The following is a 57,671-nucleotide window of genomic DNA, read 5'->3' as shown; positions in this document are numbered from 1 at the left end:
CGTACCGCAGCTAAGGTTACCTGATGATATAGCGATAAGATTTGTCTTTCCCCATGCGCCAATTCGGCCTGTGACTATTAATATGGGTTATGAAATGCGCTCCTGGTACGATATTTTGTCCATGGCCGAAGTGCGCGAAATTAACCCGCAGCAATTGCAGGAGTCCTGCGATCAGCTTGAGCAGCTAATCGAAAATGAGATTAAGCGTGGGATTGCCTCTGAACGGATAGTTATCGCTGGTTTTTCCCAAGGCGGAGCGGTGGCGCTTACGGCAATTCCTTGTTACGCAAAACCTCTGGCTGGGATTATGGCGCTTTCTACCTATTTACCGCTAGCGGACTATGTCGCCAAGCATAGAACGCAAGTGAATGCCGAAATTCCTATTTTTATGGGGCATGGCGTGCAGGACCCTGTGGTCGCCCATGCCCTCGGAATTGCTACGCGTGACCAGCTAAAGGCTTGGGGTTATCAAGTGCAATGGCATGAGTATGCGATGCCGCATGCTGTTTGTTTAGAGGAAATCGTGGATATTTCCACCTGGCTAATTGAGCTATTAAAAGCGTAGCTCGGGATTCCAGCTGGGCTATACTTTAGTTAACGTCGAATCGATACAGCCTTATGAAAGCAATCCTTATATCCGTCTTTCTCATTCTAACTACTCAGGACGCGCTTGCGGTCGTTGAGGTGAAAATGGATCAGCTAAAGCTGGTTGATGGAGTACGGTTACTCACTGAATCCGGTGAACCCTTTTCCGGAATGGCGGTTGATTATTATACCAATGGCCAAAAACGGTTACAGATCGATTTTCGTAGGGGCATCAAACAGGGTAAAGAGGTTGCCTGGTATAAGGATGGCCAGCTCAAGCATATCGTGCGTTATCACCGTGGCGAGCCGCAAGCTTTGGGGTCAAGTTGGTACACCAAACAAAGTAATAAGAAAATGCCACAGGGGTTTTTGCGTTGCGATGAGATTCAAACCATCGAAAGTGACTGTAGCGGGGGATTCGCGCGTTCGGGCAACACCATACCGGCCGACACAGAGGCCTGCGAGCGTTACGAAAAGTTGCTTGAGGTATGTAACCTATTGACGGAAGAGGTTAAGCCCCCTAAAAATAGTAGGCTTATTTTTTGTGATGGCCAAGCTGATATGGAAGCAGTGTGTGGTGTTGAAAAAGATGAGACATCGAGTCTGCTGGGCGCCAAATTCATATTTTGTGATGATAGCCCGGAGTTAGCCGAAGTTTGCGAAAAATAAGAACTCATACCAGTATAGTGAGTTGATTGTTTTCCTGCGCCTTGAACATTCGGCTTCAATATGGAAATAACGAAAATTGGTGGGACTTGACCCATATCAAGGAAGCCATTCCGTAAAAGATTGATGATGACGGCATGTATAATCCTGTTGTTTCTTGGCTTAACCCCTACAGACTGTTAGGGCTGGTTTTGATGAGCCTCTTACTCAGCGTTGGGCTTGCGAGTGCAGATGCGTTGCAGCTGAACTCCGAGCGTCAGCGGGAGCTTGAATACTTGCTTAAACAAGACTGTGGTTCCTGCCATGGTATGCGCTTAAAAGGTGGCCTGGGGCCGTCGTTGTTGCCGGAAGCACTGGCTGGGAAACCTGACATCTATCTAAAACAAGTTATCAGTCTGGGTCTGCCTGGAACCGCGATGCCACCTTGGCAAAATTTGCTGTCGGAACAGGAAATTGATTATCTGGTATACCTGATCACCAGCCAGGCAACAACTCAGTCGGGGATAGTCGTAGAGGTTAAGGAATGAATAATAAAGTTCTGGCCATTTTGTTGGGCTTAGTCTTGGTCTGCATTTCCGCCTGGGCGAGAGCCTGTGACTCACAGTTACGAGGTAGCGGTGATCTGGGCGTAGTGATTGAGCGTGAGCGCGGCAGTTTATTAGTGGTGGAGAATTCTTCGGATCAGGTGTTGTGCCGAGTTGAAGAGCTAGGCGACTTGTCTCATGCCTCTGTCGTCTTTTCACGTGATGCTCGATATGCTTATGTGTTCGGACGCGACGGCGGCCTTACCAGGGTTGATATTCTGACAGGAAAAATAACTCACCGAATCATTCAGGGTGGGAACTCAATCGGTGGGGCAATTTCGCAGGATGGTTCGTTAATTGCGGTTTCCAACTATGAACCGGGTGGCGTTAAGATATTTAGCAGTAACGATCTGTCATTGGTGGCAGATATCCCGGCAACCTTTGCGGGTGCAGAAAAAGGTTCCAAAACCGTTGGGCTGGTCGATGCGCCTGGCAACAAATTCGTCTTTTCATTATTTGAAGGGGCTGCCACTTGGATTGTTGATATGTCCGAGCCGGCTAAACCAAAATTAAGTAAATTCGCGGCGATTGGCAAACAGCCTTATGACGCGCTGATTTCCGGCGATGGACGCTATTATATTGCCGGTTTATTCGGTGAGGATGGCATGGCGCTGTTAGATCTTTGGCACCCCGAAAAAGGCGTGCAACGGATTTTGCCGCACTATGGTCGTGGTCAGGAAAAGCTGCCCGTCTATAAAATGCCACATTTAGAAGGTTGGGCCGTAGCGGGTGATCTGATCTTTTTCCCCGCCATTGGCTTGCACCAGGTTTTAGTGGCAAACAAAAATAGCTGGGAGCAGGTGGCGCGAGTTGAATTGAAGGGCCAGCCGGTATTTGCGATGGCACGACCGGATGGACGCCAAGTATGGGTGAATTTTGCTTTCCCTGACAATAATTGGATTCAGGTCATTGATGTGCCTAGCCTCAAGGTAATTAAAACCCTGGATGTAGGCAAAGGGGCTTTGCACATGGAGTTCGCACCGCGCGGCGAAAAGGTCTGGATTTCAGTTCGCGATGAAAATCAGATAAAAATATTTGATACTCAAAGTCTAAGCTTGTTGAAAACATTACCGGCAGAAAGACCGAGCGGTATATTTTTCACCAATCGCGCCGGCAAAATAGGCCTGTAATGGAACTCTCCGAGCAGGATCGTTTATTGCTGAACCAGGTACAGCAGGATTTTCCACTGCACCCAGAGCCGTTCAAAGTGTTGTCGGATCAACTGGGTATGCCGGAGCAGGAAATACTCGAACGATTACAATTATTTGAGCAACAAAATGCGATATCGCGATTTGGTGCGGTATTCAATCATCATCAAGCGGGTGCCAGTACATTGGCGGCGCTAGCCGTTCCAGAAGAAGAAATAGAGCAAGTTGCTGAGTTCGTGAACGCCTTTGCCGAGGTGAATCATAACTACGAGCGGGAACACGAGTTTAACCTTTGGTTTGTGGTGAACGCGCCGGATCAACAGGGCGTCGAGCAGGTGCTAAATAAGATTTCTGCGGCCTATCCCTATGCGCTGCTCGATCTGCCTATGGTTAAGGGCTACCACATCGACCTGGGTTTCCCCTTATGGTAACGGATGCATTGGCGTATGAGCTGCGCAAACTCTTGCAAGAGGGTTTGCCTCTGGTAGAGAAGCCTTATCAGGAAATTGCCCGCCAGCTGGCAGTAAGCGAACAGGTAGTGATCGATAAAATTGCTGAGTTGAAACAGCAGGGTTTGATTAAGCGTTTTGGGATGGTGCTGCGACATCATGAGCTGGGTTACTCAGCTAATTGTATGGTGGTTTGGGATATTCCAGACGAACAGATTGAACAGGTTGCTGATAAGCTGGCGAGTTCTTCTTGTGTTACCCTATGCTATCAAAGGCCGCGGCGTGAGAAATGGCCCTATAACCTGTTCTGCATGATTCATGGCAAAGTACGAGAGCAGGTGGAAGGTCAGCTGCAGGAAATAATTGAGACGCATCAACTCGATTATCCTCATCAGCTATTGTTCAGCAGTCGCCGCTTCAAGCAGCGTGGGGCTCGCTATGTCTAGACCGGCAAAATTACAGCAGCAACAGATCGAGTTGACCGCTTTCGAAAAACAACTCATCAACGCCTATCAAGGGGGATTTCCGCTGGTGCCGGAACCTTTCAAATTGATGGCAAAACAGCTGGGGGTGAGCAGTGAACAGGTGCAGCACGCAGTGGTTAATCTTTTGCAAAGAGGGGTGCTGACGCGTTTCGGGCCACTCTATAACATTGAAAAAGCGGATGGTGCGTTTTCCCTCTGTGCCTTGAAAGTGCCCGCAGAGCGCTTTGATGAAGTTACCGAGCAGGTCAATCGTTATGTTGAGGTGGCACATAATTACCAGCGTGAGCATGAATGGAATATGTGGTTTGTGCTCGCCACTGAAAATCAGCAAAAACTGTTAAAGGTTTTTGAAGAAATTATGCGGGTCACGCAGTGCCCAGGTTTAAACCTACCTAAACAAACAGAGTTTTTTGTGGGGTTAAAGCTTGAAGCCTGATCTGAATGAAATGACACTAGACCAAGCCTTAGTGAAAAAAGTGATCAGTGCGACGCAGAACGGATTACCGATATGTGATCGGCCCTATCAGCAGATTGCCAAGCAGGTTGGGATCAGTGAAGAGGAACTGATTGCGTTGATGCAGGAAATGCTCTCGGCGGGTTTAATCAGGCGAATCGGTTTGGTGCCAAACCATTATGCCCTAGGTTACCGTTTTAACCTGATGACCGTTTGGGATGTGGACGATCAAGATATCCTGTCTTTAGGCGAAACAGTTGGGCAATTGGATTTTGTCAGCCATTGCTACCAGCGACCGCGTCAGGCGCCGAGTTGGAACTACAATCTCTTTGCCATGGTGCACGGCCGTAATGAGCAGGAAGTCGAGCAGCAGGTAGCGCAGATTAAACAGGTGTTGGGCACTTCCTGTCGTGCGATGACACAGCTGAACAGTTTGAAAATTTTAAAGAAAACGGGTTTGCGAATCCGTTCATGAGGGTAGTGATATGTTTCGAATAACGCAATTTATGCAGGCGCTGGCCAACCCTGAGCAAGCGGCTCCTTTGCGTAAACCGCCGGGCCCTGTAGTGATCTGGAATTTAATCCGGCGCTGTAATCTGTGCTGTAAACACTGCTACTCGATCAGTGCCGATAAAGATTTCCCTGGCGAGTTATCTACCGAACAAGTCAAAACGGTGATGGATGACCTCAAGCAGTTTCGTGTGCCGGCACTAATTTTGTCTGGCGGTGAGCCGTTATTGCGACCAGATATTTATGAGGTGGGCAAATACGCCAAAGAGAAAGGGTTCTACGTGGGCCTTTCCACCAATGGAACCCTGATCGATGAGAGTCATATCGGCCCTTTGCTCGAAACCGGGTTCGATTATGTCGGCATCAGTATTGATGGCATCGGTGCGACACACGATAAGTTCCGCCAACTCGACGGCGCTTTTGATGCGTCAATGCGGGCAGTGCGCCTGTGTCAGGAAAATGGGATTAAGGTCGGTCTGCGCTTCACCTTGACGCAAGACAACGCAGAAGAATTACCGGAGTTACTGAAAATTGTGGATGACGAGGATATCGATAAGTTCTATCTGTCGCACCTCAACTATGCCGGTCGTGGTAATCGCAATCGTAAAGATGATGTTGTGCATCAACTCACCCGCTGGGCCATGGATTTGCTGTTCGAGCGCTGCTGGAATGAACTTCAGCAGGGTAAAATTCGTGAATATGTGACTGGTAACAACGATGCCGACGGTGTCTACCTGCTCTACTGGGTGCGTAAAAATCATCCCGAACTGGAAAATTTTGTGCGTGAGCGACTGGAAAGCTGGGGCGGCAATGCATCGGGTCTGTATGTGGCTAATATCGATAATATGGGTAATGTGCACCCCGATACCTTCTGGTGGGATTACAACCTGGGCAACGTCAAAGAACGCCCATTCTCGGAAATTTGGCAAGATCGTTCCGACCCATTAATGGCGGGACTAAAGCAACAACCGCGGCAGTTAAAAGGTCGTTGCGGAATCTGCGAATATCAACGCATCTGTGGTGGTAATACCCGTGTGCGTGCCTATCAGCTGACAGGTGATCCCTGGCAGGAAGATCCTGCCTGCTATCTGACTGACCAGGAAATTGGTGTCGTCGAAGGACATCAACGACTTCAGGTAACACCATACAGTAAGAAAACAACCCCCCAAAAAAATGTCCCTGCATTCTGATTGTTGCGTAAGCTAAGGAACCTCTTTTATGCTGTCTAGGCTATTTTTTTTAATGCTGCTAACGACGTTTGGGATAAGCAGCGCAATGGCGGACACTCAGGCGCTTTCTCAAGCTCTCTATCAACAACACTGTGCAGAATGTCATGGTAAAGAACGCTTGGGCTCTATGGGCCCAGCCTTGTTGCCGCAGAACCTGAGTCGTTTGAAACAAAAGTTTGCGGTCGATGTGATTGCTAATGGTCGCGTAGCGACGCAAATGCCAGCTTTTGCCGCGCAATTGTCTGCCGAGCAGATAGACGGCCTCGTGCAACTTATTTATTCCGAACCGAACGTAAGCCCTAACTGGAGTGTCGCGGATATGCGAACCTCGCATGTTACGCACTTTCAATCTGAAGAGTTGGGTGATAAACCGATTTTCGAAGCAGACCTGCAAAATCTATTTATTGTGGTGGAATTGGGTGACCATCATGCGACCGTGTTAAACGGTGATACCTTCGAGCCGATTCATCGTTTCAAAACACGTTTTGCCGTGCATGGTGGTCCGAAATATACTCGCGATGGGCGTTTTGTTTACTTCGCTTCGCGTGATGGCTGGATTTCCAAGTTTGATCTCTATAATCTGAAAACCGTCACTGAGATTCGCGCCGGTATTAACACCCGCAATATGGCGGTCTCTTATGATGGCAATTATGTGATCGTTGGTAATTACTTACCGCATAACCTAGTGATTCTAGATGCCCATGATTTGACGCCAGTTAAGGTTATTGTTACCCAGGGTGATGGCGAAAAAACTTCTAGAGTCAGTGCCGTTTACACTGCGCCGACGCGCCATAGCTTTGTTGCTGCGCTCAAAGATATTCCTGAGGTATGGGAAATCCCCTATCAGGCGGCCAAAGGTAAACCGGATTTTGAACCGCGCCGGATTAAGCTCGACGATTATCTGGATGATTTTTTCTTTAACCAATCCTATTCGCAGGTAATGGGTACGGCGCGGCCGCTGGATAGCGGTAATGATGGGCACAAAGTCAGGGGTGGTCTGGTTATTGATATGGACAGCGGCGAAAAGGTGGCGGAGTTAGATTTGCCGGGTATGCCGCATTTGGGATCTGGTATTACCTGGGACTATCAGGGCAAAACCGTGCTGGCATCGCCAAACTTGAGTAGCGGCGCAGTCAGTGTCATTGATATGCAAAGCTGGCAAACCATCAAGACCATCAAAACCGAAGGCCCTGGCTTCTTTATGCGCAGTCACGAACTCAGCCCGTACGCCTGGGTTGATGTCTTTTTTGGCCCGAACAAAGACAAGATGCACGTGATTGACAAAAAGACCCTGGAAATAGTGAGAACTCTACAGCCCGCGCCAGGTAAAACTTCTGGTCATGTTGAGTTTACCAAGGATGGGCGTTATGCGCTGGTGAGTATCTGGGAGGATGAGGGTGAGGTTGTGGTTTATGACGCGCAAACTTTGGAAGAGATTAAGCGTTTGCCGATGAGTAAGCCTTCCGGTAAATACAACGTTTATAACAAAACTCATTATGAAGAGGGAACTAGTCACTAGCTTACAGAGGCTCCTTCAGATTTTAGATTATTTAGAGGTACGTTCCTTTTTGCGTTGACTCATAATAAAAGGCTAGTATGAGGAGCTTGCTAGTTTGGATACTTAAACGCAGCGCCCAAACATTTGAGGCAGTTACCTCCATTTTCTCTCTTCACTGAAGTGCTCTCCCTCAGTCGGAGGGTGCTAAATAGTCAGCCTTGAAAAACTAATAACCTATTGATATTAATAGATAATAAAGCCGTTTTATGAGATAATTTCGACCAGTTTTAACTAAATGTCGCGGTAAAACTGGTCGAAATAACGGTGTGTATTTCATGAAAGATTCCTCCCCCGATCACAACCAAATGAGTTTTTTGTCACCTAACCTGCTGGATCATCTCAACCCAAAACACCCCTTACTGCAACTGGCGCAGACAATACACTGGGACTTTTTTGAGTCCGAGTTTGCACCCTTGTATTCCAATATTGGACGACCAGCTAAGCCCATTCGACTGATGGTTGGTTTATGTATCCTCAAGCATATGGGGAACGTCAGTGACGATGTCATCGTACAGCAGTGGGTACAAAATCCGTATTTCCAGGCCTTTTGTGGAGAAGCGGAATTCCAGTGGTCGTTTCCCTGCGACCCTTCCGATCTGGTGTACTTTCGCAAGCGTATCGGTGAGAAAGGATTTGAAAAGATACTGGCTTCTTCCATCACGATTCATGGAGGGAGTGGGGTCGAGGAAGAGGTCTGTATTGATACCACGGTACAGGAAAACAACATCACCTTTCCCACCGACGCCAAGCTGTACCGAAAGATTATTGTCCGTTGCTTAAAGCTGGCAAGGGCGAATGGAATTAAGCTCCGCCGCAGTTATGCAAAGGAAATCAAACAGCGAAAACTGGAATGCCGCTTTGCAGGGCACCCTAAGAATCGCGTCAAAGCCCGTAAAGCGGTCAAACGACTGAAAACCATTGCCAGTTGTTTGGTACGGGAGTTAGAACGAAAACTCCCCGTTGACGTGCTGGTACATTGGGCAGAGGATTTCGCTTTATTCCATCGGGGACTGCGCCAAAAAAGGGGGGATAAAAACAAATTGTACAGTTTGCATGCGCCCCATGTGTACTGCATGAGCAAAGGCAAAGAGCATAAGCGCTACGAGTTTGGTACCAAGGTCTCCATTACCACGACGCGAGATTCAAAAATTATTGTTGGGGCGCTGGCGTTCGAAACCAACCAGTTTGATGGACATACCTTGCCGAAAGTACTGCTGCAATTGAAGCGACTAAGTCAACTGACACCGGCAGTTGGTTTGTGTGATAGAGGCTATAAAGGAAAGAGTAAGATCAACGATACTCGTATTATTAGACCGAGCACAACTACACGAGAAACCGATAGTGCCTACAAAACTTTGATGCGCAAACGTTTTAGGAAACGAGCCGGAATTGAGCCGGTGATAGGGCATTTAAAATCGGATCACCGGCTAAACAAAAACTACTTTAAAGGATTTGAAGGAGACCAGATGAACGTTTTAATGGCGGCGGCTGCATTCAACTTCAGAAAATGGATGAGGTTGTTTTTATTGTCTATTAAAACAAGGTTGTTCTGGTACGATAGAAGCTGTTTAATGGCCATTTTAGCTCTTCCGAAAAGATCTTTGATCGTTGATTAAGGCTTTTTCAGGGTCGACTAAATAGTGTTAACAGGCCATATCTAAAGTCCGTATAATCTGCGCTGGGATTTCGATTAAAGGGAGAGAGTCTTGCCTCGTTTTATTCCGTTGTGTAAACAATCCATAATTCAATTGTCACGGCTGCAGTCTAGCTTTTTGGCGATTTGTTTGTGTTTTTCGTTATCCGTCGTGAGCCATGCGGAAGAGAAAGGTGCCGCGACGCTGTTTAAACAATATCAGGATCGGATATTCCAGATTCGTATTATGGATATTGTGGCGGAGAAGAAGTCCGGTTTGGGTAGCGGTTTTTTGGTGTCCGCCGATGGTTTAATAGCGACCAACTATCATGTGGTTGCTAAACTGGTGGAAAAACCCAGTAAGTATCGGCTGGAGTATCAGGATGTGGAAGGCAAGACCCAGAAACTCACACTGGTCGATATTGATGTCATTAATGATCTCGCGTTGGTAAAGGCTGAGGTGCTGGATAAAAAGCCCATGCTTTTTCCCGAGGATCATCCTACTCAAGGCGACACCATTTATTCCATCGGCAATCCTTTTGATATTGGATTTACTGTTGTACCGGGCACCTATAACGGTATCGATGAAAAAACCTATTACCAACGTATTCATTTTTCCGGTTCGATTAACCCTGGTATGAGCGGCGGGCCAGTGTTGGATAAAGATGGTCGGGTAGTGGGGATTAATGTTTCCTCTGCTGGTGATCAGGTGAGCTTTTTAGTGCCAGGTTCCGCGTTGAAAATCTTGATTGAACAGGTGCAAAAACGTGAAGTGCCGTTGATAGATTTCGGCCAGCGTATTCGTCAACAATTACTGGATAATCAAAATAAAATGATCAGCGAGTTCCTGGCGAAGGAATGGCCAACTCAAGTATTGGGTGAGTCGCAGGTGCTGGGCGAAATGAAGCCTTTCGTAAAATGCTGGGGCGGATCCAGTGACGATAAAGAATTGTATAAGAGCGTGTCCACCGCCTGCCGGAGTAACGAGTCAATTTATCTCAATGACCGCTTTAGTTCCGGCGTTATCAGCTATCAGTTTTTTTGGCTAGAAGTGGGTGAGTTGAATAATTCACGCTTCCAAAGTTATTACCAGTCTCTGTTCCGTCGCTTCGAGCCGGACAACCGAGCGTACGAGGATGATGTTGGTAATTATGTTTGTGATGAACGTTTCGTTAGCGATAAAAAAGGTGGAAAAGATAAGTTAGTATTCTGTGCGAGAGCTTATCAAAAATATGCTGGTATTTATGACGCGCTCTATCTGCGCGGCTCGGTGGATCAAGCGGATAAGGCCTTTGTCAGCCATTTTACTCTGGCGGGCGTTGATCAGCAGAATATGAATGCTTTCCTCAAGCGCTTTATGGAGGTGGTTGAGCGATGACAGTCATTGAGGTAAGAGGGCGTGGCGGTCAGCTGATTGAGCGGGTGCGCTGCCATAACGAACAGATCAATATCGGTCGCGCTTTTGATAACGATGTCATCATTGCTGACCCGTACGTGTCCGCTCATCATTTGCGGCTCCAGCTTCATCAACAGGGCTGGCTGGTAGAGGATTTAGCGAGTGAAAATGGCGTTCGCTATCAACGGCAAACGCGAGATGAAACTGAGCATGTTCAGTCTGGTGACCAATTACGCATCGGTCACACCGAGCTGCATATTTATCATGATGAACATCCGGTTGGACAGGCATTAAAAATTGATGGCGGTGAAGTACGGCTTGCATTCTTAGGCCGTCATTTCATTTGGTCATTTTTGTTGGTGGTTTCCTGTGTGATATTGCTGCTCTCCGCCTATCAGCATTCATTTAGCGAGTACAAGCTGCTGCCGATATTGCAACCGGTGCTTTGGAGTGTTCTAGGTGTGGCCATCATTGCCGCTATATGGGCCTTGGTTGGTCGATTGATTAAACACCGTACTTATTTTCCTGCGCATCTTTCGATCTGGTTTTTATTCGGTCTTGGCCTACAGTTCGCGGAATATTGTGCCGGGGTGATTGGCTATAATGCCAGTAGCGGAATGTTACAAATTATACTCAGCAAAAGCTTGAATTTTTTCCTGCTACTGGTTGCCATCGGCGCCAGCATTACCCTTGCGACTACCTTGCTGTCCAATAAACGACTTTGGATTTCGGTGGGCGCGGCAGGGTTGCTTTTATCCTTCCAGCTGGCAGGTGAAGTGCAGTGGGATAGAGATTTTTCCTCCTCCCCCAAATACTATGCGCAGCTGCAAAGCCCTGGTTTATTGTGGGTCGAGCCGGAAGACGAGGCGGTAATCTCTGAGCAGCTACCAGATTTACTGGAGCGGGCGGTGGCGGAGATGGAGAGGATTAGGGATGCAGAGTAGAGAAGAAGTGACCTGCTATTTAACCCCTTATTCAAAAATCAAGGCGCTTTTCTAAATATAGTATGGATATAGTTACGCAGGCTATCCTAGGAGCCACGGTTGCACAGTCGGCTGCGCGCAAAGAACACATACGGCTAGCAACAATGATCGGCTTGGTTGCGGGGGTGATTGCGGATGCGGATGTGTTAATTCGCTCATCTACTGATCCGTTACTATCTCTGGAATATCATCGGCATTTTACCCATTCGATATTTTTTATACCTATCGGGGCACTTATTGCTTTTTGTTTGTTCTGGCCATTTTTGCGTAACAGGTTATCTGCCTCGGCGATATACGGCTATTGTTTTCTTGGCTACCTACTCAGTGGATTTATTGATGCCTGTACCAGTTATGGCACTCACCTGTTATGGCCGCTGATGAATACACGCATCGCGTGGAATGTAGTTTCGATTGTTGATCCGGTCTTCACGTTGTTGTTGGTGGTGGGGGTGGTGGCTTCGATTAAAAGTGCTAATACGCGCTATAGCCGTATTGCTCTCGTCTTGGCTGGGTGTTACCTTTTAATTGCGGCGATGCAATTAAATCGGGCAGAACAATCGATCCGAGAACTCGCCGCGCAGCGTGGTCATGAGATTGAGCGGATAGTGGTTAAACCCACGGTTGCTAATAACCTGCTGTGGCGCAGTGTGTATCTGGCCGATAATATTTTTTATATTGATGCGGTGAGAGTGGCTGCTGCAAAGCGTATCTATCCTGGCGCCAGCATTAAAAAGTTTAACCTCAGTGAGTCTTTCCCTGATCTAAAAAGAGACACAACTTTGTTTAGGGATATTAAACGTTTTGAGCATTTCTCTGATGACTTTGTTAGTCATTATCCTGGCAGGCCGGAGGTATTGGGGGATGTGCGCTATGCGATGAGTCCCGTCAGTACGCTGCCGCTTTGGGGTATCGAAATAAATTCATTGGATACGGGTCAGCCAGTGAAGTTTGAGTCTTATCGCGTCGTCTCGAAGCAAGCGAAGCGGCAATTCATCGCTATGTTATTGGGTAAGGATACCCATTAGTCGGGTTAGCCTTGAGCCGGTTTGATGTCACACTCAGATCTTAACTCGGTTGCTTTAACCGCTCATAAAGCTTCACTACATGCCCAATGATCAGAATGCTTGGTGTTTTAAACGCTTCTTCCAGCACTCTTTGTCGCACGTGGCTCAGGTCGCTGATTAGAATGCGCTGATCGGGTTGAGTGGCTTTGTAAATAACAGCAACAGGGGTATCCGCTTCTAAGCCGTGGCCAATCAGTTGCTGTGAAATCACTTCTAATCCGCCTAGCCCCATGTAGATCACCAGGGTTTGGTTTGCTCGGGCGAGCGCGGGCCAGTCGAGGTCGACGGTGTTATCCTTTAGATGTCCGGTAGCGAAGGTGACGGACTGGGCGTAGTCGCGATGGGTTAGCGGGATGCCGCAGTAGTTGGAGGCACCAGCTGCGGAGGTAATGCCTGGTACTGCTTGAAACTGAATGCCTTCTTTTACTAGTTCTTCGGCCTCTTCGCCGCCGCGTCCGAAGATGTAAGGGTCGCCACCTTTAAGTCGTAGAACGCGTTTACCTGCTTTTGCCAGCTTGACTAGCAGCTCATTAATTTGATCTTGTGGTACGCAGTGGTCGCTGGCTTTTTTACCAACGTAGAATTTTTCGGCATCACGGCGCACCAAGTTGAGTATGCCCTTGGATACCAGTCGGTCGTATACAACGACATCGGCTTTTTGCATGAGGCGCAAGGCTCGAAAGCTCAATAGATCTGGGTCGCCCGGGCCGGAACCGACCAGGTAGACTTCACCTTTATCAGTGGGTTCATCCTGTGCTTGCTGCAACAACGCCTGGAGTTCTTGGTCGGCAGCGTTATCATTGCCAGTGAATACATGTTCGGCGATCGAGCCTTCAAAAACACGTTCCCAAAAGTTTTTCCGAGCGACGCCAGTTGGTAATGCGGCTTTCACCTGTTCACGGTATTTATCGGCGAGCTGCGCCAGTTTGCCGTAGCTAAAGGGTAGAAAGGATTCAATTTTGCCGCGTAAAAGTCGCGCTAACACGGGAGCTTTTCCGGAGGTGCTGATGGCAATCGTGATGGGTGATCGATCAATGATTGAAGGCATAATAAAGCTGCAAAGCTCAGGGTTGTCGACGACGTTCACGAATAAATGATGAGTGCTGGCATCCTGAGATATTGTGGCGTTTAGCTGACGGTCATCGGTGGCGGCAATAACTAGGTCTTTACCACCAAGCATCGAGGCACTGTAATTTTCTTGTAGTATTGTAATAGCACTTCGCTGTTGTGCGGTGATTGCATCACTAATGTCGAGTGCTACCAGGGTTACCTGAGCGCCCGCATCTAATAGAGTTTCCAGCTTGCGTGCGGCAACGCTGCCGCCGCCAACCAATAGACAATGTTTACCGGTCATTTTGGTAAAAATCGGTAAATGGTCCATAGGTGTTTACCCCGAGATATAGAAGCTGTAATTATTAGTGTTTAGGTTAAGTAAAATATTGATATGGGACAAGTTAATGTCACAACATCAACTGCTGATTTTACGCCGCGTTGCTAGTCTTTAGAGCTTTTTCAATCAAAGCATGCTGCGCCTCAGTATAATCTATTTCAAGCGCAGATTTTTGGCCAGCTTCGGACATTTTACGCCAGGTTTTTTGAATCACGACAGTTAATTTTTCTTCGCTATGGTTTGTCATCATCGCCGCGAGGTAGTACTCAAGAAAGACCAGACAGGCAACGTCCTCTAAGGTTTGTGTGAGCGGGTCAGTTTTTAAGTTTTGTTTTTTGATAATTGATTTGACTAAGCTAATTTCTTCATTGGAATAGCCAACCTCCGCCATCAATTTAGCGGTCAATTGGGCATGGTGTTCGGCTAAATCTTTTCTCCATCGGAGATAACCTTGTCTGTCCGTTGGATAGGAGGAGCGAGCAATATGCCAACGGTTAATATGCTGAGCATAAACGGCGATTTTTAATACTTCCGGTGATTCGGGGAAAAAAGCCAATAATCGAGTTAACATGCGATGACTGTATAGGACTTGTTTGGCGACGCTGTTACCGTCAATGTTTTCCTGGTTGGGGTCAGAGCGGTTAATTTGGTCGATTTTATCGATGAGTTGGGAATAGCGCATACTCAAACTAATGATAATTTTTCTCGCAATGGATGCTGTTCAGCATGTTTTTTAGTGGTCCAAGAATAGACCGAATTTGATCTGGGTGAAAGCGTTCTTTAGTTAGAAATAATGCTGATTTAAGATCGTTGAGTTGACTGTGGATCGAAAGATAGTCGACACAAATCGAATAGCGTCCTGTATTGGGTGTGTTGTAAATAATCGCACATTTTTTGAGGGCACTTAAATAGCCGTCAAATGTCGGTTTTAATTGGTGGTATTCAGGTTTGAATATTAGTGCGGGGTTTTCGGTAAACTGCTTAATTGTAGAAAGAGTTGCTGAACAGTCAACATTCCAATGGGCTTCGAGTTCGAGAGAGGTAAAGGGTAATCGTTCATTAACGCTACTTTCAGTGTCGGCCAGTAATAAGGGTGGCGTTACCAACAGCAGCGTTAACAGACGAAAACATGTGTTCAGTATATATCCCAGGGCTTACAGGCTGTTGAAGTAGGCTGCTAGGTTAGCAATATCGTCATCTGATAATGGCTTAGCCATAGGCGCCATCATTGGATCCTGACGGGTACCATCGCGGAAGGCTTTGAGCTGTTTGGCGAGGTAGCCCTCTTTTTGGCCAGCCAAGCTCGGCCACAGGTCGTTAGGGCTATGTCCGTCAGCGCCATGACAAGCAGCGCAGAGCATGGACTTTGCTTTTCCTGCAGCCGCGTCGCCAGCATGGGAAGAGGCTACTGTACCCAGCATAACCAAGCTACAAACTAGGCTAATAAATATTTTCATTGAGTAACTCCTAAAACTATAAGTGGTTGGAAATTAGTGGGCGTATTGTACATAATAAAATAGTCTCTCGACAAAATATTGTGTAGTATTTTATTCATCTTGATTTAGATCAATTACTTCAATATGTAGACTGGATAGAGTGGCAACCTTACAAAAAGTTCGATAATTACAACTCTTAACTCACAAGGAGCCTGGTATGTCGCCGCAAGACGTTCCTCCTCAAAATGAAGAAGTACCTTTCATGCAACGACTATTGGATAATCCTTTTATCCTGTTGTTTCTAGGTGTTGCAAGCCCAGCTGTGTTGTATTTAATTTGGGGTATTATGGAAATTGTTAGTATACCGTTAGGTAAATAATAATGATTTCACAACAACAAAAATCAAATCAATTTAAGGTGGTCTTATGAGCATCGTATCTCCCTCAGATAAGGTTTGGTGGCACGAACCCATCGAAAAAACCGAACTGATCTGGATTTCTATCGTGTTTGTTTGGGGAGTTTTTATGACCTTTATGATGCCTTATTGGCACGTAGTGGGTGATCAAAACCTATCCAATGAAACTTATCGAGTGACGCCTGAGCAGTATATGGCGAAAGCGCAAAGCGTTGTTGACCAATTTACTGTTGGTGAGTATGGACCGCAAAAAATACCCAAAGTACACCCCCCGGCAGGTAGCGATGTTTACCTAGTCGCTCGCTTATGGAGCTGGTGGCCTGTGCTTGAGCTCGAAAAGGGCAAAAGCTATCGTGTCCACATGTCTTCGCTGGATTGGCAGCATGGTTTCTCATTGCAGCCAGCCAACATAAACGTTCAGGTGGTGCCGGATTACGAGTACGTGGTAACACTGACACCGGATGAAGTAGGTGAATACTCCATCATCTGTAATGAATACTGCGGAATTGGCCATCATTTAATGATTGGCAAAATTCTAGTCGTTGAATAATTAAGGGGACGTCATGAATACTAATTTATTTCGTGTGTGCCCAGAAACTGGGTTACAGGTTCACAAACCAGGCGAAAGACTGATGAAGGCCAATGCCGTTGCCGCAGTGGTTTTCTTGCTGATTGGTGGAATTTACGGTCTGGGTGTTGGCTTAACGCGTTGGCCTGCGGTGCATTTGCTACCAGCAGATCAGTTTTATTTAGTGCTAACGGCTCACGGCCTTAACGTATTAATTTTCTGGATTATTTTCTTTGAAATTGCGCTGATCTATTTCTGTTCGGCGGTATTGCTCAATTGTCGACTGGCAACGCCCAAATTGGGGTGGGTTGCTTTTGGATTGATGTTGGTGGGTGCTCTGCTCAATAACTATATTGTGCTACAGGGTAACTCCAGCGTGATGATGACGTCGTACACGCCAATGGGTGCAGATCCGCTCTTTTACCTGAGTTTGATACTGTTTGCGGTCGGGGCATTAATCGGTTGCTTCATCTTTTTCGGTACTTTGGTGATCGCCAAGTCTGAAAAAACCTATGAAGGCTCGATTCCTTTGGTTACCTTCGGTGCGATGGTTGCTGCAATTATCGCGGTGTTCACCATCGTCAGTGGCGCGATCATTTTGATCCCGACTTTCCTTTGGAGTGTCGGTTTGGTGGCGCACATTGATCCGCTCATGTATCGCATGATCTGGTGGGCATTTGGGCACTCTTCGCAGCAAATTAACGTGTCTGCGCATATTGCTATTTGGTATGCGGTTGCGGCACTGGTGTTTGGCGCGAAACCGCTCTCTGAGAAGGTTAGCCGTACCGCTTTCTTGATGTATATTCTGTTTTTACAGTTAGCCAGTGTGCACCACTTGTTGGTAGACCCAGGTATTAGCTCTGAATTTAAGATGTTTAACACCAGCTATGCTATGTATCTTGCGGTAATGGCAAGTATGGTACATGGACTGACGGTGCCTGGCGCGATCGAAGCGGCTCAGCGTGCCCGTGGGTTTAACAAGGGTTTGTTCGAGTGGTTAACGAAAGCGCCCTGGGGTAACCCGGTGTTCTCAGGTATGTTCATCTCGCTGGTTGGGTTTGGCTTCCTGGGAGGTATTACTGGCGTGGTAATGGGTGCAGAGCAAATTAACATCCTGATCCACAACACGCTTTATGTTCCTGGTCATTTTCACGCAACGGTAGTACTGGGTACGACAATAGCATTTATGGCCATGACCTATTGGTTGGTGCCTGTGCTGTTCCGTCGTGAATTGGTGATGAAAGGATTGGCGAAATTCCAACCCTATATCTTCGGCTTGGGTATGACCGGTGTGTCTTTGTTTCTGATGGGTGCAGGTACCCTGGGTGTGCCACGTAGACATTGGGACATCGGTTTTGCTGGTACGGGTATGACACATGACTTCCCCGCTGCCGCCTATACTATGCTGGCCTTAAACGGAGTGTCAGTTATTTTGGCAGTTGTCGGTGGTGCTGCATTCTGTGTCATTATTGTTGCTTCCCTGCTATTTGGTAGAAAATTAGGTGATGAGAAGTCTACGCCTGCCTTAGCTGCAAAAATGGTTACGGATGAAGAATATAAAACCATTCACACTGGTGGCATCACTGTGCCAGGGACACTGTGTCTGACCTTCATATTCTTCGCGGCCTTTGCTGCTTATTACTTCATTAACTGGAAGTATCTGTCACAAACTTGGGGTATTAGCTAACAGTTTTTTATCCCGCAGTAACAAGCGTCTGATTTATTGAGGCGTATCAAAATAAGCCCCTTTTTAGGGGCTTATTTTTTGTTATCGAATTTGTTCAATGGGTTGGCTGGGATATACTAGTGCTTTATCGGTTTCAGGCTTTTTTAAAATTTTATGGTCTATTCTATTTTCCGCAGACGATTTCTTCATAGTCTAAAAGTTTTACAAATACTTATCAGTTGTTTTTGTTGCTCAGCTATCGCGGAAACGCAAGGGGTGTCATCTGCTCTAGACCACAGCAGTATGGATGTCGCGGAGATGTATCAACCTGGAAGCAACGGTATGCACTCCGGTATGGGGGCAATGCCAGCACAAGCTGCTCACTCAACGAAGATTGAATTTAAGGATTTTGACCGTGACCAAGCCTACAAGTACAGCCAGGCAGTCATAGGTAAAACCCTATCGAACTATCAATTTGTCGATAGTTCTGGTAATTCGGTTGCGCTGCAAGACTTCGTTGGGCAACCCCTCCTGATTAGTCTGATTTACACTAGTTGTTATCATATTTGCCCTACTACTACACAATATTTGGGACAGGTTGCCCGCATGGCCCGGCAGGCCATGCCCGACAAAGAATTTACGGTGCTTACGGTCGGGTTTGATACCTTTAATGATACGCCTGAAGCGATGCGCGAGTTTGCTAAAAAGCAAGGTGCGGCAGGAGATGAGAACTGGCATTTTCTCAGTGCAGATAAAGCAACGGTAGAGTCTCTGAGCAAGGAGCTAGGCTTTATCTATTATCCTTCGCCGCAGGGTTTCAATCATTTGGTGCAAACGAGCGTTTTAAAGTCTGATCGAGAAGTATATAGACAGGTTTACGGGATGAAATTTGATATACAGCTACTAATTGAACCCCTCAAGGAGTTGTTATTTAATCGACCTTCTGCTTCACTTGCTGGCGCACTGTCAGACAAGATTCGATTTTTTTGTACGGTTTATGACGCCTCTAGTGACCGCTATCACTTTGACTATTCAATCTTTATCGGTGTTTTCGTTGGCTTCATGAGTTGTTTGGCGTTAGGGCTTCAGTTAGTGAAGGAATGGCGTAAATCGGTTAAATCGTTTTAGGAAATATAGATGAAATCCCCTGTAGTTTACTTGCAAAAAGCGGGGAAAGTAGTACTCAATCCGATTGAGTTACTTTTTTCCAAAATTTTCACGGATCAAAATAATCCGTTTTTTCATTTGGGTGCCTTATCCTTTTTCTTTTTTTGGATTGCTGCTGGTACCGGGCTCTACCTCTACGTGTTTTTCGAAACGAGCGTAGCGCATGCCTATGAGTCGATTGAGTACCTGATGAATGAGCAATGGTATCTGGGCGGTATCATGCGCAGCTTACATCGATATTCTTCGGCAGCGATGGTGGTGGCGGTAACGTTGCACCTGTTGCGTGAGTTCGTGAAGGGGCGTTATCAGGGCGTACGAATTTTTTCTTGGGTATCCGGTGTGCCATTATTGTGGTTGCTTTTTTTATCTGCAATTGGTGGCTATTGGCTGGTATGGGATCAGTTAGCGCAATATATTGCCATTCTAAGCTCTGAATTATTGGATTGGCTGCCGATTATGGTGGATCCGATGGCGCGTAATTTCTTAAACGCAGAAGCCATGAGTGATCGACTGTTTTCTCTGTTGGCGTTCCTGCATATTGGCTTTCCACTAGCGCTGCTACTCGGTATGTTTATTCATATTCAACGTATCAGTTACGCTAAAACCAATCCGCCAAAACAACTGGCGATCGGTGTTAGTGTTGCGCTAGTCATGCTTTCTTTAGTTAATCCAGCGGCAAGTCAGGCGCCAGCTAATTTGGACGAGACGGTTGCTAATGTTGGACTTGACTGGTTTTATCTTAACGTTTTTCCATTGATCGAATTGTGGGGGCCTGGCTGGGTATGGGGATTGTTGGTCGCAATTTCTGGCCTAATGACCATCTTACCTTGGTTGTCATCGCATAAACGTAAGGCAATTGCGGTAGTCGATCCGGCTAACTGTAATGGCTGTAGCTGGTGTTTTGCCGACTGTCCTTATGGCGCCGTGACGATGAAAGAGCATGATTTTAAAAAAGGTCATAAGCAGTCGGTGGTAAATCCAGATCTGTGTATAGGCTGCGGAATTTGTGCTGGTGCATGTCCTTCGTCCACCCCTTTTAGAAGTGTCGATGAGCTAATTACGGGTATCGATATGCCTGAACTTCCCGTCAAAGAAATGCTGGCGCAAACTGATGCTAAGGCGAAACAGCTGAAGGGCGATAAACCAAAAGTTATTGTTTATGCCTGTGAATGCGGTGCTCCGACTCAATCGTTGCAACGGGATAATGTGGCTACCATCAGTTTGCCATGTGTTGGCCAATTACCACCTTCTTTTGTGGATTACATATTTAGAAATAAGCTGGCCGATGGGGTGATGGTCACTGGCTGCTGTGAAGAAGATTGTCATTATCGTTTGGGGAACACTTGGTTGGAGCAAAGGTTTGCCGCCCAGCGCTTTCCGCATCTACGAACATCGGGTGCAAAACGTGATCTATCGGTGATATGGGCGGGAGAGCAGGGTGCTAAGCAACTGGAGAAAAATCTTGATGATTATATCCAGACGCTAGAGCAATCTGGGCACGTCGATGATAAAAGATTTGTAGAAGGAGGCATCAATGAATAAGTTGCCCCAGTATATCGCACAGATAGTAGCCTACGGTTTTTTTATGTTCTTTATCGCCTATCTGTCTTCATCGCCGGAGTGGAATCACACTCAGCCGGAGGATGCGATGGTTAAAGTAAGTATTCGCCATCCCGGTAAAATACTGGGTCAGTGTCGCGACTTAAGTGTGGCGGAAATAAAAAATCTTTCGCCGAACATGAAAGTACCACAACAGTGCCCAAGAGAAAGGTCACCGGTACGATTGCGTATCGAATTAAATGATGAGGTTTTATTCGAAGAGAGCGCCAGACCTTCTGGCCTACAAAAAGATGGAGTCTCGACTTTTTATGCCCGTTTTGATATTCCCGCAGGTAACCATTTTATCAAAGCTTTGTTGAGGGATGACGCTAATAATCCGGATCAAGGGTATCGGTTAGAGAAGCACATCGAAGTCAAACCGCGGCAGGTATTGGTTATTGATTTTAAAGACGGGTTTATTTTTAAATAATTAGGCTGGCACTACCGGAGGAGAGGGAATGATGCCGGGCCGAGACCATAATAATAGAGTAGTCAGTTATGCAAGAATTGGGTTTTACACTCACAATTCCAGATGATGATCGACGGCGGTTGTCAGTTTCCTGGTTATGGTTGTGTGTGCTCGCGTTATTCGGTGCGGGTATATTTTCTCTGTTGTTAGTGTTGTCACGTACACCCTATATTCAGGATGTCTTTCCCTGGGTTGATTTTTTTCATACCGCGCTAGTAGTGCATGTCGATCTGTCGGTTTTAGTCTGGAGTCTGGCTTTTGCCGGGGTGTTATGGAGTTTGAACTCTAAGCCGCGTTTGATGAGGATAGCTTGGGCTGCCTTTGGTTTAGCCGTTTTGGGCACTATAATTATGGTGGTATCGCCCTTTACTGGGGCTGGCAATGCTCTCATGAGCAACTACATACCCGTGTTACGTGATCCAGTATTTTTCACTGGGTTGCTGACCTTTGCACTTGGATTTACTCTGTTGGTGGTGCATTGTATGAGCGCTTGTCCGCCTGTTGGTCTGTGGATGACAGGTGAGGCCTCGTTACGTTTCGGTTTGAATGCAGCGGCCATATCTGCCGTGGTAGCCTTGGGAATTTTTATTTGGACCTATTTTGAGCTGCCAGCCTATTTGGCGGGTCAATCCTTTTATGAACGGCTGTTCTGGGGGGGTGGGCACGTTCTTCAATTTACCTATACGTTACTCATGTTGGTTGCCTGGTTATGGCTGACTACCGCTGCTGGTATACGTCTTCCTATCAGCCCCCGGGTAGTATTGCTAATTCTCTTTGTGGGCTTGTTTTGTGTGTTTTTAGCGCCGCTGATACAGTTGGCTTATCCGGTCACTACGGCGGAAAATATTGTACTCTTTACTTGGCTAATGAGTTATGGCGGTAGCCTAGCGACACTGCCCTTGGGTGCGGCCATTTTAATGGGGTTGCTGACGCATAAATCTGTCTCTGACGAAGAAAAATTGGCACGTTATGCGCTCATTTGCTCGTTATTGTTATTCGGTATTGGCGGCATTATCGGGTTTATGATTCAGGGTAGTAATGTCGTGATTCCGGCACATTACCACGGCAGCATTGTTGGCGTATCACTCTCGCTGATGGGGTTAACCTATGGATTGTTGCCGAAATTAGGTTATCCGTTAAGAAATATGAAGCTGGCAAAATGGCAGCCTTGGACCTATGGCGGCGGGCAGTTGATGCATATTATGGGTTTGGTTTGGTCAGGTGGTTATGGTGTTCAACGTAAAGTGGCTGGAGCAGCACAGGAGCTGGACAGTATCGAGCGTGTTGTGGGAATGGGGTTTATGGGGATGGGTGGGTTGATTTCATCCATTGGTGGTGTACTGTTTATTATCGTCGTGTTACGGGCGTTATTGCAAAAACGCGGTAAAAGCCCAGTAATGCAAGCGACCGGTTAACGTGCAATTAAGTAGTTGATCAATTGAAATGAACTAATGGCAAGTACGCTGATGATGACAAAAAAAATGATGTTTCTATTCTCGAATGGTTTGCCGCGCCAGAACTCTGCTTGTACCAGGATAAAGTCAGAAAAGAAATAAAGCGCAATTCCAACGACGGTATATAAAATAATTTCCACTAAAGGCACCTCAGAGTTATTAATGGATGAATTATACCCTCCCTTGATCATTTGGGCAGTTGTTTTAGATCAATGTTAATCATTAGGCGTCGATTGGTTTTTTGGCTTGGGTTATTGGCTTTGTTGTGGCTGCCAGCCTGTTCGGATAGCCGATTTGCGTTGGATGGTGCGCCTGATTTCGAACTGCCGGGGTTGCTGGATAATCAGCGATATACGCTTTCAGCGTTGCGTGGCAAAGTTGTATATCTGACATTTTGGGCTTCTTGGTGTGGTCCCTGTCGACAAGAAATGCCTTTTCTGGTGGCGCTACGAAATCAGTATGCGGCTCAGGGTTTTGAGGTGTTGGCGCTAAGTGAGGATCAGGATTTGCCCGCGAGTATGGAGTTTATCGAGCCATTTGAGGTGCCCTTCCAGGTCGCCAGTGATGCCGAGGGGCAAGTCTTAGCTCTGTATCAGGTGGAAGGTATGCCGACCCATTTTATTATCGATCGTAGTGGGCAGATACGTTATTCCCATATGGGCTTTAAAGAGGCTGACCAGCAGGTGATCACAGAGCACGTGATACAGTTAATTAATGAACCACACAACTTCTGATATATAAGACACAAGATAAAATTTATGACTGATACCTCATCTTCCTATCGCGGCGTGATTATTTGGTTGTTGGTTGTTTGCGCCTTTATTTTTGCAATGGTCATCGTCGGTGGGGTCACACGTCTGACTCATTCCGGATTATCCATAGTCGAATGGCAACCGATTATCGGCACTATTCCACCACTTTCTGAAGCCGAATGGTTGCACACCTTTAATCTGTATAAGCAATACCCTGAATACATGCATCACAACCAGGGTATGAGCCTCCATGAATTTAAAGGAATATTTTATTGGGAATACTTTCATCGTCTGTTAGGCCGCACTATAGGTCTGGTATTTTTTATACCCTTCGTGATTTTCTGGGTGCGCAAAAAATTGGATAAACCACTGCTAGGCAAATTGGGAGGTGCCTTTGTGATTGGTGGTCTGCAAGGCTTGATGGGTTGGTATATGGTGATGAGCGGTCTCGTCGATATGCCACGGGTTAGCCATTATCGTTTGGCCGCGCATCTAAGTTTGGCGTTGTTTCTCTTAGCCTACTTATATTGGATCGTGCTCGACCTAAGAAATCAGTCAACGCCTAGTGTTCAGGGCGGCAAGGAGTGGCCAGGTATTCGTCTGCTTGCGCTTGCAACTACCGCACTAGCGTGTATGCAGATTATTTATGGTGCCTTTACCGCTGGATTGCGAGCGGGCTGGGGGTACAATACTTTTCCGACCATGAATGGCGAGTGGATGCCGGAGGCGGTTACTGCCTTATCACCCGTCTGGCTAAATTTTCTCGAAAGTAATGCGGGTGTGCAATTTATGCATCGTTTTTTGGGTACACTCTTGCTGTTATTTGTGTTGTGGTTGTGGAGTAATACAATACGTAAGCCTTTAAGTCAAAAGCAAAAAAATAGTCTGCATCTGTTACTGCTGGCGTTAATCGTGCAGTATAGTTTGGGGGTTTACGTGTTGTTACAAGTAGTACCGATCGCAGCGGCGTCAATACATCAGGCCGTGGGTTGTTTAGTGCTGCTGGCGGCGGTAACAGTTAATTATCGATTTCGTCGCAACGCAACAATCCTTGGTTGATTGACTGTCTATTCTTGCGCACCAAGGTGATGCAATGCATTAACCAGACAGAGTAAAAGCAAGGCGGCGAGCAGATTGTGTAGGGTGACTAAAAGCAAGGGTAGTTGGTAATACACCGAGACCACACCCAAAAGTAGTTGTAGTGATAAAAATAGCACAATACCTTTAGCGGTTGCCGATAAGGGCTGGCTTGCGCCAAACAAGCGGATCACGAAGAAGCTCAGATAAATAAAACACAACAAAGCCAGCAAACGGTGCGATAGGTTGATAGCCTGCGCCAATTGTTCGGGCAATAGAATGCTTCCCTGAGGGCTGAGCGTGAGTTCGCGAACAAGAGAAAAGCTATTCAGTAAATCCGTACTGGAGAGACTAAAGCCTTCGCAAATCAAACTGGATGAGCAAGCGGTGGCTGCAAAATTTGCGCTGACCCAGGCACCGGATAGAATTTGCAAACTAATCAGAAGCAGCGCAATGATTGCCCAACCTTTGCTAATCGCTTTAGCGGTTGGTGTACGATGGACAGCAACGGATCTTTGTCCGAGCCACCATAATAATGCCGCCATTAGCATGCCGCCGCCGAGGTTGCCTAGGGTTACCCAAGGGATCGTTCGAGATGGTGTGTAAGAACCAAGAATGGCGAGAAAGAGTGTTGTAGCCATCAGTACTGTCGCCGCCAACAGGCCGGGCTGGCCTCGCATTCTCTGCTTAATACTGAGTAAAAATATTAGGCTGACTGTGATTCCCAGTGTGCTGGCAATAATACGGTGGGCGACGCGCGCTCCTTTATGCGACATTTCTGCACCTGCTTGCGTGAGCACAGCAATACCTTGCTGTTCTGTTGCTATGCCAATTTGGCCATAGCAACTCGGCCAGGGCGTACAATCTAAGCCAGACTGCGCAAGTCGAATGTAGGCACTGAGAACAAGCGTGCAGAGGGTGAGAAGTAGAGAAATAAAAATGAGCGAAGTAAACAAACCGCTAGCAGGTTGCGTTGAAGTAGTAGAAGATATTTTTGTTGTCATTATTCTGGCTGCGAGGTCTTGTATTTTAATTAAACAGGTTGTTTGATACGTATCAAGCTTGTTTTGATCACCTAGCCTATAATTCAGCTTGTTCGTTTCCTGGCGGAGTTTATCTTAACTAAATGCAATTGCAATCTTGTGTCTATAGGGTTAGATTTTTCTATCAATTGTTAATGCTGTTGATCTACGCATTGTTGTCTTTGTCCGCGCAGGCAATAGGGATATATGATGTTTCGCTGAAACAAGCGCAGCAGGTGTTTAGTGGTATCACTCAGATTGGCGATATTGACAAGGAAATATGGGCACGTCCGGCTTTTTCTAATGGCCAGCTCGTCGGGTACCTTTTTCTTAGCAATGAGATAGCCCCCATACCCGCTTATTCGGGAAAGCCTGTTGCTGTGCTGATTGGGTTGACTTTGGATGCACGAATTGTTGGCATAGACATCCTTGCTCACGAAGAGCCTATTCTGGTGATTGGTGTAACGGATAGGGATTTAGCGAATTACACGCAACAATATCAGCAACAGTTTGCCTTCGATAAGGTGAAAGTCAGCGCATATAATCGTGAAGGGTACATTGGCATAGACGGCATTTCCGGAGCCACTATCACCGCAATGGTGTTAAACCGCTCAATTATGCGGTCAGCACAAAGAGTTAGCAGTTTTTATGGTTTGCCTTTGGTTGTCCCAGAAGAAAGCAGGTTATCGCCGTCTGATCCAAGTAGTGCGACCGAAACAAAAGCCCTTGTGCCAGCTCAAATAGTGCAAAGGGTATTACCAAAGGAATCTCCCGCCACCAAACAAGAAATGACGGCGGTAACATTACGTACTGAGACTGTTGACCCGCCCACTGCGGTAGCACCGTCTTCCCAGGTTGAAACAGCTGTCTCAAATGAGGCTCAAAATCCGCCATTGCAGATACAAAATAATGGCCGCGTTGGCAAGGATTATGTTGAAGAGCATTGGTTTGATCTGGAGCAGGTTTGGCTTGATAAAGGGTTTGAGCTAAGTGTTATTTTGTTTGCTTTAGGTGTGCTGGTGTTCATCCTGTTTTTTCAGGATTGGCTGGTGATGCGAACCCGGTTGTTTCGGCGGATACGACTCGTATACCTGATATTTACCGTATTTTTTATCGGCTATTACTGCATGGCGCAACTGTCTATTATGAACGTGTTGGCGTTTATTCAGTTGCTAGTGAATGAGTTCACCTGGGAAACGTTGATGATTGATCCCTTGATTTTTGTGCTATGGGGGTTTGTCGCGGTGAGTATTATTTTGTGGGGGCGTGGCGTTTATTGTGGTTGGTTATGTCCTTTTGGCGCGATGCAGGAATTGATTCATAAACTGGGGAAAAAGATTGGGCTGAAATCCTATGAATTTCCGAAAATGGTGCATGAAAGGTTGTGGGCAATAAAATATATCGTACTTATTGTGTTGGTTGGCGTATCGTTGGAATCCCTTTCTACAGCGGCGGTAATCGCTGAAGTCGAACCCTTTAAAACCACGTTGGCATTAAGGTTTCAGCGTGAGTGGTGGTTTGTACTTTACGCAGTTGCCTTGCTGCTTATCTCAGCCTTTAATAGTAAATTTTTCTGTAAATACCTTTGTCCTTTGGGTGCTGGCCTGAGTTTCGCTACCAGGTTTCGCGTGTTTGATTGGCTCCGTCGGCGCAAAGAGTGTGGCCGACCTTGTCAAACCTGCGCCTCTTTATGTCAAATATCCGCGATTAAGCATACTGGAGAAATAATAGATACTGAGTGTCATTATTGTCTAGAGTGTCAGGTTGACTATTGGGATGATCGGCTCTGTCCGCCACTGATGGAAAAACGAAAAAAACGAGAGCGACGTTCAAAAATACCTGTGCAGAAAATAGCTGCTCAACAGTTGGAGTAACTGCGCCTTTAGTAAGGCTTTTTGTTAATCTCGCCAGATAACCTGCACTTAATTGATATGCGTCAATGACTTGAAGGCGGTGAACTCTTAACCTTCTCGGCGCAGCAAGATAAACAATTCAATGGTAGGGGTTTAATAGGAGTTTAATAATGAATAAGCGGTTCAAATTACAAATGATAACAGCTGCTATTTTTAGTGTGGGCGCACTGTTATCGGCTTCCACTATCAGCGCAGCCGAGGATAAGGCCGGTGCAAAAGTGGATCACCCAAACGTTATAGATTCCGAATTGCGCTATCAGGGAGCGCCAGTGCCGGGGCAGGACGTAAAAATGCATATTACACCAGGAGCCCCGCCGCTGACTGAGGCTGAGTTTGAATATGCGTCTCAGGTGTTTTTTGAGCGCTGTGCCGGTTGTCACGGGGTGCTGCGCAAAGGAGCGACCGGTAAGCCATTAACACCGGATATTACGCAACAGCGCGGTACTGAATATTTGAAAGCGCTGATTTCCTACGGTACACCAGCGGGGATGCCTAATTGGAATACTTCTGGTGTTTTGACTGAAGACGGGATAGATATAATGGCGCGTTTCTTACAGCATGAGCCGCCGACTCCTCCCGAGTGGGGTATGAAGGAAATGAAAAATTCCTGGAAGATTTATACCCCGGTTGAACAGCGACCGACCAAGAAGTTGAATAAGTACAATATTGATAATATTTTCGCCGTCACATTGCGTGATAGCGGTGAAGTCGCCTTGATCGATGGCGATAGCAAGGAAATTATCAATATCATTAAAACCGGCTATGCGGTGCATATTTCCAGACCTTCGCATTCGGGCCGTTATCTTTACACTATTGGACGTGATGCCAAAATTGATTTGATTGACCTTTATATGGATCCGCCGCAACGTGTGGCAGAAATCAAGATCGGTCTCGAAGCGCGTTCCGTGGAAACCTCTAAATACAAGGGTTATGAAGACAAGCTGGCGATTGCTGGTGCTTACTGGCCGCCTCAGTATGTCTTTATGGACGGCCCGACACTAGAACCGAAAAAAATCATGTCAACACGAGGCATGACGGTGGATACGCAGGAATATCACCCTGAACCTCGCGTTGCTGCAATTGTGGCGTCGCATGAACACCCTGAATTCATCGTCAACGTTAAGGAAACCGGTAAAGTCCTCTTGGTTAATTACAGTGATCTCAATGCACTGAGTGTGACTACGCTTGAAGCTGCGCGCTTTTTGCATGATGGCGGCTGGGACTCTACCCATCGTTATTTCATGACGGCTGCTAACAAGTCCAATAAAATTGCGGTGATTGATTCCAAAGATCGAGAAGTTGAAGCTTTGGTTGATACCAAAGAAATCCCACACCCTGGGCGTGGTGCCAACTTTGTTGACCCGAAATTCGGGCCAGTTTGGGCGACGAGTGCTTTGGGAAATGCTGACGTGACGTTAATCGGTACCGATCCCAAGCGTAACAAAAAGAATGCTTGGAAAGTTGTGCGTACGCTTCAAGGTCAAGGTGGTGGTTCACTCTTCGTCAAAACCCATCCCAAATCAAAGAATCTTTGGGTAGATACAACACTGAACCCGGATCCTAAGATTAGTCAGTCTATTGCGGTATACGACATTAATAATCTAGAAGCCGGATTTACGGCACTACCGATCGGCGAATGGGCTGGTATAGGTGAAGGTCCTAAGCGTGTGGTTCAGCCGGAATATAACCAAGCGGGAGATGAAGTTTGGTTCTCCGTCTGGAGTGGCAAAGACCAACAGTCTGCTATTGTCGTAGTAGATGATAAGACTCGCCAGTTGAAGAAGGTGATTAAAGATAAGCGACTGATCACACCAACAGGCAAATTCAATATTACTAACACAAGACAGGATATCTACTAGTCTGAGTGATAGTTAAATTGAGGGGGCGGGCTACCGAAAGGAGCCCGCCTTTTTTTTACATAGACATTAAGGAATTAATCAGAAGGTTCCTTAGCTATTATCAGTGTGCAATTTACACCGCTCAACTTCATTAATGATGTAAAATAGCCTAGCTTTTGCGGGTTACTTTGGTTGAAAACCCGTGAATAGATCAATTAATCCGCAGTAAATGTAAGGAGCCCGATTTCCGATGACCCTGATTCGCCAAGACGATCTGATCGACAGCGTTGCCGATGCGCTGCAATACATATCCTATTACCACCCCTTGGATTTTATTCAAGCGGTTCACCAAGCCTACCTTCGGGAAGAGTCTCAGGCCGCCAAAGATGCCATGGCGCAAATACTGATTAATTCGCGTATGTGCGCTGAGGGCAAACGCCCGATTTGTCAGGATACGGGCATTGTCTGTGTGTTCATGAAAATAGGCATGGATGTGCAGTGGGAAAACGGCATGAGTGTGGCGGATATGGTAAACGAAGGGGTACGTCGCGCCTATATGAATCCGGATAATGTGTTGCGCGCCTCGATTTTATCGGATCCGGCCGGTGCGCGTAAAAATACCAAAGACAATACCCCTGCCGTTATTCACTATGAGCTGGTGCCCGGTAATAAAGTGGACGTACAAATTGCGGCTAAGGGCGGTGGTTCGGAAAATAAATCGAAAATGGTCATGCTCAACCCCAGTGATAGCATTCTTGATTGGGTGGTAAAAACGGTGCCGACTATGGGTGCCGGTTGGTGCCCCCCGGGTATGCTCGGTATTGGTATCGGTGGTACGGCTGAGAAAGCAGCATTGCTAGCCAAAGAATCTCTGATGGATCCAATCGATATTCATGAGTTACGAGCACGTGGTCCGCAAAATCGTGTCGAAGAATTGCGTCTCGAAATTATGGATGCGGTGAACAATTTAGGTATTGGCGCACAGGGCTTAGGTGGGCTGACGACTGTGCTTGATGTAAAAATAAAGGATTACCCAACCCATGCAGCCTCATTGCCGCTGGTAATGATTCCTAACTGTGCGGCTACTCGGCACGCGCACTTTAAGTTGGATGGCTCTGGTCCCGCCCTGCAAGCAGCGCCGAATCTGGCGCAGTGGCCTGATGTATCATGGGACGTTGGGGACCAGGCACGTCGAGTCAACATGAATGGTCTAACCCAGGCAGATATACGTGATTGGAAATGCGGTGAAACGGTATTGCTTTCGGGCAAAATGCTCACTGGCCGTGACGCCGCACATAAGCGTATGGTGGAAATGATGAACAATGGTGAAGCGCTGCCTGTTGATTTGAACAATCGGTTTATTTATTACGTTGGCCCGGTTGATCCAGTACGTGATGAAGTAGTGGGTCCCGCTGGCCCGACCACCGCGACGCGGATGGATAAATTTACCGAAACCATGCTCGCGAAAACCGGCTTGATCGGCATGATAGGTAAAGCGGAGCGCGGCCCGGTAGCGACAGAATCGATTAAGAATCATAAAGCGGTTTATTTGATGGCGGTAGGTGGTGCGGCCTATTTAGTGTCAAAGGCCATTAAGAACGCCCAGGTTGTCGCTTTCCCAGAACTCGGTATGGAAGCGATTTATGAGTTTGACGTGGTTGATATGCCGGTGACCGTGGCGGTGGATTCTAATGGAGAGTCTGTGCACCAAACAGGGCCGCGACATTGGCAAAAGATCATTGAGCAACGCGCGCTTGAAGTGAATTGACAGCAAGGCTTTTATCGGGGGTAAAGCATGCCGGATAAGTTCATTGGCGAAGTCGTCGAGCTGCATCAGTTTTTTGAGCGTTGGTTAACGGGTGCGATGGAGCAAACTCAATCGGTATTTGCTCGGCTCAATGGAGCTCTTGCTGAGGGCTTTCGGATGATCGAGCCCAGTGGTAAAGACTTGAATCGAGCAGAATTATTGGACGCGTTTTGGCATGCGCATGGGGTGCAGCCTGAGCCGTTCATAATCGAAATTAGGCATCCCAAGGCCCTACTCATTGGCGCAGCGACAGCGCTGGTGACCTACGAAGAATGGCAAACTGGGGCGGATACTACAGCGCGTATTAGTAGCGCTTTGATCTGTGAAACGGAGCAAGGCTTTGAGTGGCAGCATGTACACGAGACTTGGTTGGCGTCTGAATAGCGCTGATCATTTAATTGAGGCGGAGTGTCTCATCACGGTTATAAAAGGTTAAAAATGAGTATTGAGAGAGTTGAAACCGGGCAACGTATGAGCCGCATAGTTATCCATAATCATACGGTCTATCTATGCGGTCAGGTGGCAGCGGACGCTAATGCTGACATTCAGCAACAGACACGGACCATGTTGGATAAGGTGGATACGTTGCTGGAAAGGGCAGGCAGTGATCGAGAACATCTGTTATCGGCAACAATTTATATTCGTGACATGAAGGATTTCGCTGCGATGAATGAGGTGTGGGATGCCTGGGTTCCAGAGGGATATGCACCGGCTCGAGCCTGCGTTGAAGCACGTATGGCGCGGCCAGAAATATTAGTTGAAATCTCAGTAGTTGCGGCCCTTAAGAACTGATAAAAAAGCAACGCTGAAGACTCTGAAAGAGGAAGAAGATAACGAACTTCTTCCTCTTTTTTATTGGTGGTATCGAAAACGGCGCTTGGTTACAATCCACGGATTACCTCAAGGTTTAAAAAAATGACTGTTATTCCAGAAGAGTCCGAACATCCCTTCGCCAAGCTGAAACCAGATTTTGTCATGGATGCCATTGAAAGCGTTGGTTACCTCTGTGATGGACGTATGTTCCCACTTAACAGTTATGAAAACCGTGTCTATCAGATTGGCATTGAAGCGGAACAGCCGTTAATTGCCAAATTCTATCGTCCGGAGCGTTGGAGTCGTGAGCAAATTCTCGAAGAACACCAGTTTTGTTTTGAGCTAATGGAGCAGGAGTTGCCGGTGGTTGCGCCGTTGCGGCACGATAATGGCGAAAGTCTGCTTGAATACCAAGGCTTTTATCTCGCATTATTCCCGCGTAAGGGTGGGCATGCGCCGGAGTTTGATAATCTGGATACATTATTGATACTGGGCCGTTTACTGGGGCGCATTCATGCGGTAGGAGCCCGCTACCCTTTTCGGTATCGACCTACGCTAGATAGCCAGAGTTATGGTCATGAGAGCGTCGAACTGATTAGTCGACAGTTTATCCCCGCTGAATTAAAAACCGCCTACGATACCCTGGCTCAGGATTTATTGCAGTTGGTGGATGTCGTCATTGCATCTACACAGGACATAAAACAGATTCGGGTACATGGTGATTGTCATGCCGGAAATATTCTCTGGCGTGATGATAACCCTCATTTTGTGGACTTTGATGACGCTCGTATGGCACCAGCGATACAGGACATTTGGATGTTATTGTCCGGTGACCGGGCGCGACGAACAGCGCAATTATCAGAGGTAGTCGAAGGTTATAATGAATTTTACGATTTCCACCCTCGCGAGCTACATTTGGTGGAGGCGCTCAGAACCTTGCGTATGATGCATTACAGCGCCTGGTTGGCGAAACGTTGGACAGATCCGGCGTTTCCGATGAATTTTCCCTGGTTTAATACGGTGCGTTATTGGAGCGAACATATTTTGGAGTTACGCGAACAGTTTGCAGCGTTGCAGGAACCAGTGTTGGAGGTTCGCTAGCGGGGGGCGGCTCACAGATTGGTGCCCCTCACTTCAACCTTTCCCAGAGAAAACCTATGAGGCTTTCCCCCGCAAATGGGAAGGGCTGAAGCGGAGGCTTCCAGCTGACTTTTTATCTCGGTATCTTCATCTACCAGGTTAGTTTCGCTTCGACAAACAGATTTCTCCCGGCTCCGTATAAACGCTCACCCACAGGAATATCGCTGGTGTTGTTACGGTTATAGCCAGCGAGGTGGTCGCGGTAGGATTTGTCGAAGATGTTCTCAATACCAACTCCGATTTCAATATTTTGTGAGAGTTGATAATTAGCATCCAGATTCACTAAGCCATAACCAGCGGTTTCTTCTTCGTTATTGAAAGCGGAAACATCGGACTGTTTGGCATAGATAACGGATTCTATTTGTAGACCGAACTGTTCGCGTTCATAACTCAGCGCCAAGCGATGATTCAGGGGTGCGACACGATAGAGATCATCACCCGCATCACTGCGTTTACCGCGCACGTAACTCAAAACACCATCAAGGCGCCATTGCTCATTGAGTCGATAACCCCAGGCGGCGTCAAAACCATACATTTCAGCATCTATATTATTAAATTGCAGCGCTGAGCTGCCACTCATCATGGTGCTGAGCATATTGGCGACCATGTCGTTACTGGGTGTGCCCTGAATATAATCCTTGATGTCGCGATAAAAAAATTCAGGTGTAAAATAGGCCGTTTCGGTTTGCCAAGCTAAACCGATATTGAGTTCGTAAGAAGTCTCACTGTCCAGGTCTAAATTACCAATATAGTTACGTCCGTCGGCAAGTCCGCCTGCTGAGGCCAGAGGCAACCAAAGAAAGCGTTCTTGGTAAGAGGGCGCGCGGGATTTGCGGGCTGCGCCGATATGACCGATTAGGTTATCGCTGAGTGGTTTCGATAATTTGAAGACCAGATCGACATTGCCATATTGTTCTTCCCGGTCGGCGTTGTTGAAGCGGTTTTGCAAGGTAACGGCATTCATCGCCATCATGCCCATCATGCCGGATACGGAAGTGGCGTCGCTGTCCATATCAATCAGGTTATAGCGGATACCGCTTTCCAGTTGCCAAGCGCCTAAGTCAGTTTGCCACTGCGCAAACAGACCGTAGCTGTTGCGCTCAGATTGATTAAAATTTTCGATTAGAAACATGCCACTATTTGGGTTGGAAATATTGGCGTCATGCAGGGTTTCATTGGCGTCAAAGCCGAGTTTGAGTTCGCCTTGATTGGTTGGAATAGTGGCTTTTGCGCCATAGGCCCAGTTGCGTCCAATCGCATAGGTGGCCCGAAATTGTGTAGGTGAGGCGGGGTTACGCATCTCATAGTTGGTCATGCCGTGGTCAACGTGACCATAGGCAACATAAGCATCTACAGTGATGTCGTTAATTTGTGTGCTGATATTCATGCCTGCGAGATCGCTCTCGATATAGAGGATATCCATTGGTAAAGCGGGGGTTCCGGTATCCTCAGTATCTAATCGACCGACAAAAAGCTCCAGCTCGGTATCGCCATAACGATAACCATAACTAAGATCGTAACGTTCGCGTTGATATTCGCTGCCGCCGATCTCATTACTATTACCAGTCTCAGTGTCATCGCCTTCATCATAACCGGCTAAGAGTGAAAACTTATGACTACGGTTGGTAAACTGGCTGACCAAGGCATGGTTGACACCATCGCTGCCACTGTTATAGCGGGTAAAAAGCCCCCCACTGAAGGAGAAGTCGTCAGAATGACTAAACTCACCGCGGTTAAGATTGGCGGTGATATGGCCACCCAAGGTTTCCTGGCCAGAGGCAACCGAAACAATGCCACGACTGACGATAATATTTTCTAACAGGAGCGGCGGGGTGTAGGAAAGGGGGGAATCCATGGCATTGGGCCCACCGGTAAGTACAGGGCTTTGATCCATGTGGATGTTGACGCGATCACCATGTAGCCCGCGGTATTGCGCGACCCCAGTAATCGCGCCATTGCTATTCACGTTGGCCCCCGGAATGGTTGGCAGTAATTTGGCGCTGTCGGTGGCGGAATGATCCTTGGTTGAAATAGTGGTGCTTTTATCGAGCTGTACTAAAGCGCCACGAACCACTATCTCGTCAACATAATCACTGTGGTCAGCGGCTGCGGTTTGAATATAAATGGTGCTAATCAAGCAGAAACTAAGGGGTGATAGTTTTGGCACAAATTTTCTCCAGGCAGTTAGTCTTGGTGCTTACGACGATGACTTTCACGGGAATTGGACTGACGTGAATGGAGGTTCGAAACAACACCGCTTGTAATGGGCGCTTATTTTACGCTAGTGTGGTTGTCACGAGGATGCGACAAATTGTCGCACCAGTGTGCATAATCCAAAAGAATACTATGTACTTGAATGATTGAGGTGAGAGATGCCAAAACTTGCTGAATCTAAGTGTGAGGCTTGCCGTTTAGGCGCGGAGCCTGTTACTACAACCGAAGAGCGGGAGTTGCTTGAGGCTATACCAAACTGGTCTGTGATCCAGGATGGGAGCCCATCAAGATTACAGCGTGCGTTCAGGTTTACCAACTTTCTTAAAGCGCTAGAATTTAGCTGTCGCGTGGGTGAAATTGCCGAAGCGGAAGATCATCATCCTAGTCTGTTAACGGAGTGGGGTCGAGTGACAGTGACTTGGTGGACCCACAAGATCAAAGGGTTACACAAAAATGACTTTATTATGGCGGCGAAAACGGATCAGCTATATGAGCGGTTTGTTGACGATCACTAAAATAACTCTTTTGTCAGCTCAATCATTGCTTTAATTAGGGTCGTATATCCATTAGAATATCTTCAAATTCCGCAATGCAAAATAGAGGGTGCAACATGCGTCGAGTGGTTTTTAATCAAAAAGGCGGCGTCGGCAAATCAAGTATCACTGCAAACTTAGCTGCCATTAGCGCCAGCCAGGGTGTTAAAACGCTGGTTGTGGATTTGGATACCCAGGCAAATTCCACTAAGTATCTGTTGGGCAAGCCTGCGACCGAATTAGAGAATACGGCAGCGGATTTATTCCAGCAAACGGTAGCTTTCAATTTGTTCGATAAAGAACCCTTTGATTTCGTCCATGAAACGCCTTATTCCAACCTTTTTATTATGCCTTCCAGCCCAGAGCTTGAGCATTTAGAGAGTAAACTGGAATCACGCTATAAAATCTATAAGCTGAAAGAAGCTTTGGAAGAGCTTGAGCAGGATTTTGACCAGATTTTTATTGATACGCCACCAGCTCTCAATTTTTATACGCGCTCTGCATTAATCGCTGCGCAACGCTGCATTGTGCCTTTTGATTGTGATGACTTTTCTCGCCAGGCGCTCTATACCCTACTTGGAGCGATCAAGGAAATTCGAGAGGACCATAACTCGGAATTAGTAGTTGAAGGCATCGTGGCGAACCAGTTTCAGCCCAGAGCAAGACTACCGCAGCAACTCCTGGCCGAACTGACGGCGGAAGGGTTACCGCTCTTTACGACTCGTTTATCCGCTTCCGTTAAAATGCGCGAGTCGCATCAGCAGTCCAAACCACTTATTCATATGGCGGCGTCACATAAACTCACTCTGCAATTTGTTGATTTGCTGAAGGAAATCAACGCTAAAAAGGTAGTAAAGAAATCAGTAAAGGCTAAATCCAAAGCCAAAAACGTCTGAACCTAATCCTCCGCATGTCTTATTCGGGTAAAAGTGGCGGTAGCCTGGACCAGTATTCCTGTTTGGCAGATATTATTCTCGAACTGGAAAAGGAACTGCGTGATTTGGGGCTGTGGGAATCTGAAGCGCCCTCTGAGGAATCCCTAGCCAGCCAAGCGCCTTTTTGCGTCGATACGCTTAATTTTACGCAGTGGTTACAATTTGTCTTTACCGAACGCATCAAGTGGATTATTGAGAGCGAGGCGCCATTGCCCACCAGTAGTGGTCTGGTTCCCATGGCGGAAGAGTATTTCGTTGTCGCGGCTTCGACATCACAAGGAATTATTAAAATACTCCGGGAATTCGATGACTTAATTGCCCGAACTTCTTAGCCTGCCTAGCAACCTCCTGAATTCAAGCTAGACTTAATTCTAGCCAAATCCAAGAATTTAGGTGTCTGTTATCTTGTCTGTCACTTCTTTGAAATCAAATTTTTATTATATTGTCCCCTACGGGGTTGCACTGGCGGTTTACCTCATTGCTTCGGTGGTTGAGTCGGCGATCACCAAGTACCAGCTAATATTTAACTATATCCCCTATCTGCTACTGGCTTTCGTTGCTCTCTTGAGCCTTCACTTTAATCGAGGTCGTGTGCTATTAGCCGCAGTTGTTCTGGCTACGACCTGTTGGGGCATGCAATCCTCAAGTTTGCGTAGCAACCAAGCCCAGCTTGTAGTGCTATTAGCTGCCTTTGTACCCGCTAATTTGTTGCTTATCTCAATCATCAGAGAACGTGGCGTTTTCACCCTGCTCAATTATTTGTTGGTGATTATCTTCGGTATGGAAGCAATGGCTGCCCTTTGGTTATGTCATCACTTGGATTACCCATTTTGGCATTATCTTCGGAGTGACCTAATCGCCATAGAGAGAATACCGGGAATTAAGCTCACGCAACCGGGGATGGCCTGCATATTAGTGGCTGCTTTGTTATTGTCGTTTATCTGGTATCTCAGAAGATTGCCACTCAATAACGCCCTGTTGGCAATACTCTTAGCTGTCAGCCTTTTGCTGAACAGCTATGATTCATTGAGCATGTGTATCCTGATGTTCAGTAGCGCTGGCGTTATTTTATTGGTGAGTCTACTGCAGGATTCTTACCACATGGCCTATCGCGATGAGCTAACAGGACTAATGGGGAGGAGGGCATTAAATGAGAGGTTACAGAAATTGGGGCATCGTTATGTCATTGCCATGCTGGATGTGGATCGCTTTAAGAAATTTAACGACACCTATGGTCATGATGTCGGAGACCAGGTGTTAAAAATGGTCGCAACCCATTTAACCAAAGCGACGGGCGGTTGTCGGCCCTATCGCTATGGAGGCGAGGAGTTTGCATTAGTCTTTCCACGAAAAAAAATCCCTCAGGTTAAACCGCATTTGGAAGCACTAAGAGAGTCAATAGCGGACTATGAAATGAGCATTCGTAGTGCTCAGCGACCCAAAGAAAAAAAAGAAGGAATGAAACAACGCTCCCAAAAGACTCAAAAGACCCGAGCCAAGGTTACTGTCAGCATTGGTGTAGCGCAGCGTAACGATGTACTAAGATCTCCTGAGCTTGTCATCAAAGCTGCCGATGAAAAGCTCTATGAAGCGAAACGTAAGGGCCGTAATAAAGTTATTTGCGGCTAGCGGGTCAGTCATCAGAGCAGATCCAAAAATTTGGCAGAAAGCTGGAAGAATTTGAGGAGGTTGAGGTAGCAGATTGGGTGTCTGCGTCTATACTGGATAAAGTAATTCTATTCAAAATTGATTGGCGGCAAGTATCATTTTGTCATTACCGCCAACTATCCATATGAGTGATTTTGTAGGAAGTTGACATGCAGGAATTAAAAAACCTTCTCAGAGTTCTGGTTGAGCGTGATGGATCCGACCTTTATTTAAGTACTGGCGCACCGCCGAGCATTAAATGTCTAGGAGAACTCATCGCACTAACTAATGATGCGATGCCGGTAGATAAGGTACGACAGATTGCCTATGGAATAATGAACGAAGAGCAGATAAATGATTTCGAAAGAAAACCGGAAATGAATCTTGCTATTTCAGAGGAAAACCTAGGGCGATTCCGCGTTAATATATTTAAACAGCGAAATGAAGTTTCTATGGTGATCCGTGCAATTAAAACCGAAATACCTAATTTTAGTGAGCTAGGTTTACCGCCAATATTACCGCAGCTTGTTATGAAAAAGCACGGGTTGGTGTTATTTGTAGGCGGCACGGGATCCGGTAAATCGACTTCATTGGCGTCTTTGATCGATTATAGAAACAGCAATAGCGCTGGCCACATTATTACGATCGAGGACCCTGTAGAATTTGTACATCGGCACAAGAAAAGTATTGTTAACCAGCGTGAAGTAGGCGTTGATACCGACTGCTATGAGGATGCGCTACAGAATACTTTACGGCAGGCTCCCGATGTTATTCTCATCGGCGAAATTCGCAGCCGCGAAACTATGGAGCACGCTTTGGCTTTTGCTGAGACCGGTCACCTATGTTTATCGACCTTGCATGCGAATAACGCCAACCAGGCACTTGATCGTATTATTAACTTTTTCCCAGAGGAGCGGCACAACCAGCTCTTTTTAGATCTTTCGTTGAATTTGCGGGGTATAGTTTCGCAACGTCTGATCCCGACTTTAGATGCGAAACGAACTGTTGCCATAGAAATCCTACTGGGAACACCTCGTGTGCGTGACCTGATTAAAAAAGGTGAGGTGGATGCGCTGAAAGAAGTGATGGAAAAATCGAGAGAACAAGGCATGAAGAGCTTTGATCAGGCGCTATATCAGCTCTACAAGGAAGGTAAGATTAGTATGGAAGAAGCGCTGCGTAATGCGGACTCTGCGAACAATATTCGACTCAAAATTACGCTGGATGAGAAAAAGAGAGGTGGGGAGGCGATAAAACCCAAAACAGCTAGTGAAGAAATGGTGCGATCACAGAATGAACAAGCTGAAAAGAATCTATTAGCGCAAGTGGGTTCGACTAAGAATGTCAAAGATGATTTACGAAAGCTAAAAGAGTTATCACGACAAAAGGTCGAACATCAGCCAGCACCACAGGCCGCGCCTACTGTAGCGAAAAATAGCTTTTCGCTACAGCCATTGGATGAAAAATAGCTGTCATTTATGGTGATTTGTTTGCGAAAGCACCAATGGTGGAGAGGCTTAACCAGATAGGGCTTCTTTTACTTCCTCGAGCTTTCTAAAGATAATTAGCATATTGCGTGGGCCCATTCGAATAAGCTGTTTATGTGCGCTAGGGAGTGATTCCAGCGTTGGGTCAGCAAACTTATATATTACGGATGTGCGTGGTACCAGTTCAATTCGGTCGTGTATTATTGGCGCCGCCAGCAGACTATCTATGGCATTTAGCATAGTGCCGTGAAATTTGCGGTCATCTGAATATCCTAGCTCTTTGTAAGCCTCTTCAAATAGCGGAAAGTAACGCCAGTAGAGATTTACCATATCTTCAGTCTTGAGCGAATCAAAAATATCGGCGTAGATGTTGTAACGTTCGTAGCTTTGCGGATCGAGATAGTGTTTTTCCGACTCGTCAATTAAGCCTTTGAAAGTTTTAGCGGGTTGAGGAATGGAGATGTACTTGCTGACAATTTTTCCTTCCGCGATATTGTCAATAACGGCGACAAACTTGCGTACCACTTCATCAGTATAAAGCCATATGTACCATTCTAGCAGGGGAGATAGGGTTGATAATCCGTCGAGTACTTCATCATCGCTATGGTCCAGCTTAGGTAGTGTCCCTGTCGCCACCTGTGGCTGAGTAGGACGAGCCTTCGGTTTTGGCTTACTTTCAGAGTCACTAATTTTTGACTCCAGTATGCTCAAATTGGGGTCTAATGCAGGTATTCTGGATAAAGAGTCGTCGGGAAGCTTCTCCAGTGGGTCAGAAATCACGGGTCGATTATTAACGTGCTCATCAGGGTCGGTACGGTCGGGCTCCCAAGCGAATATAAAATAAATGACGGTGAGCAGTGGTATCAGGGTAATGATGGCGCCTACTAACCATTGCGTACCAACGCGCGCCTGTAATAATCTATTTTCATTTCCCGTAGCCATAGGTTCGTTTGTCTCAGTTTGCATTGATTTTGCTCGCTTTGATTTGACTAATATGTGGCGGTTGTTCATCCATCTATACCTTGTCCATATCCTATGGCCTTATTTAAGAATTCCTCTACGACCCTGGTCGCTGGTTGTAATTGATAAAGAATAATAGCAAAGAATAACTAACTGTGTATTGGTATGTTGATAATCAAAGACACTATTTTATGGGTTCTATCGTCATGTCGTCGCGCAATTTTAAGTTTGTTCTGCAAGAGCGAATGAAACCCAAGGGTATTGCGTCCTGAGCAAGCATTTGTCATTGCTTCGCTGGCAATAAACGAGTTTAGTGCATAAACTAACTCATCATTGGTTGGTATCAAACAGTAGATCTATGACAGCCCTATGATCGCGTATGTGACTTAAGGGCAAGCCCAAGGAATTATCAAATATGCTGAGTGTACGCAAAGCCATCGCTATTCTGTGTTTCATGTTAATCACGCCCTACCTCTGTGCGGGGGTGTTGGAGGATGGTCGTAAAGCTTATCTGACAGAAAACTATAAGAAAGCCATGAAGCTATTGCTGCCACTGGCTGAAGAGGGTAATGCTAAGGCCCAGGAAATGGTCGCAATAATGTACGACTATGGTAATGGCGTGAATAAAGATGCCGCAATGGCCATGAGTTGGTATGAGAAGTCGGCGGAGCAAGGAAACGTTTCTTTGCAGCATGATTTGGGTATTCGCTATTTCAAAGGTGACCGGGTAAATCAGGACTATAAAAAAGCGGCTCATTGGTGGCAGTTAGCGGCTGAATCGGGAGTGGCGGAATCGCAATATAATTTGGGGTTGATGTACGCTCAGGGGCTGGGTGTTGATAAAGATGAGGTGGCAGCCGTTAAATGGTATGAAAAGGCGGTTGGTAATGATCATGCCAGCGCCCAGTATAGCCTAGGCATAGCGTACGCATTTGGTCAGGGCGTAGCGGTAGATTATGAAAAAGCACTGACCTTTTTTAGCATGGCGGCAAAAAAAGGAATCGCCCAAGCGCAATACAACTTAGGCGTACTGTACGAAAATGGCAGAGGGACAGAGATAGATTTTAATCAGGCCAAGTATTGGTATGAGAAGGCGGCGGGTCAAGGCATTGCTCAAGCCAAACAAAAATTGGCGAGTGTGACCAATATAGAAGTGACAAAAAAGTCGAATGTGTTAGCAGGTTTTAAAGCAGAATCAGGTGATAAAATTTCACAAAAACAGTCAGTTGCGGCTGTTCCAACGGGTAGCTCTGCTGAGTTAGTCAAACAATTAAGCTCGCAGCTGCAGGAAGAGAGAAAGAAAGTCGCTTCATTATCAACGGAAGTCACAAATAACTTGTTAGAGATTGAACGACTTAGCAATCAAATCCAATCTAAATCAAAGAGTGGCGATGGGCTGGACCAGAAAATAACGTCAATGAGCCAGCAGTTGGAAAAGTCTCGTCTCCAAGTTGCTGATTTGCAAAAACAGTTGAAATCGCAACAGAATGAGGAGCGGGAGCTCAACGAACTGCTTAAATCGGTAAACGCTGAGAAGCAAAATGTTGATCTAGCGCTTAGCGCAAACCAACAGGAATCGGAGCGACTTAAAGCTGAAATCGATAGCTTGAAAAATGTTGTCCAGAGAAGTTCGGCTATAGAGAAAGAACAGCAAAGATTAGAGAAAAAATACAGCAAGGTGCTGTCTGAAAAAGAAAATTTAGAACAGGAGTTGCGAAGTGCTAAAGCGAATGTCACGGATATGCAGTCGTTGTTGGCCGCCAATGAAAAATTAAAAAAAGAGCTTGAGGAAGTCGAAAAGTTAAGGCAGTTAGCGACGGAGCAGCAGCAGAATAAAGGTCAACTAGATCAACAAGTCGCCCTGCTCAACAAACAGCTAAATGAATCCCGTCATCAAATTTCAGAATTGACCTCGCAGCTCAATGCGCGTCGTAATGAAGAGCGTGAGTTACGTGCGCTGGTAGATACTATTAGTGCTGATAAAGAGCGCGTTGAACTCGCTTTGGCCGCTAATTTGAAGAGTTCGGGTGAGTTGAAATCCGAGATTGACCAGCTTAAGGATGTTGCTCATGCGAACCAAGAGACAAATCAGGAACGAGCGCAGCTGGAAAACCAGTTTCAGCAGTTGTTAGCGGACAAACAAAGGTTAGAAAGAGAATTCAAAGATGCTGAAACCAATATCGCGAGTCTACAAAATATGCTCAAGGCTCGAGATAGCGGTGAAAGTAAATTGGGAGAGCTCGTCGAAGCGGTAAATTTGGAGAAGGAAAAAATCCAAAAAGAGTTGCTTGCTCGAGATATGGAAAGCCAACAGCTTCGTGAGGAGATTAAACAGCTTAAATCGAGAGTTAATCAATCATCTGAAGTGGCCGCCCAGCAATCGAGTTTGGAGCAGAAATTGTTAGCGGCTAATAAAGGTAAAGACCAGCTTGTCCATCAGTTAGAATCGGCGTTGTCGAGTGTCGCCCGGCTTGAAGCAACCATAGAAAAAATTGATCAGCAAAATAACCTCGCGCAAAGTCAGCGTGATGAATTGAATAAGCGCTATGAAGAGGCGGTGACTATGGCTGAGTCGCAAGCCGCAGCACTGGCGAGTTTGCAAACAGAAAAGCAAGAAATTTTAGCTGAGTTAAAGAGTATCACTGAGCAAAAAATACAATCGGAAAACATGTCCAAAAGGTTATTGGCGGAAGCTAACGAAAAATCTACCCGAATCGAGAACATAGCTGCTCAAAATCAAGCTTCTCAGCATAAACAGGCAGAGCTTGAAAATAATGTGGCGGCTTTATCTGTTGAGTTAGATACGGCTAAACAAACGATAGCGAAATTGCAGTCACAACTTACCAGCAATAACAGTGCGCTGCCGATCATACAGGCAAATCCACAGGTAAGGGTTTCAAGGTATAGCTCGTTTGCAGGCAAGAGTAACTGGGGGCAAAATCGTGAAATATTTACCAAAATAAATGGTGAAAGCTGGATCAAAAAACAGGAGCCAGGACATTACTTTTTACACTTGATCGTGTTGCCATCGAAGAAATTCGTCAACAAGTTTTTTGATATGTATCCTTTGCAGGAAGCGGAAAAGGCATATTTCGTGAGTCGTAAGGGTGATAAAGAAGTGTATAACATTATTTATGGTGTCTACGAAGATCGAAGTGCTGCTCTGCGCGGCCTTGATAGCCTTCCAGAAGGTATCCGCAAAAAAGAACCCATGATCAGAAACTATGACAGTATTCAACGTTATGTCGCTGCTACAAATTCCGGAGCAGCAAATAATTAGGTTGCTATCAGCATTTTTGTACTAAACTCAGAAGAGTGTCGTCGCTAAAAAATACAATGGGCGAAAGCCCTATTGCTGGCTGTAATAGACATTATTTCCGGGTGGTTCTCATATGAATATTTTTTGGTGAAATTTAACTGAGTATCGTACAAATGCACCGGCCCTTTATCTCATCAATCTGTCAGGAAATTTTCCAATTACTCCTTTTTTAAATTTAAGGTACTACGCTACTTTTAGTGAGAAGTGCTTTATAAATGATAAGAAACAATGAGTTAAACATATTTATTTTTAATATCATTTTGTGGTGTGATTTTTGCAGCACTTAATAAAATCAAAATCAATTTTTGTTACCTCTCAGGGCAATATGATAGTGAATAAGAAAGTGAGGGCGAGTGAAACAGCATAGCGCAATGGCTTTAGTCGTAGCGTTTGTTTGTGCATGGCAATTTGCAAGCGCCGGCACTAACGATACGGCAAGAATTAACGCCTCCATTATCCCTATGATTCAAATTGGTGGGTCTTCTGCGCCAGGGGATCCTGACGACCCAACAAATGGTAATCAGGTTGCGCAGGGAAATAATCTCGGTGGTGTTATTGCTGGGATAGCTTATGGACAGTCCTATACTGCGCTAGACAGTGGGGCTAACAATTCATTTGTCGCCACGGGAAGTTGGTTGATTCACTCCAATACCCAAGTCAATAAATTTGCTTGTTCCGGTACAGATTTGTACAAAGGCGCAGTTAATCCGGCTATTCAAGGGGATTATAATACCCAGCCCATAGCGCTTGATTTTGCGCGCGGAGCTATTTTGAGCGCGAGCCTTTCGAATGATTTAAGTGGCCGTGAGGGTTTCTCTGAGTTTACGGGCGATGCGGTGCCCGATTCATCTAACCCCAACTGGGTTTTCAAAAAGTCAGCTTTCGTTAGTTTTCATGGTGCACAGCAGCAGGTCACGCAGTGGGTTAACTGCAAGTTAACCTGGACTAATCATGACCTCGAAAAGTCTCAGGGTGTTTACGTCGGTTACATGCGAATTTACGCTATGAATGGCGATCACTTTTAGTCATAGTCCTTGCTTTTATCTTTTTAGGGCTGCATAAAACTCTGTATTCACAGAGCCTCAAGATCTAAACTCCCTCGGCACTAATCCTATCCCCCTGGTCTTTTAAACGGCCGAGATATGTTTACTTGTCTTGTCTATTGTTTTCAGAGCATGCATTCCCTTGTCCTAATTTCATCTAGGGGGCTTTTCGTTGCTCAGGCAGTAATAGTGGATGGGCTTAGTATTTACCAATTTTTTCAGTCGCAAATCATTTTTATTTATCAGTATGGTGCGGCATCAAATAATGACGGAAATATGGAGTTATTCTTATGCGGGTTGTTTGGGATTGGCATGTCAGGTAATTTTACAACGACTGTTTAAAGAGCTCCTATGAAATTACTGCTAACGTTGGCATTCATCGCTAATACATTGTTAAATAAGGATAATATGATTTTTTATTGAAGTTGGCCCAGCTTTTGCTTCATTAGGAACTGAGGGCATTGTTTGGGTTGATCCTTTTTGTAAAACAAGAAATTCCAAAATGAATCAGTCCGCCTCAATTTAATCGAAATGGAAAAATTAGGAGAAATTCAAATGAGAAAACTTACCTTGATCGCTGCAGCCGTTGCTATGGCTGCTAGCTTTACAACCGAAGTAAATGCAGGTGCTAACGATACTGCTAAAATCAACGCTGTAGTCCCTCCTTCCATCACTATCGGTGGTGGTTCTACTGGTGGTGGTACTGCCCCTTCTGGAAGCCAAAGCGATGCGGCGAATGATCCAGGCAGCAACACTAACGGTGGAACTTTAGGCGGAATCGCTTATGGCCAAACTTATGGTGCTTATCGCTCTGCTGATGGCAGCGCTTTCTGGGCAACTGGTCATTGGCTGATTCACTCTAACGTTCAGGTTAACAAATTCGCCTGTGCCGGAACTGATCTGTACAAAGGTGGTGTTAACCCAGCGGTAGCTGGCGATTTCAACACATTGCCGATCCCACTGGATACAGCTGCTCCAGGAACTATCACTGCTAGCCTGTCTCAGGATCAAAGTGGTGGTGGCGGTTCTGCAGCATACTCTGGTGTGTTGCTACAGGACGGTAACTGGGAATTCAAACAAACCAATTTTGTTACTTTCCACGCCGGAACCCAAGAGCCTACTCAGTGGGTAAGCTGTAAGCTGCATTGGACCAACACGGATCCAGAAAAAGCTCAAGGCGATTACATGGGCTTTATGCGTGTTTATGCAATGTACGGTGGTAATGGTGCATAAACCACAAACTACTAGTTAAATAGTAGTGCGTGAACCTGCGGAGTCCAATGTTAATTGAAAAGGGCATTGGACTCCTTTTTCACGTTTAGTGAGCAGGTCGGACGGAGGTTGGCCGCCCAAATTTAATTATAGTATAGATTTGCGTTTTTAAACGCGCCTCTCGGTTTAATTGAGCTATCCTTAGGGGCAGCAGTAAAGTAGTTAACCATGAAAATACTAATTTTAAAATTTGGACGGATTTAATATGATTTTTACTTCACATTTCCCAACGATAACCTTGAGTTTACGCGCTATCGTTCTGGGAACATTATTTTTATTGTTGCCACAGTTATCCCTGGCGGGCATTTCTTTGACCCCATCATTTGTTAGCGTAAAGATGGATTCTGGTAAAAGAAGAGTGTCTGGAAAGTTTGAAATTGCTAATACGGGCGATACAGAAGAGCGTTACCGTGTTAAAGCTAATCATTTTGTCTTCCACGAAGATGGTTCTTTTTCTGTGATGAAGCCTGATGCAAATTCTCTGGCATCTTGGATAAAATTTAATCCAAAAGAATTTGCCTTGGCGCCGAATAGTAAGCGTACAGTGCGTTACACCATCATTCCAAGAGTAAAGGCAGAAAATGGTCATTATTGGGGAGTTATGGAGCTAGAGTCGCTTGTGCCAGTAGCGCATACTCAAAAGCTTGACGAAACAAATCTTACTATCAACTTTGCGCAATCCATTTTAGTTCCTATGTACGCCGCTGTTGGCGAGCTTAGTTATAAAGGCGAGATAGAGAACGTGAAATTAGAAAAAGGCGATGTTGATGGGCAGCAATTATTAAAAATTGTAATTGCCAATCTTAGTAATGGCGCTTTGTTTCTTTCAGGCAAATACAAGCTAACATCCAAAAGTGGCGAGACTGTGCATGAGGATAAGCTGTCAGGTGGCGTAATCTTGCCGGAAATGAAGCGTGAGTACTTAACTAAATTGAGCCCCGAAATAGAGCCCGGACAATATGCGATGCATATTGAGTATTTCGCACCCGATCTAAAGGAAAAACTAACTAAAGAACTTACCTTTAATCGTTAAAACGGAATTAGACAGGCAATGCGAGTTCGTATAAAAAACATAATTAGCTATAAAGTGCTTCGAGAGTCTACTTTCGTTGCCCTTGCTTTGTTTGCGTCGCGAGCAATGTCTTCTGATGACCTACTTTTCGATAACCAGCAATTTTTATTAGATCCTTCTGCTCGAGTTTTTAACGAGCAACCTATTTCTGCCAACACAACTCAAGTGAATGAAAACGATAAGAGTGGGGCTCCGCTCGAGTTGGCAAATGTCGTATTGCAAGAAAAATTAAACCTCAATAAAAGCGCTCTCCCACTCCTGTCAGACCAGCCGTTACCAGGCGAAATAACACAAAATAAAGGTAACGCAGAGCAGTCAAATGTTGTAAAGACTGTTGGTTTAAAAGCCGGTGATGCAGCGCTCATATTGCCGGGTGAATATTTCTCAAGTGGATATGCGGAAACTGAAGTGGCTCAATTCGTCCTTACTGGCCGAGGCGCTTGGGAAGGTATCAGAATTGATGACCTTGATTTAGCGATTGCAGAAGATGGCTCGCGTTATTTGCCTCTTATAAGGCTTCTTGAACGCTTTGAGGTAAGAATTTTAGCTCAAACGGATAGATTAGTTATTCAAACAGATTGGGGTTCTGAGGTTAATTTGGATCTTAATAGCGGTGCCATGGAGCTCAATGGAAGCCGACAAAAGATCAGGTTTATCACTGGTATTTCCGATATAACAGGTGCCAGGGAAGTATATGTCCCCGCAGCAGTAGCAGCCGAAATATTTGATATTTCTTTGGCTTGGGATGAGTCTAACTATGCCTATAATGCAGCGTCAGATCATTCATTTGCCATCTGGGAAAAGCAATATGAGCGTTTTCGTGGTTTGTCCGCAGCTACTGTAGCGCCAATTGGTATGCCCGAAGCGCATGGTGCGGCCTCGCCAGATAAACCGTTGGTGGGTTTTGTAAAAACTCGAGCGAATTATAGTTCTCGATATACTGACCTTTCTGGGACAGCTCTCAACGCATCCTTCTCAGAATCAATTTGGGGACATTTTGGAGGAGGACGGTATCGATTAAATTTTGATCAATCCAGTTTGTCTTATCAGCAACATGCTGGTTTTACTAAGCCTGATCGAGACTATAGCATTCCTTCGCGTTTTGACTGGACTCGAACCTATGATAATCATGAATTATCATTGGGTGATGCTGGCTTTTCCTTAAATGATTTGGCCTTCCCTTTTATAAATCTAACGGGTGTCAGGGCCAGCGGTACTTTCGCGTTAGGCGGACAGGATTCGGAAAAGAGTCAAAGTTTTGGAAATTTTCGTAATTTTGTAAAAACGAAAAGTTACACCGGTACCGCAGAAGAAGGTTCGGTCGTTGAATTGGTTATTAACAATAGAGTTGTCGAAACAATTATTGTTCGGGAAGACCCTGCGTTACCGGCGGGTTATGGTACTTACGAGTTTGCTGATGTATCGATTCCCAGTGGTAGCCTCGTTGATATAAAAATTGAAATCAAAGAGCCTAACGGGACTGAGATTACCCTGGATAAGTCAACCATTCGAGGTGACAGCTTATTACCAGAAGGCCAATTGGTTTACATCGGCGGGATGGGGACGGATCGTAATAGATTAGAATGGGGTGCCGACGGCATAATGGCTGGTGGACGTGTACTCTACGGCTTGAATTCACGAGTTACTTTGGGAGCAACACTTGCCCATCAAACCGGCATTCATGCCAGAAACCAGTTTGAGTCCAGCGTGCGAACATATGCGGATCAAAGTAGCCATATTGGCACAGAAGTATCTTGGCTGGCTTTTTCAAACCTCATGCTTTCGGCAGACCTCGCACAAAGCTTTGGTAGCAGTGAATTACAAAAAGATATGTCTTTTGATGGTATGGGAGCCAGAGTTAGGGGAAATTGGTATCCATTTCAAGGGCTTGATTTCTCCGCACAGTATTTTCGTTATGATAATGGGTTTTTTAACGGTGTTTCTGCCGAGTTGCAAGATCGTGAGGGGTATAGCGTTAGAGGTACATGGCGAAATAATGCTTGGTTTAATCTTGATGGAACGGTTGGCGAGATCAGTGATAACCTGGAACGAGACAATGAAACCACCAATACACTGGGTTTCCAAAATTTAACGCTGACAACAAAAACAATACCATATTCTGCATTTTATTTGTCTGCCAATCGTTTTACACCGAATGAAAACGATGAAGTAACCCAGTTAACGGTGGGAGCAAACTTTGATTTCCCGTCTTTTTATCTGGCAGTTAGGAAGCAAGGAGCACAATCCGGACGTTTAGGTTACGGCCATTCGCAGTTGTTTAATGGTGTTACGGTGGACGGTAATCTTGATTTAGCAAGTACGGAAAGTATGCAGGTATCTTTGGCGAAAGTGTTTGCAGGCGAGCATCGCCTTACTTTTGATTGGTCTGAAAATGGTGATTACTCACGGCGGGTTTCAGTGGATCATGATTGGAGAGGTATGCTATTTGAAGATTTAGGATGGATGCCGCTGGGATTGCAGGATAAATTCATTGGACTCTCAACTGAGGTCGGGCATGATTCATGGGTGGACTCCTATTACATTCGTAACAGGTTGAACTTCTCGCTTAATAATAATCGCGGAAACAGAATTAGCCTTACTTCAGAGTATGACCAAAACAGAGGGTTTGGCATTTTTATAGACGTTAGCATGGAAAGCCTTTTTGCGAACAGCGGTAGTGGTTATAAAGTATCTCGCGCTACCAGCTACTTAAATCCAGAGTATGGTGGTGTTAAAGGTAGAGTCTATTTGGATCAGAATGGTAATGCCCAATATGACCCAGGTGAACCTGGTGTTCCGGATATTGGGGTGCTTTCCGAGGGATCTCATGGCGGCATGATGACGAATGAACAAGGACTTTTTTCCGTCAGCAAACAGCTGAACCAGGATGAACTCAGATTATTCTTAAACGAAGAAACAATACCTGCACACTATAAGCCAACCCATGGTTTACAAACCGCCTTTCTTGAACGTGGTGCTTATACTGAAGTTAATTTTGGTGTGGCGCCGCTCGTGTCGGTTGCTGGCAAGTTACAGGGACAGCGTCAGGAGAATTTAAGTGGCTATGAGCCTATCGTTGGCGCGAGAGTATATCTAACCGACCAATCAGGAAAAACTGTTGGTGAGTCAGTAACTGGTAACGACGGTAGTTTTTATCTTGATTCCATTCCAGGCAGGTATTCATTACAGGTTGATCCAAAAACAATTGATAAAAAATTATTGTTGTTGGATCGATCTCGCGAATTAGTAATAAGCGGTACGGAAGAGTTTCAGGAGCTTGAGGTTCAACCGTTGTTAGCGAAGATCATCAGTGATAGAGAGTTAGAGCGTATCCAACGCGGGGATTACAATGTGGGAGAGTTCGATCTGGACATTCCTCTCATCAAGGAAAGTATTAATTTTGATGCTGCATTAGGGTCAGAAAATTTTGAGCAACTGTTGTTCGATAGTATAGGCTTTGATCTCTAATGAATATGACAAAGTTTCAGTATTTTTTTCTATCAATTTTCCTTGGAGTTACCTCTTTAGGACAAGCGGAGACTCCAGATTCATTTAGTCATGCCAATGAGCCTACGCCAGAAGTCACAGTTCGCGCAGTGAGTGAGATTGTGAATGCCGGAGACTTAAAAAGAGATGGATTGGAAGCGACCTTTGAGTTTTGGATTGAAGCTGAAACGGATCAAGTAAATTTGAGCTGTTTAGTTTCGGATTTGAACCTAAAAAATGATGTGCATGATTCATCTGGTGTGCAATTAGACTCATCTAAAGGATGTCGAATTGAAGTTATTGACGGCTATTCGGTGGCAGGAAAAAACTGGGAGCTAGTTGATTTTAAAAATGAAAGACACACAATTGATGGCAGCCTAAATGCTAGGAAGAGTGACTACGTAACCTTTAGAACCATAGACGCGACAAATTTTAGACGTAATGTCTATGTGACTGTTAGTTGGCTACGATCTGGCGAATCCAAGCCAGTAGGAAATTATGAAGGCTCAGTAAAACTGCTTGCTGCTGCTCCAGATAAGATTTATCCAGCCAAATAATCTAGTATAATCCCTAAAACTAATTTGCATTTGGCTATTCTACTTGTAGCGGCGAGCAAATAGAGGTCACTCTATAGCTCGCACTCATATGTTTTCTGACATTTGGTGTCGATAACATATCCACCCATTTGTGTGTTTTGTATCCATTTTGGTATAGAGCATTTAAATGTCTGAAAAAAAAGCATCACTCAGTTATAAAAAATCTGCAGCTTTGGTCCCAGGAAAAAATTTTCCGAAACTAAAACTTAACGTCGTTGAAAAAAATCAAATGCAGCTTTACAGCATTGATGATTTTCTCTCGCCAACAGAATGCGAGCAAATAGTTGCTCTTAGTCAACCTCGGTTTGAGTATTCCACCACAGAAGGATATCTAGAGGATTTGGGGTTTCGAACCAGTAAAACATGCCATTTATATAAGCTTGATAACCCGTTCATTAAATCAATAGAAGACAAAATCGCAAAATGTATGGGTATCCGGCTACCCTACTCGGAAGATATCCAAGTTCAGAAATATGAAATTCAGGAGGAATATAAAGCACATCGGGATTACTTTAATTTAACCGATGTCAGCAAAGGAGGCCAAAGAACGTGGACATTCATGGTCTACCTCACTGAGGTTGCAAAGGGAGGCGGTACTAAATTTGTTGATTTGGATGTGACTATTTCTCCAAAACTAGGCCGGGCGGTTATTTGGAATAATCTTCACATAAACGGAGAACCTAACAGAAGTACGGTGCACCAAGGTCTACCAGTTGAAGAGGGGACTAAGATTATTATCACAAAATGGTTTAGGGATAGAGGTGTTGGCAGGGCTTGGTACTAATTAACCAGGGTCGAAAATCCAAGGTTGATAGAGTTACTGAAAAAATTGTCGGAAACTTTATACTTTGAGTGAAAATAAATTTTCATCGCCCTAATGTCGATATTTTTTACATAAGTGTTATTGGCGGCGTTAAATTCGGAGAAACTATTTATTTTTGAGAACGGCGGCCGCAATTTTGTAATTTTAAAAAAGTGATATCGCCAGCTTGGTATGTGAAATAACGAAGGTGCGGGGCTGGGCCGACGAAAATTATTATTATAAATCAAAGTATTGCTTTCCTTTCGTGAAAAATAACAACGTTTCAAATGCGTTATAGTTGGTTCTAGATGAATTTTTGGAAGTTGACCTTTTTGTCAGCCAGTATTTGGATACAGGTTGGCACGAATCTAGCTTGTATTAATTAGATAAAGTTAAAACTCAAAAATACGAAAGTCTGATATCAGCTGTCTTCGACTTAAGAGCTGTGGGAATTTGAGAGTTAACGACTATACTTTTTATCAATAGTTATACTGTATTTACTCTGCCCCAGCACTGTCGTTTGAAATAAGATCGCCAGGGGCATCAAAACCGGATTTTTAAATAGGGTGTAGAATGAGGCCAATAAAACGTAAGATATTATTTGGATTTTTCATTTTTAATCTCTGTTTACAGTGTGCGTTTGCCACAGTTGCTGCGGCGTCCTCAGATGTTCGGTACTCTGATGTACGGCCAATAATCATTTCGGAACAAGTACAAGGGTCACAAGGGTTAGAATTAGCGATTTTTGCTTATGGCGTGCCCTTTCGGTTGGTGCTGCAAAAAAACGAAAAGCTGCTGAATCAGTTTCAAAATCCAGAAAAAATAAAAAACGTTGAGCTGTATTCTGGGGAGCTCGCGAACGTTCCAGGTTCTTGGGCTCGTATCAGTAAAGTAAGGGGCAAATACAACGGAGCATTTTTTGACGGGTCAGAGCTGTTTCTTATTGATTCGGTCGAGTCAGTACAGGATAAATTGGTATACACAGAAACGCGAGGTGACCTCAAGTCTCGAACTATTAAAACCGATCGCGTAATTTATAAGTCCTCTTCAGTCGAAAGTAACGGCACCTGTGGAATGCATGTTAGCGGTGCAACGAATATGGCTTCTGGCTACCAGGCACTGGTGGAAGAGTTAGAGACTGCGGTGCCTAATGCGGTAGCTGCATCTTCTGCAACACTAGAAATTAATGTTGTTATTGTCACAGACACTGAATATGCGTCTTCAGTTGCGGGGAATGTCACTGAAGAAGTGATGTCGCAAATGAACATTGTGGACGGTATTTTCTCAGAGCAAATTGGCGTACATATTAATATTACGAACATAATGCAGCTTAGCAGTAATGGCTCCCTTACCTCCACAGATCCACTTAATTTATTAAGCAACTTCCAGGCATATGTGAATAGCCAAGTCGGGAATCCTGGCCTTGCGCATCTATTCACAGGTAAAAACTTGAGTGGCAATACGGTAGGAATTGCTTATTTGAATAGGCTTTGTCACAGCTACGGAGTTGGGTTAACTCAGGCTGGCGGCAATGGCGCATTTGGTGCTTTGATCGCAGCGCACGAATTTGGACATAACTTTGGCGCTCCGCATGATAATGAGTCGGGTTCGGCATGTGCGTCAACGCCAGGCATATATTTAATGAATCCGATTATTAATGGCAGCACCTCGTTTTCCCAGTGTAGCCGAAATCAAATTGGCCCTTCGGTGAATGCAGCGCAATGTATTGGCTCATTTACCCCAGTTCCACTATTCACTTCTGTGCCGTCCATTACTGCCAGAGTAGGGTTGCCCTACATATATGATGCAGACAATCGCGCCAGTGCTGCAGGTAGTAACCCTATTACATTTAGTTTGAATAATGGGCCTACAGGGATGACGGTTAGCGAAACGGGTTTGGTGAGTTGGATACCCCAGCCTGGCCAGGAAGGTAATCAGCCTGTGCAAATTATTGCTAGTAACGCGGCAGGTAACGATACACAAAGCTTTACTATTAACGTTATAGCGGCACCGAGTTATCCTGTTATCAATTTCAATCAACAGCCAGTCACACCCTTTGTCCTCACAGAGGATATATCCGGTACTGTTGCGATTGAAAATAATGGTGTGACCTTACGGATTAATGGGAATCGGTGGAAGAAGATAGACTTTCCATACGTTATTACGCCAGACACAGTGTTAGAGTTTGATTTCAGTAGTAGCCAGGAGGGAGAGATTCACGGTATTGGCATGGCCAATTACTCACAGCTTGATGTGAGCAAAATATTCAGACTCTATGGAACTCAAAATACGGGCATCTCAACTTATGCCAATTATTCCGGTCTTGGCCTCCAGCATTTTGTGATACCTATTGGGCAGCACTATACGGGAGTGATGCAATATTTGTTCTTTGTAATGGATGACGATATCAATGTGATAGGCGAAAGCTCGTTTAGCAATGTGCGAGTGTACGAGAACGTGCCGCCGCCACCGACGCCAATTGCGCCTGCCATTACCTCGACGCCGAATACGACAGCCACGGTGAATACGGCCTATAGCTATGACGCCGACAGCCGGGTGGAAGCGAGCGGCACCGCCCCGATCAGCTATACCTTGACTGCCGCGCCCACGGGCATGACCATCAATAACGGCCTCATCAGTTGGACACCACAGGCGGGTCAGGAAGGGGTTCATGCAGTGACCATTCAGGCCACCAACAGTGCCGGCTCCGATACTCAGAGTTTTACGGTTACTGTCGCTGCGGCGCCGGTTAATCCAGGTATCAGCTTTAATAGTAACCCACCATCGGTCTATGTCAGTTCTGAGGATGGCACGGGTACCGTGACGGTAGAAGATGGCGGAGCGACGATACGGTTAGTGGGTAACCGTTGGCAGAAGATCAATTTCCCTTACACGGTGACCGCGAATACGGTGCTTGAATTTGATTTTCGCAGTTCGGTGCAGGGAGAAATTCACGGTATTGGCTTGGATAATGATTTGTTCCTGAGTTCAAACTTAACCTTTCAGGTATACGGTACCCAAAGTTGGGGTTTGCTGAATTATGCAAACTACACCGGTGGTGGGCGCACAAGCATTATGTATATGATTCGGTGGGTCAGCATTACACGGGAGTGATGCAATATGTTCTTGCGATGGATCATGACATAGGTGCTAATGGAGAGAGTGTATTTAGCAATGTGCGAGTGTACGAGAACGTGCCACACCGCCACCACCGACGCCAATTGCGCCTGCCATTACCTCGACGCCGAATACGACAGCCACGGTGAATACGGCCTATAGCTATGACGCCGACAGCCGGGTGGAAGCGAGCGGCACCGCCCCGATCAGCTATACCTTGACTGCCGCGCCCACGGGCATGACCATCAATAACGGCCTCATCAGTTGGACACCACAGGCGGGTCAGGAAGGGGCTTCATGCGGTGACCATTCAGGCCACCAACAGTGCCGGCTCCGATACTCAGAGTTTTACGGTTACTGTCGCTGCGGCGCCGGTTAATCCAGGTATCAGCTTTAATAGTAACCCACCATCGGTCTATGTCAGTTCTGAGGATGGCACGGGTAGCGTGACGGTAGAAGATGGCGGAGCGACGATACGGTTAGTGGGTAACCGTTGGCAGAAGATCAATTTCCCTTACACGGTGACCGCGAATACGGTGCTTGAATTTGATTTTCGCAGTTCGGTGCAGGGAGAAATTCACGGTATTGGCTTGGATAATGATTTGTTCCTGAGTTCAAACCTAACCTTTCAGGTATACGGTACCCAAAGTTGGGGTTTGCTGAATTATGCAAACTACACCGGTGGTGGTACTACCAAGCATTATGTGATTCCGGTGGGTCAGCATTACACGGGAGTGATGCAATATCTGTTCTTTGCGATGGATCATGACATAGGTGCTAATGGAGAGAGTGTATTTAGCAATGTGCGAGTGTACGAGAACGTGCCGCCACCACCGACGCCAATTGCGCCTGCCATTACCTCGACGCCGAATACGACAGCCACGGTGAATACGGCCTATAGCTATGACGCCGACAGCCGGGTGGAAGCGAGCGGCACCGCCCCGATCAGCTATACCTTGACTGCCGCGCCCACGGGCATGACCATCAATAACGGCCTCATCAGTTGGACACCACAGGCGGGTCAGGAAGGGGTTCATGCGGTGACCATTCAGGCCACCAACGGTATCGCTCCGATACTCAGGTTTTTACGGTGCTGTCGCTGCAGCGCCACGGTTAATCGATATCAACTTTAATAGTAACCACCATCCGGTCTATGTCAGTTCTGAGGATGGCACGGGTACCGTGACGGTAGAAGATGGCGGAGCGACGATACGGTTAGTGGGTAACCGTTGGCAGAAGATCAATTTCCCTTACACGGTGACCGCGAATACGGTGCTTGAATTTGATTTTCGCAGTTCGGTGCAGGGAGAAATTCACGGTATTGGCTTGGATAATGATTTGTTCCTGAGTTCAAACTTAACCTTTCAGGTATACGGTACCCAAAGTTGGGGTTTGCTGAATTATGCAAACTACACCGGTGGTGGTACTACCAAGCATTATGTGATTCCGGTGGGTCAGCATTACACGGGAGTGATGCAATATCTGTTCTTTGCGATGGATCATGACATAGGTGCTAATGGAGAGAGTGTATTTAGCAATGTGCGAGTGTACGAGAACGTGCCGCCACCACCGACGCCAATTGCGCCTGCCATTACCTCGACGCCGAATACGACAGCCACGGTGAATACGGCCTATAGCTATGACGCCGACAGCCGAATTAAGGAAGCAGGCGGCACCGCCCCGATCAGCTACATATTGCCGCGCCCACGGGCATGACCATCAATAACGGCCTCATCAGTTGGACACCACAGGCGGGTCAGGAAGGGGCCCATGCGGTGACCATTCAGGCCACCAACAGTGCCGGCTCCGATACTCAGAGTTTTACGGTTACTGTCGCTGCGGCGCCGGTTAATCCAGGTATCAGCTTTAATAGTAACCCACCATCGGTCTATGTCAGTTCTGAGGATGGCACGGGTAC

53 protein-coding genes (2 of these 53 running past the window's edge) are annotated in these 57,671 nt (G+C 46.0%); 45 read left to right on the top strand and 8 right to left on the bottom strand.

Annotated features, from left to right (window positions below):
- The 14 genes from H6995_11870 to H6995_11805 form a co-directional block, all read left to right on the top strand.
- On the top strand, positions 1-565 hold the 3' portion of the coding sequence (locus H6995_11870) for a carboxylesterase (GenBank protein MCP5215694.1). It extends 116 nt beyond the left edge of the window; the window shows 565 of its 681 coding nt (coding positions 117-681); its start codon lies off the left edge, out of view; the stop codon is at positions 563-565.
- A 53-nt stretch (positions 566-618) separates the two neighbouring features.
- On the top strand, positions 619-1,254 hold the full coding sequence (locus H6995_11865) for a hypothetical protein (protein ID MCP5215693.1): 636 nt from the start codon (positions 619-621) through the stop codon (positions 1,252-1,254).
- Positions 1,255-1,445: 191 nt separating this feature from the next.
- Positions 1,446-1,778, top strand: coding sequence for a cytochrome c (locus H6995_11860; GenBank protein ID MCP5215692.1), 333 nt, complete (start codon positions 1,446-1,448; stop codon positions 1,776-1,778).
- Positions 1,775-2,965: a protein nirF gene (locus H6995_11855; protein ID MCP5215691.1), complete on the top strand. Its 1,191-nt coding sequence runs from the start codon at positions 1,775-1,777 to the stop codon at positions 2,963-2,965. The genes H6995_11860 and H6995_11855 overlap by 4 nt, the downstream gene beginning before the upstream one ends.
- Positions 2,965-3,414, top strand: coding sequence for an Lrp/AsnC family transcriptional regulator (locus tag H6995_11850; GenBank protein MCP5215690.1), 450 nt, complete (start codon positions 2,965-2,967; stop codon positions 3,412-3,414). The genes H6995_11855 and H6995_11850 overlap by 1 nt, the downstream gene beginning before the upstream one ends.
- Positions 3,408-3,878 (top strand): Lrp/AsnC family transcriptional regulator, encoded by a 471-nt coding sequence (locus H6995_11845; protein MCP5215689.1) that lies wholly within the window; start codon positions 3,408-3,410, stop codon positions 3,876-3,878. Before H6995_11850 ends, H6995_11845 begins: the two co-directional genes overlap by 7 nt.
- Positions 3,871-4,353: an Lrp/AsnC family transcriptional regulator gene (locus tag H6995_11840; protein ID MCP5215688.1), complete on the top strand. Its 483-nt coding sequence runs from the start codon at positions 3,871-3,873 to the stop codon at positions 4,351-4,353. The genes H6995_11845 and H6995_11840 overlap by 8 nt, the downstream gene beginning before the upstream one ends.
- Positions 4,354-4,363: 10 nt before the next feature.
- Positions 4,364-4,846, top strand: coding sequence for an Lrp/AsnC family transcriptional regulator (locus tag H6995_11835; GenBank protein ID MCP5215687.1), 483 nt, complete (start codon positions 4,364-4,366; stop codon positions 4,844-4,846).
- Positions 4,847-4,856: 10 nt separating this feature from the next.
- Positions 4,857-6,071 (top strand): heme d1 biosynthesis radical SAM protein NirJ, encoded by a 1,215-nt coding sequence (gene nirJ, locus H6995_11830; GenBank protein MCP5215686.1) that lies wholly within the window; start codon positions 4,857-4,859, stop codon positions 6,069-6,071.
- 28 nt (positions 6,072-6,099) lie between these two features.
- Positions 6,100-7,629: a c-type cytochrome gene (locus H6995_11825; protein ID MCP5215685.1), complete on the top strand. Its 1,530-nt coding sequence runs from the start codon at positions 6,100-6,102 to the stop codon at positions 7,627-7,629.
- Positions 7,630-7,943: 314 nt separating this feature from the next.
- Positions 7,944-9,284, top strand: coding sequence for an IS5 family transposase (locus H6995_11820; GenBank protein ID MCP5215684.1), 1,341 nt, complete (start codon positions 7,944-7,946; stop codon positions 9,282-9,284).
- Positions 9,285-9,452: 168 nt separating this feature from the next.
- On the top strand, positions 9,453-10,679 hold the full coding sequence (locus H6995_11815) for a trypsin-like peptidase domain-containing protein (GenBank protein ID MCP5215683.1): 1,227 nt from the start codon (positions 9,453-9,455) through the stop codon (positions 10,677-10,679).
- On the top strand, positions 10,676-11,641 hold the full coding sequence (locus tag H6995_11810; protein ID MCP5215682.1) for an FHA domain-containing protein: 966 nt from the start codon (positions 10,676-10,678) through the stop codon (positions 11,639-11,641). The genes H6995_11815 and H6995_11810 overlap by 4 nt, the downstream gene beginning before the upstream one ends.
- 62 nt (positions 11,642-11,703) lie before the next feature.
- Positions 11,704-12,705: a metal-dependent hydrolase gene (locus H6995_11805; GenBank protein ID MCP5215681.1), complete on the top strand. Its 1,002-nt coding sequence runs from the start codon at positions 11,704-11,706 to the stop codon at positions 12,703-12,705.
- A gap of 40 nt (positions 12,706-12,745) precedes the next feature.
- Here the strand turns inward: H6995_11805 and cobA are convergent, their stop codons facing one another.
- The 4 genes from cobA to H6995_11785 form a co-directional block, all read right to left on the bottom strand.
- A complete protein-coding gene (gene cobA, locus H6995_11800) occupies positions 12,746-14,125 on the bottom strand; it encodes a uroporphyrinogen-III C-methyltransferase (GenBank protein ID MCP5215680.1) in 1,380 nt (459 codons plus the stop codon).
- A gap of 100 nt (positions 14,126-14,225) precedes the next feature.
- On the bottom strand, positions 14,226-14,822 hold the full coding sequence (locus tag H6995_11795; GenBank protein MCP5215679.1) for a DUF4202 domain-containing protein: 597 nt from the start codon (positions 14,820-14,822) through the stop codon (positions 14,226-14,228).
- A gap of 1 nt (position 14,823) precedes the next feature.
- Positions 14,824-15,240 (bottom strand): hypothetical protein, encoded by a 417-nt coding sequence (locus H6995_11790; GenBank protein MCP5215678.1) that lies wholly within the window; start codon positions 15,238-15,240, stop codon positions 14,824-14,826.
- A gap of 48 nt (positions 15,241-15,288) precedes the next feature.
- Positions 15,289-15,591 carry a cytochrome c gene (locus H6995_11785; GenBank protein MCP5215677.1) on the bottom strand — a complete coding sequence of 101 codons (303 nt, stop codon included), beginning with the start codon at positions 15,589-15,591 and terminating at the stop codon, positions 15,289-15,291.
- 196 nt (positions 15,592-15,787) lie between these two features.
- Here H6995_11785 and H6995_11780 point away from each other — a divergent pair, with 196 nt between their 5' ends.
- The 7 genes from H6995_11780 to H6995_11750 all read left to right on the top strand — a co-directional run bounded on the left by H6995_11780 (position 15,788) and on the right by H6995_11750 (position 22,869).
- Positions 15,788-15,949, top strand: a complete 162-nt coding sequence (locus tag H6995_11780) for a hypothetical protein (protein MCP5215676.1) — start codon at positions 15,788-15,790, stop codon at positions 15,947-15,949.
- A 46-nt stretch (positions 15,950-15,995) separates the two neighbouring features.
- Entirely contained in the window at positions 15,996-16,535 is a 540-nt protein-coding gene (locus H6995_11775) for a cytochrome c oxidase subunit II (protein MCP5215675.1), read from the top strand.
- A 13-nt stretch (positions 16,536-16,548) separates the two neighbouring features.
- Positions 16,549-18,240, top strand: coding sequence for a cbb3-type cytochrome c oxidase subunit I (locus H6995_11770; protein ID MCP5215674.1), 1,692 nt, complete (start codon positions 16,549-16,551; stop codon positions 18,238-18,240).
- Between the two features lie 255 nt (positions 18,241-18,495).
- Positions 18,496-19,347 carry an SCO family protein gene (locus H6995_11765; GenBank protein MCP5215673.1) on the top strand — a complete coding sequence of 284 codons (852 nt, stop codon included), beginning with the start codon at positions 18,496-18,498 and terminating at the stop codon, positions 19,345-19,347.
- 9 nt (positions 19,348-19,356) lie between these two features.
- Entirely contained in the window at positions 19,357-20,928 is a 1,572-nt protein-coding gene (locus H6995_11760; GenBank protein MCP5215672.1) for a cytochrome b N-terminal domain-containing protein, read from the top strand.
- Positions 20,921-21,415 carry a hypothetical protein gene (locus H6995_11755; GenBank protein ID MCP5215671.1) on the top strand — a complete coding sequence of 165 codons (495 nt, stop codon included), beginning with the start codon at positions 20,921-20,923 and terminating at the stop codon, positions 21,413-21,415. The genes H6995_11760 and H6995_11755 overlap by 8 nt, the downstream gene beginning before the upstream one ends.
- Before the next feature lie 68 nt (positions 21,416-21,483).
- A complete protein-coding gene (locus tag H6995_11750; protein MCP5215670.1) occupies positions 21,484-22,869 on the top strand; it encodes a cbb3-type cytochrome c oxidase subunit I in 1,386 nt (461 codons plus the stop codon).
- On the opposite strand, the gene H6995_11745 is transcribed toward H6995_11750, so the two are convergent.
- Positions 22,866-23,048 (bottom strand): hypothetical protein, encoded by a 183-nt coding sequence (locus tag H6995_11745; GenBank protein MCP5215669.1) that lies wholly within the window; start codon positions 23,046-23,048, stop codon positions 22,866-22,868. The genes H6995_11750 and H6995_11745 overlap by 4 nt on opposite strands.
- A 72-nt stretch (positions 23,049-23,120) precedes the next feature.
- Between H6995_11745 and H6995_11740 the strand changes: the two genes are divergently transcribed.
- Both H6995_11740 and H6995_11735 read left to right on the top strand, forming a co-directional pair.
- Positions 23,121-23,642: a TlpA family protein disulfide reductase gene (locus H6995_11740; protein ID MCP5215668.1), complete on the top strand. Its 522-nt coding sequence runs from the start codon at positions 23,121-23,123 to the stop codon at positions 23,640-23,642.
- A 24-nt stretch (positions 23,643-23,666) separates the two neighbouring features.
- Positions 23,667-24,719 carry a COX15/CtaA family protein gene (locus H6995_11735; GenBank protein ID MCP5215667.1) on the top strand — a complete coding sequence of 351 codons (1,053 nt, stop codon included), beginning with the start codon at positions 23,667-23,669 and terminating at the stop codon, positions 24,717-24,719.
- Between the two features lie 8 nt (positions 24,720-24,727).
- On the opposite strand, the gene H6995_11730 is transcribed toward H6995_11735, so the two are convergent.
- Positions 24,728-25,741: a COX15/CtaA family protein gene (locus H6995_11730; protein ID MCP5215666.1), complete on the bottom strand. Its 1,014-nt coding sequence runs from the start codon at positions 25,739-25,741 to the stop codon at positions 24,728-24,730.
- Positions 25,742-25,863: 122 nt separating this feature from the next.
- Between H6995_11730 and H6995_11725 the strand changes: the two genes are divergently transcribed.
- The 6 genes from H6995_11725 to H6995_11700 all read left to right on the top strand — a co-directional run bounded on the left by H6995_11725 (position 25,864) and on the right by H6995_11700 (position 33,231).
- Positions 25,864-27,633: a 4Fe-4S binding protein gene (locus H6995_11725; GenBank protein ID MCP5215665.1), complete on the top strand. Its 1,770-nt coding sequence runs from the start codon at positions 25,864-25,866 to the stop codon at positions 27,631-27,633.
- A gap of 149 nt (positions 27,634-27,782) precedes the next feature.
- Positions 27,783-29,531 carry a c-type cytochrome gene (locus H6995_11720; GenBank protein MCP5215664.1) on the top strand — a complete coding sequence of 583 codons (1,749 nt, stop codon included), beginning with the start codon at positions 27,783-27,785 and terminating at the stop codon, positions 29,529-29,531.
- A 229-nt stretch (positions 29,532-29,760) separates the two neighbouring features.
- Positions 29,761-31,278 carry a fumarate hydratase gene (locus H6995_11715; protein MCP5215663.1) on the top strand — a complete coding sequence of 506 codons (1,518 nt, stop codon included), beginning with the start codon at positions 29,761-29,763 and terminating at the stop codon, positions 31,276-31,278.
- A 27-nt stretch (positions 31,279-31,305) separates the two neighbouring features.
- Positions 31,306-31,701, top strand: coding sequence for a hypothetical protein (locus H6995_11710; GenBank protein MCP5215662.1), 396 nt, complete (start codon positions 31,306-31,308; stop codon positions 31,699-31,701).
- Between the two features lie 54 nt (positions 31,702-31,755).
- Complete coding sequence (locus H6995_11705) at positions 31,756-32,109, top strand: RidA family protein (GenBank protein MCP5215661.1); 354 nt, start codon at positions 31,756-31,758, stop codon at positions 32,107-32,109.
- A 123-nt stretch (positions 32,110-32,232) separates the two neighbouring features.
- The gene (locus tag H6995_11700; GenBank protein ID MCP5215660.1) at positions 32,233-33,231 is read left to right on the top strand and encodes a serine/threonine protein kinase; all 999 of its coding nucleotides are present in this window, start codon (positions 32,233-32,235) and stop codon (positions 33,229-33,231) included.
- A gap of 130 nt (positions 33,232-33,361) precedes the next feature.
- Here the strand turns inward: H6995_11700 and H6995_11695 are convergent, their stop codons facing one another.
- Complete coding sequence (locus H6995_11695) at positions 33,362-35,437, bottom strand: TonB-dependent receptor (protein ID MCP5215659.1); 2,076 nt, start codon at positions 35,435-35,437, stop codon at positions 33,362-33,364.
- Between the two features lie 205 nt (positions 35,438-35,642).
- On the opposite strand from H6995_11695, the gene H6995_11690 reads away from it, so the two are divergent.
- From H6995_11690 to H6995_11670, 5 genes are all read left to right on the top strand, one after another.
- Positions 35,643-35,999: a 4a-hydroxytetrahydrobiopterin dehydratase gene (locus tag H6995_11690; GenBank protein MCP5215658.1), complete on the top strand. Its 357-nt coding sequence runs from the start codon at positions 35,643-35,645 to the stop codon at positions 35,997-35,999.
- A gap of 95 nt (positions 36,000-36,094) precedes the next feature.
- Entirely contained in the window at positions 36,095-36,913 is an 819-nt protein-coding gene (locus H6995_11685; GenBank protein ID MCP5215657.1) for a ParA family protein, read from the top strand.
- Between the two features lie 14 nt (positions 36,914-36,927).
- On the top strand, positions 36,928-37,284 hold the full coding sequence (locus H6995_11680) for a YqcC family protein (GenBank protein ID MCP5215656.1): 357 nt from the start codon (positions 36,928-36,930) through the stop codon (positions 37,282-37,284).
- 73 nt (positions 37,285-37,357) lie between these two features.
- Entirely contained in the window at positions 37,358-38,581 is a 1,224-nt protein-coding gene (locus tag H6995_11675) for a GGDEF domain-containing protein (GenBank protein ID MCP5215655.1), read from the top strand.
- A gap of 188 nt (positions 38,582-38,769) precedes the next feature.
- Positions 38,770-40,068, top strand: a complete 1,299-nt coding sequence (locus H6995_11670) for a PilT/PilU family type 4a pilus ATPase (GenBank protein MCP5215654.1) — start codon at positions 38,770-38,772, stop codon at positions 40,066-40,068.
- Positions 40,069-40,116: 48 nt separating this feature from the next.
- Here the strand turns inward: H6995_11670 and H6995_11665 are convergent, their stop codons facing one another.
- The gene (locus H6995_11665; GenBank protein ID MCP5215653.1) at positions 40,117-41,052 is read right to left on the bottom strand and encodes a DUF3014 domain-containing protein; all 936 of its coding nucleotides are present in this window, start codon (positions 41,050-41,052) and stop codon (positions 40,117-40,119) included.
- Between the two features lie 409 nt (positions 41,053-41,461).
- Between H6995_11665 and H6995_11660 the strand changes: the two genes are divergently transcribed.
- The 11 genes from H6995_11660 to H6995_11610 form a co-directional block, all read left to right on the top strand.
- Positions 41,462-44,326 carry an SEL1-like repeat protein gene (locus H6995_11660; GenBank protein MCP5215652.1) on the top strand — a complete coding sequence of 955 codons (2,865 nt, stop codon included), beginning with the start codon at positions 41,462-41,464 and terminating at the stop codon, positions 44,324-44,326.
- 392 nt (positions 44,327-44,718) lie between these two features.
- Positions 44,719-45,390, top strand: coding sequence for a hypothetical protein (locus H6995_11655; protein ID MCP5215651.1), 672 nt, complete (start codon positions 44,719-44,721; stop codon positions 45,388-45,390).
- A gap of 573 nt (positions 45,391-45,963) precedes the next feature.
- Entirely contained in the window at positions 45,964-46,641 is a 678-nt protein-coding gene (locus H6995_11650) for a hypothetical protein (protein MCP5215650.1), read from the top strand.
- A gap of 244 nt (positions 46,642-46,885) precedes the next feature.
- Entirely contained in the window at positions 46,886-47,713 is an 828-nt protein-coding gene (locus H6995_11645) for a hypothetical protein (protein ID MCP5215649.1), read from the top strand.
- Positions 47,714-47,731: 18 nt separating this feature from the next.
- The gene (locus tag H6995_11640) at positions 47,732-51,220 is read left to right on the top strand and encodes a hypothetical protein (GenBank protein MCP5215648.1); all 3,489 of its coding nucleotides are present in this window, start codon (positions 47,732-47,734) and stop codon (positions 51,218-51,220) included.
- Positions 51,220-51,795, top strand: coding sequence for a hypothetical protein (locus H6995_11635; protein MCP5215647.1), 576 nt, complete (start codon positions 51,220-51,222; stop codon positions 51,793-51,795). The genes H6995_11640 and H6995_11635 overlap by 1 nt, the downstream gene beginning before the upstream one ends.
- 166 nt (positions 51,796-51,961) lie before the next feature.
- The gene (locus tag H6995_11630) at positions 51,962-52,618 is read left to right on the top strand and encodes a 2OG-Fe(II) oxygenase (GenBank protein ID MCP5215646.1); all 657 of its coding nucleotides are present in this window, start codon (positions 51,962-51,964) and stop codon (positions 52,616-52,618) included.
- A gap of 591 nt (positions 52,619-53,209) precedes the next feature.
- Complete coding sequence (locus H6995_11625; protein MCP5215645.1) at positions 53,210-55,750, top strand: hypothetical protein; 2,541 nt, start codon at positions 53,210-53,212, stop codon at positions 55,748-55,750.
- Between the two features lie 305 nt (positions 55,751-56,055).
- Positions 56,056-56,886 (top strand): hypothetical protein, encoded by an 831-nt coding sequence (locus tag H6995_11620; protein MCP5215644.1) that lies wholly within the window; start codon positions 56,056-56,058, stop codon positions 56,884-56,886.
- 49 nt (positions 56,887-56,935) lie between these two features.
- Positions 56,936-57,469, top strand: a complete 534-nt coding sequence (locus H6995_11615) for a hypothetical protein (GenBank protein MCP5215643.1) — start codon at positions 56,936-56,938, stop codon at positions 57,467-57,469.
- A protein-coding gene (locus tag H6995_11610) for a hypothetical protein (GenBank protein MCP5215642.1) crosses the window boundary here: on the top strand, positions 57,466-57,671 show its 5' portion. It continues 217 nt past the right edge of the window; 206 of the gene's 423 nt are visible here — the first part of the coding sequence; it begins with the start codon at positions 57,466-57,468; its stop codon lies off the right edge, out of view. The genes H6995_11615 and H6995_11610 overlap by 4 nt, the downstream gene beginning before the upstream one ends.

The organism is Pseudomonadales bacterium, from assembly GCA_024234615.1.
In the GTDB taxonomy this organism is placed as follows: Bacteria; Pseudomonadota; Gammaproteobacteria; order Pseudomonadales; family IMCC2047; genus JAJFKB01.
This window is presented reverse-complemented; position numbering and strand designations above follow the sequence as displayed.

Excerpts from the sequence above, each read along its gene's own strand:
- H6995_11710 (MCP5215662.1), top strand. The coding sequence starts at position 31,306 with ATGCCGGATAAGTTCATTGGCGAAGTCGTCGAGCTGCATCAGTTTTTT.
- H6995_11715 (MCP5215663.1), top strand. The coding sequence starts at position 29,761 with ATGACCCTGATTCGCCAAGACGATCTGATCGACAGCGTTGCCGATGCG.
- nirJ (MCP5215686.1), top strand. The coding sequence starts at position 4,857 with ATGTTTCGAATAACGCAATTTATGCAGGCGCTGGCCAACCCTGAGCAA.
- H6995_11820 (MCP5215684.1), top strand. The coding sequence starts at position 7,944 with ATGAAAGATTCCTCCCCCGATCACAACCAAATGAGTTTTTTGTCACCT.
- H6995_11690 (MCP5215658.1), top strand. The coding sequence starts at position 35,643 with ATGCCAAAACTTGCTGAATCTAAGTGTGAGGCTTGCCGTTTAGGCGCG.
- H6995_11805 (MCP5215681.1), top strand. The coding sequence starts at position 11,704 with ATGGATATAGTTACGCAGGCTATCCTAGGAGCCACGGTTGCACAGTCG.
- H6995_11640 (MCP5215648.1), top strand. The coding sequence starts at position 47,732 with ATGCGAGTTCGTATAAAAAACATAATTAGCTATAAAGTGCTTCGAGAG.
- H6995_11665 (MCP5215653.1), bottom strand. The coding sequence starts at position 41,052 with ATGCAAACTGAGACAAACGAACCTATGGCTACGGGAAATGAAAATAGA.
- H6995_11850 (MCP5215690.1), top strand. The coding sequence starts at position 2,965 with ATGGAACTCTCCGAGCAGGATCGTTTATTGCTGAACCAGGTACAGCAG.
- H6995_11825 (MCP5215685.1), top strand. The coding sequence starts at position 6,100 with ATGCTGTCTAGGCTATTTTTTTTAATGCTGCTAACGACGTTTGGGATA.
- H6995_11835 (MCP5215687.1), top strand. The coding sequence starts at position 4,364 with ATGACACTAGACCAAGCCTTAGTGAAAAAAGTGATCAGTGCGACGCAG.
- H6995_11685 (MCP5215657.1), top strand. The coding sequence starts at position 36,095 with ATGCGTCGAGTGGTTTTTAATCAAAAAGGCGGCGTCGGCAAATCAAGT.
- H6995_11770 (MCP5215674.1), top strand. The coding sequence starts at position 16,549 with ATGAATACTAATTTATTTCGTGTGTGCCCAGAAACTGGGTTACAGGTT.
- H6995_11760 (MCP5215672.1), top strand. The coding sequence starts at position 19,357 with ATGAAATCCCCTGTAGTTTACTTGCAAAAAGCGGGGAAAGTAGTACTC.
- H6995_11705 (MCP5215661.1), top strand. The coding sequence starts at position 31,756 with ATGAGTATTGAGAGAGTTGAAACCGGGCAACGTATGAGCCGCATAGTT.
- H6995_11635 (MCP5215647.1), top strand. The coding sequence starts at position 51,220 with ATGAATATGACAAAGTTTCAGTATTTTTTTCTATCAATTTTCCTTGGA.
- H6995_11645 (MCP5215649.1), top strand. The coding sequence starts at position 46,886 with ATGATTTTTACTTCACATTTCCCAACGATAACCTTGAGTTTACGCGCT.
- H6995_11750 (MCP5215670.1), top strand. The coding sequence starts at position 21,484 with ATGCAAGAATTGGGTTTTACACTCACAATTCCAGATGATGATCGACGG.
- H6995_11630 (MCP5215646.1), top strand. The coding sequence starts at position 51,962 with ATGTCTGAAAAAAAAGCATCACTCAGTTATAAAAAATCTGCAGCTTTG.
- H6995_11860 (MCP5215692.1), top strand. The coding sequence starts at position 1,446 with ATGAGCCTCTTACTCAGCGTTGGGCTTGCGAGTGCAGATGCGTTGCAG.
- H6995_11650 (MCP5215650.1), top strand. The coding sequence starts at position 45,964 with ATGAGAAAACTTACCTTGATCGCTGCAGCCGTTGCTATGGCTGCTAGC.
- H6995_11865 (MCP5215693.1), top strand. The coding sequence starts at position 619 with ATGAAAGCAATCCTTATATCCGTCTTTCTCATTCTAACTACTCAGGAC.
- H6995_11780 (MCP5215676.1), top strand. The coding sequence starts at position 15,788 with ATGTCGCCGCAAGACGTTCCTCCTCAAAATGAAGAAGTACCTTTCATG.
- H6995_11810 (MCP5215682.1), top strand. The coding sequence starts at position 10,676 with ATGACAGTCATTGAGGTAAGAGGGCGTGGCGGTCAGCTGATTGAGCGG.
- cobA (MCP5215680.1), bottom strand. The coding sequence starts at position 14,125 with ATGGACCATTTACCGATTTTTACCAAAATGACCGGTAAACATTGTCTA.
- H6995_11840 (MCP5215688.1), top strand. The coding sequence starts at position 3,871 with ATGTCTAGACCGGCAAAATTACAGCAGCAACAGATCGAGTTGACCGCT.
- H6995_11725 (MCP5215665.1), top strand. The coding sequence starts at position 25,864 with ATGCAATTGCAATCTTGTGTCTATAGGGTTAGATTTTTCTATCAATTG.
- H6995_11700 (MCP5215660.1), top strand. The coding sequence starts at position 32,233 with ATGACTGTTATTCCAGAAGAGTCCGAACATCCCTTCGCCAAGCTGAAA.
- H6995_11855 (MCP5215691.1), top strand. The coding sequence starts at position 1,775 with ATGAATAATAAAGTTCTGGCCATTTTGTTGGGCTTAGTCTTGGTCTGC.
- H6995_11775 (MCP5215675.1), top strand. The coding sequence starts at position 15,996 with ATGAGCATCGTATCTCCCTCAGATAAGGTTTGGTGGCACGAACCCATC.
- H6995_11660 (MCP5215652.1), top strand. The coding sequence starts at position 41,462 with ATGCTGAGTGTACGCAAAGCCATCGCTATTCTGTGTTTCATGTTAATC.
- H6995_11625 (MCP5215645.1), top strand. The coding sequence starts at position 53,210 with ATGAGGCCAATAAAACGTAAGATATTATTTGGATTTTTCATTTTTAAT.
- H6995_11755 (MCP5215671.1), top strand. The coding sequence starts at position 20,921 with ATGAATAAGTTGCCCCAGTATATCGCACAGATAGTAGCCTACGGTTTT.
- H6995_11785 (MCP5215677.1), bottom strand. The coding sequence starts at position 15,591 with ATGAAAATATTTATTAGCCTAGTTTGTAGCTTGGTTATGCTGGGTACA.
- H6995_11670 (MCP5215654.1), top strand. The coding sequence starts at position 38,770 with ATGCAGGAATTAAAAAACCTTCTCAGAGTTCTGGTTGAGCGTGATGGA.
- H6995_11720 (MCP5215664.1), top strand. The coding sequence starts at position 27,783 with ATGAATAAGCGGTTCAAATTACAAATGATAACAGCTGCTATTTTTAGT.
- H6995_11735 (MCP5215667.1), top strand. The coding sequence starts at position 23,667 with ATGACTGATACCTCATCTTCCTATCGCGGCGTGATTATTTGGTTGTTG.
- H6995_11730 (MCP5215666.1), bottom strand. The coding sequence starts at position 25,741 with ATGACAACAAAAATATCTTCTACTACTTCAACGCAACCTGCTAGCGGT.
- H6995_11740 (MCP5215668.1), top strand. The coding sequence starts at position 23,121 with ATGTTAATCATTAGGCGTCGATTGGTTTTTTGGCTTGGGTTATTGGCT.
- H6995_11845 (MCP5215689.1), top strand. The coding sequence starts at position 3,408 with ATGGTAACGGATGCATTGGCGTATGAGCTGCGCAAACTCTTGCAAGAG.
- H6995_11680 (MCP5215656.1), top strand. The coding sequence starts at position 36,928 with ATGTCTTATTCGGGTAAAAGTGGCGGTAGCCTGGACCAGTATTCCTGT.